The sequence below is a fragment of the Amycolatopsis balhimycina FH 1894 genome (assembly GCF_000384295.1).
In the GTDB taxonomy this organism is placed as follows: Bacteria; Actinomycetota; Actinomycetes; order Mycobacteriales; family Pseudonocardiaceae; genus Amycolatopsis; species Amycolatopsis balhimycina.
The window spans coordinates 5,657,416-5,710,524 of sequence record NZ_KB913037.1 but is presented as its reverse complement, the minus strand read 5'-3'; the positions used below and the strand labels follow the sequence as shown (position 1 = coordinate 5,710,524).

Annotated in this window: 61 protein-coding genes, 3 tRNA genes and 1 pseudogene (2 of these 65 cut by a window edge); 28 read left to right on the top strand and 37 right to left on the bottom strand. The window is 70.6% G+C overall.

Annotated features, from left to right (window positions below; genetic code table 11):
• Together A3CE_RS0125840 and A3CE_RS0125835 are read right to left on the bottom strand one after the other, a co-directional pair.
• Positions 1–370 carry the 5' portion of a membrane protein gene (locus A3CE_RS0125840; RefSeq protein WP_020643012.1) on the bottom strand. Its footprint begins 320 nt before the window's first position, so 370 of the gene's 690 nt are visible here — the first part of the coding sequence; its start codon is at positions 368–370; the stop codon falls past the left edge of the window.
• On the bottom strand, positions 367–792 hold the full coding sequence (locus A3CE_RS0125835; protein ID WP_020643011.1) for a helix-turn-helix domain-containing protein: 426 nt from the start codon (positions 790–792) through the stop codon (positions 367–369). The genes A3CE_RS0125840 and A3CE_RS0125835 overlap by 4 nt, the downstream gene beginning before the upstream one ends.
• Before the next feature lie 147 nt (positions 793–939).
• On the opposite strand from A3CE_RS0125835, the gene A3CE_RS0125830 reads away from it, so the two are divergent.
• Positions 940–2,088, top strand: coding sequence for a methyltransferase domain-containing protein (locus A3CE_RS0125830; RefSeq protein WP_020643010.1), 1,149 nt, complete (start codon positions 940–942; stop codon positions 2,086–2,088).
• Here the strand turns inward: A3CE_RS0125830 and A3CE_RS0125825 are convergent.
• The 3 genes from A3CE_RS0125825 to A3CE_RS0125815 are packed head-to-tail and all read right to left on the bottom strand — an operon-like array spanning position 2,085 to position 3,435.
• Positions 2,085–2,696, bottom strand: a complete 612-nt coding sequence (locus A3CE_RS0125825; RefSeq protein ID WP_020643009.1) for an AAA family ATPase — start codon at positions 2,694–2,696, stop codon at positions 2,085–2,087. The genes A3CE_RS0125830 and A3CE_RS0125825 overlap by 4 nt on opposite strands.
• A 1-nt stretch (position 2,697) precedes the next feature.
• Positions 2,698–3,039, bottom strand: coding sequence for a TFIIB-type zinc ribbon-containing protein (locus tag A3CE_RS0125820; protein ID WP_260473790.1), 342 nt, complete (start codon positions 3,037–3,039; stop codon positions 2,698–2,700).
• A gap of 27 nt (positions 3,040–3,066) precedes the next feature.
• Complete coding sequence (locus A3CE_RS0125815) at positions 3,067–3,435, bottom strand: VOC family protein (RefSeq protein WP_020643007.1); 369 nt, start codon at positions 3,433–3,435, stop codon at positions 3,067–3,069.
• A gap of 91 nt (positions 3,436–3,526) precedes the next feature.
• On the opposite strand from A3CE_RS0125815, the gene A3CE_RS0125810 reads away from it, so the two are divergent.
• Positions 3,527–3,997, top strand: a complete 471-nt coding sequence (locus tag A3CE_RS0125810) for a CGNR zinc finger domain-containing protein (protein WP_020643006.1) — start codon at positions 3,527–3,529, stop codon at positions 3,995–3,997.
• Between the two features lie 213 nt (positions 3,998–4,210).
• On the opposite strand, the gene A3CE_RS0125805 is transcribed toward A3CE_RS0125810, so the two are convergent.
• Positions 4,211–5,509: a DUF445 domain-containing protein gene (locus A3CE_RS0125805; RefSeq protein ID WP_020643005.1), complete on the bottom strand. Its 1,299-nt coding sequence runs from the start codon at positions 5,507–5,509 to the stop codon at positions 4,211–4,213.
• Between the two features lie 29 nt (positions 5,510–5,538).
• Between A3CE_RS0125805 and A3CE_RS0125800 the strand changes: the two genes are divergently transcribed.
• On the top strand, positions 5,539–6,705 hold the full coding sequence (locus tag A3CE_RS0125800; protein WP_020643004.1) for a pyridoxal phosphate-dependent aminotransferase: 1,167 nt from the start codon (positions 5,539–5,541) through the stop codon (positions 6,703–6,705).
• 546 nt (positions 6,706–7,251) lie between these two features.
• Complete coding sequence (locus A3CE_RS0125795) at positions 7,252–8,433, top strand: hypothetical protein (protein ID WP_245589591.1); 1,182 nt, start codon at positions 7,252–7,254, stop codon at positions 8,431–8,433.
• Between the two features lie 501 nt (positions 8,434–8,934).
• Here the strand turns inward: A3CE_RS0125795 and yczR are convergent.
• Positions 8,935–10,389: a MocR-like transcription factor YczR gene (gene yczR, locus A3CE_RS0125790; protein WP_051183788.1), complete on the bottom strand. Its 1,455-nt coding sequence runs from the start codon at positions 10,387–10,389 to the stop codon at positions 8,935–8,937.
• Positions 10,390–10,450: 61 nt separating this feature from the next.
• Between yczR and yczE the strand changes: the two genes are divergently transcribed.
• Positions 10,451–11,086 (top strand): membrane protein YczE, encoded by a 636-nt coding sequence (gene yczE, locus A3CE_RS0125785; RefSeq protein WP_020643001.1) that lies wholly within the window; start codon positions 10,451–10,453, stop codon positions 11,084–11,086.
• On the opposite strand, the gene A3CE_RS0125780 is transcribed toward yczE, so the two are convergent.
• Together A3CE_RS0125780 and A3CE_RS0125775 are read right to left on the bottom strand one after the other, a co-directional pair.
• The gene (locus A3CE_RS0125780) at positions 11,083–11,610 is read right to left on the bottom strand and encodes a Clp protease N-terminal domain-containing protein (protein WP_020643000.1); all 528 of its coding nucleotides are present in this window, start codon (positions 11,608–11,610) and stop codon (positions 11,083–11,085) included. The genes yczE and A3CE_RS0125780 overlap by 4 nt on opposite strands.
• Positions 11,610–11,819, bottom strand: coding sequence for a sigma factor-like helix-turn-helix DNA-binding protein (locus A3CE_RS0125775; protein ID WP_014154112.1), 210 nt, complete (start codon positions 11,817–11,819; stop codon positions 11,610–11,612). Before A3CE_RS0125775 ends, A3CE_RS0125780 begins: the two co-directional genes overlap by 1 nt.
• Positions 11,820–11,911: 92 nt before the next feature.
• Between A3CE_RS0125775 and A3CE_RS0125770 the strand changes: the two genes are divergently transcribed.
• Both A3CE_RS0125770 and A3CE_RS55370 read left to right on the top strand, forming a co-directional pair.
• Positions 11,912–12,697: a protein phosphatase 2C domain-containing protein gene (locus A3CE_RS0125770; RefSeq protein ID WP_020642998.1), complete on the top strand. Its 786-nt coding sequence runs from the start codon at positions 11,912–11,914 to the stop codon at positions 12,695–12,697.
• A 36-nt stretch (positions 12,698–12,733) separates the two neighbouring features.
• Positions 12,734–13,300, top strand: a pseudogene (locus A3CE_RS55370) (DUF998 domain-containing protein); the annotation flags it as partial.
• A gap of 78 nt (positions 13,301–13,378) precedes the next feature.
• Here A3CE_RS55370 and A3CE_RS0125760 read toward each other — a convergent pair.
• Both A3CE_RS0125760 and A3CE_RS0125755 read right to left on the bottom strand, forming a co-directional pair.
• Entirely contained in the window at positions 13,379–14,407 is a 1,029-nt protein-coding gene (locus tag A3CE_RS0125760; protein ID WP_020642996.1) for a D-cysteine desulfhydrase family protein, read from the bottom strand.
• Between the two features lie 27 nt (positions 14,408–14,434).
• On the bottom strand, positions 14,435–14,983 hold the full coding sequence (locus tag A3CE_RS0125755; protein ID WP_020642995.1) for a dihydrofolate reductase family protein: 549 nt from the start codon (positions 14,981–14,983) through the stop codon (positions 14,435–14,437).
• A gap of 127 nt (positions 14,984–15,110) precedes the next feature.
• On the opposite strand from A3CE_RS0125755, the gene A3CE_RS0125750 reads away from it, so the two are divergent.
• Both A3CE_RS0125750 and A3CE_RS0125745 read left to right on the top strand, forming a co-directional pair.
• Positions 15,111–16,487: an amidase gene (locus A3CE_RS0125750; protein WP_020642994.1), complete on the top strand. Its 1,377-nt coding sequence runs from the start codon at positions 15,111–15,113 to the stop codon at positions 16,485–16,487.
• Complete coding sequence (locus A3CE_RS0125745; RefSeq protein WP_020642993.1) at positions 16,454–17,029, top strand: TetR/AcrR family transcriptional regulator; 576 nt, start codon at positions 16,454–16,456, stop codon at positions 17,027–17,029. Before A3CE_RS0125750 ends, A3CE_RS0125745 begins: the two co-directional genes overlap by 34 nt.
• Before the next feature lie 103 nt (positions 17,030–17,132).
• Here A3CE_RS0125745 and A3CE_RS0125740 read toward each other — a convergent pair whose 3' ends face one another.
• A complete protein-coding gene (locus tag A3CE_RS0125740; RefSeq protein WP_020642992.1) occupies positions 17,133–17,705 on the bottom strand; it encodes a CGNR zinc finger domain-containing protein in 573 nt (190 codons plus the stop codon).
• Between the two features lie 53 nt (positions 17,706–17,758).
• Here A3CE_RS0125740 and A3CE_RS0125735 point away from each other — a divergent pair, with 53 nt between their 5' ends.
• The 5 genes from A3CE_RS0125735 to A3CE_RS0125715 all read left to right on the top strand — a co-directional run bounded on the left by A3CE_RS0125735 (position 17,759) and on the right by A3CE_RS0125715 (position 22,254).
• Complete coding sequence (locus A3CE_RS0125735) at positions 17,759–18,613, top strand: alpha/beta fold hydrolase (RefSeq protein WP_026468858.1); 855 nt, start codon at positions 17,759–17,761, stop codon at positions 18,611–18,613.
• 96 nt (positions 18,614–18,709) lie between these two features.
• Positions 18,710–20,107, top strand: coding sequence for a hypothetical protein (locus tag A3CE_RS0125730; protein WP_020642990.1), 1,398 nt, complete (start codon positions 18,710–18,712; stop codon positions 20,105–20,107).
• Complete coding sequence (locus A3CE_RS0125725; protein ID WP_020642989.1) at positions 20,104–20,496, top strand: FixH family protein; 393 nt, start codon at positions 20,104–20,106, stop codon at positions 20,494–20,496. Before A3CE_RS0125730 ends, A3CE_RS0125725 begins: the two co-directional genes overlap by 4 nt.
• 14 nt (positions 20,497–20,510) lie before the next feature.
• The gene (locus tag A3CE_RS0125720) at positions 20,511–21,653 is read left to right on the top strand and encodes a hypothetical protein (RefSeq protein ID WP_026468857.1); all 1,143 of its coding nucleotides are present in this window, start codon (positions 20,511–20,513) and stop codon (positions 21,651–21,653) included.
• A 67-nt stretch (positions 21,654–21,720) separates the two neighbouring features.
• Positions 21,721–22,254: a hypothetical protein gene (locus A3CE_RS0125715; RefSeq protein ID WP_020642987.1), complete on the top strand. Its 534-nt coding sequence runs from the start codon at positions 21,721–21,723 to the stop codon at positions 22,252–22,254.
• 182 nt (positions 22,255–22,436) lie between these two features.
• Here A3CE_RS0125715 and A3CE_RS0125710 read toward each other — a convergent pair whose 3' ends face one another.
• Entirely contained in the window at positions 22,437–22,691 is a 255-nt protein-coding gene (locus A3CE_RS0125710) for a DUF397 domain-containing protein (RefSeq protein ID WP_020642986.1), read from the bottom strand.
• A 560-nt stretch (positions 22,692–23,251) separates the two neighbouring features.
• Between A3CE_RS0125710 and A3CE_RS0125700 the strand changes: the two genes are divergently transcribed.
• The gene (locus A3CE_RS0125700) at positions 23,252–23,506 is read left to right on the top strand and encodes a hypothetical protein (RefSeq protein ID WP_020642984.1); all 255 of its coding nucleotides are present in this window, start codon (positions 23,252–23,254) and stop codon (positions 23,504–23,506) included.
• Positions 23,507–23,653: 147 nt separating this feature from the next.
• Here A3CE_RS0125700 and A3CE_RS0125695 read toward each other — a convergent pair whose 3' ends face one another.
• From A3CE_RS0125695 to A3CE_RS0125680, 4 genes are all read right to left on the bottom strand, one after another.
• Positions 23,654–24,274 carry a class I SAM-dependent DNA methyltransferase gene (locus A3CE_RS0125695; RefSeq protein WP_020642983.1) on the bottom strand — a complete coding sequence of 207 codons (621 nt, stop codon included), beginning with the start codon at positions 24,272–24,274 and terminating at the stop codon, positions 23,654–23,656.
• A complete protein-coding gene (locus tag A3CE_RS0125690) occupies positions 24,271–25,116 on the bottom strand; it encodes an SAM-dependent methyltransferase (protein WP_020642982.1) in 846 nt (281 codons plus the stop codon). The genes A3CE_RS0125695 and A3CE_RS0125690 overlap by 4 nt, the downstream gene beginning before the upstream one ends.
• Complete coding sequence (locus A3CE_RS0125685; RefSeq protein WP_026468855.1) at positions 25,091–25,939, bottom strand: SAM-dependent methyltransferase; 849 nt, start codon at positions 25,937–25,939, stop codon at positions 25,091–25,093. The genes A3CE_RS0125690 and A3CE_RS0125685 overlap by 26 nt, the downstream gene beginning before the upstream one ends.
• Before the next feature lie 100 nt (positions 25,940–26,039).
• Positions 26,040–26,903, bottom strand: a complete 864-nt coding sequence (locus A3CE_RS0125680; RefSeq protein ID WP_020642980.1) for a helix-turn-helix domain-containing protein — start codon at positions 26,901–26,903, stop codon at positions 26,040–26,042.
• Between the two features lie 236 nt (positions 26,904–27,139).
• On the opposite strand from A3CE_RS0125680, the gene A3CE_RS0125675 reads away from it, so the two are divergent.
• Both A3CE_RS0125675 and gndA read left to right on the top strand, forming a co-directional pair.
• Complete coding sequence (locus A3CE_RS0125675) at positions 27,140–28,060, top strand: MBL fold metallo-hydrolase (protein WP_020642979.1); 921 nt, start codon at positions 27,140–27,142, stop codon at positions 28,058–28,060.
• A gap of 85 nt (positions 28,061–28,145) precedes the next feature.
• Positions 28,146–29,585 carry an NADP-dependent phosphogluconate dehydrogenase gene (gene gndA / locus A3CE_RS0125670; protein ID WP_020642978.1) on the top strand — a complete coding sequence of 480 codons (1,440 nt, stop codon included), beginning with the start codon at positions 28,146–28,148 and terminating at the stop codon, positions 29,583–29,585.
• A gap of 161 nt (positions 29,586–29,746) precedes the next feature.
• Here gndA and A3CE_RS0125665 read toward each other — a convergent pair whose 3' ends face one another.
• Genes A3CE_RS0125665 through A3CE_RS0125640 form a run of 6 tightly spaced genes read right to left on the bottom strand, consistent with a single transcriptional unit; the run spans position 29,747 to position 35,225 of the window.
• Positions 29,747–30,484: a Clp protease N-terminal domain-containing protein gene (locus A3CE_RS0125665; RefSeq protein ID WP_020642977.1), complete on the bottom strand. Its 738-nt coding sequence runs from the start codon at positions 30,482–30,484 to the stop codon at positions 29,747–29,749.
• Positions 30,485–30,536: 52 nt separating this feature from the next.
• Positions 30,537–31,709, bottom strand: coding sequence for a 4-hydroxybenzoate 3-monooxygenase (locus A3CE_RS0125660; RefSeq protein WP_043792576.1), 1,173 nt, complete (start codon positions 31,707–31,709; stop codon positions 30,537–30,539).
• Positions 31,709–32,932, bottom strand: a complete 1,224-nt coding sequence (locus tag A3CE_RS0125655) for an NAD(P)/FAD-dependent oxidoreductase (protein ID WP_020642975.1) — start codon at positions 32,930–32,932, stop codon at positions 31,709–31,711. The genes A3CE_RS0125660 and A3CE_RS0125655 overlap by 1 nt, the downstream gene beginning before the upstream one ends.
• Positions 32,933–32,956: 24 nt before the next feature.
• Entirely contained in the window at positions 32,957–33,748 is a 792-nt protein-coding gene (locus tag A3CE_RS0125650; protein ID WP_020642974.1) for an IclR family transcriptional regulator, read from the bottom strand.
• A complete protein-coding gene (locus A3CE_RS0125645) occupies positions 33,745–34,089 on the bottom strand; it encodes an NIPSNAP family protein (protein ID WP_020642973.1) in 345 nt (114 codons plus the stop codon). The genes A3CE_RS0125650 and A3CE_RS0125645 overlap by 4 nt, the downstream gene beginning before the upstream one ends.
• Positions 34,086–35,225, bottom strand: a complete 1,140-nt coding sequence (locus A3CE_RS0125640) for a 5-methyltetrahydropteroyltriglutamate--homocysteine S-methyltransferase (protein ID WP_245589590.1) — start codon at positions 35,223–35,225, stop codon at positions 34,086–34,088. Before A3CE_RS0125640 ends, A3CE_RS0125645 begins: the two co-directional genes overlap by 4 nt.
• Before the next feature lie 116 nt (positions 35,226–35,341).
• Here A3CE_RS0125640 and A3CE_RS0125635 point away from each other — a divergent pair, with 116 nt between their 5' ends.
• Positions 35,342–36,664 carry a nucleobase:cation symporter-2 family protein gene (locus A3CE_RS0125635; RefSeq protein ID WP_020642971.1) on the top strand — a complete coding sequence of 441 codons (1,323 nt, stop codon included), beginning with the start codon at positions 35,342–35,344 and terminating at the stop codon, positions 36,662–36,664.
• On the opposite strand, the gene A3CE_RS0125630 is transcribed toward A3CE_RS0125635, so the two are convergent.
• Both A3CE_RS0125630 and A3CE_RS0125625 read right to left on the bottom strand, forming a co-directional pair.
• Positions 36,651–36,854 (bottom strand): DUF397 domain-containing protein, encoded by a 204-nt coding sequence (locus A3CE_RS0125630; RefSeq protein ID WP_020642970.1) that lies wholly within the window; start codon positions 36,852–36,854, stop codon positions 36,651–36,653. The genes A3CE_RS0125635 and A3CE_RS0125630 overlap by 14 nt on opposite strands.
• Positions 36,851–37,726, bottom strand: coding sequence for a helix-turn-helix domain-containing protein (locus tag A3CE_RS0125625; RefSeq protein WP_020642969.1), 876 nt, complete (start codon positions 37,724–37,726; stop codon positions 36,851–36,853). Before A3CE_RS0125625 ends, A3CE_RS0125630 begins: the two co-directional genes overlap by 4 nt.
• 221 nt (positions 37,727–37,947) lie before the next feature.
• Here A3CE_RS0125625 and A3CE_RS0125620 point away from each other — a divergent pair, with 221 nt between their 5' ends.
• Positions 37,948–38,280, top strand: a complete 333-nt coding sequence (locus tag A3CE_RS0125620) for a hypothetical protein (RefSeq protein WP_125592072.1) — start codon at positions 37,948–37,950, stop codon at positions 38,278–38,280.
• Here A3CE_RS0125620 and A3CE_RS0125615 read toward each other — a convergent pair.
• Positions 38,267–38,806 (bottom strand): TetR/AcrR family transcriptional regulator, encoded by a 540-nt coding sequence (locus tag A3CE_RS0125615; protein WP_020642967.1) that lies wholly within the window; start codon positions 38,804–38,806, stop codon positions 38,267–38,269. The genes A3CE_RS0125620 and A3CE_RS0125615 overlap by 14 nt on opposite strands.
• 86 nt (positions 38,807–38,892) lie before the next feature.
• Here A3CE_RS0125615 and A3CE_RS0125610 point away from each other — a divergent pair, with 86 nt between their 5' ends.
• Positions 38,893–39,339 (top strand): pyridoxamine 5'-phosphate oxidase family protein, encoded by a 447-nt coding sequence (locus tag A3CE_RS0125610; protein ID WP_020642966.1) that lies wholly within the window; start codon positions 38,893–38,895, stop codon positions 39,337–39,339.
• On the opposite strand, the gene A3CE_RS0125605 is transcribed toward A3CE_RS0125610, so the two are convergent.
• Positions 39,340–39,876, bottom strand: coding sequence for a hypothetical protein (locus A3CE_RS0125605; protein WP_020642965.1), 537 nt, complete (start codon positions 39,874–39,876; stop codon positions 39,340–39,342).
• A 168-nt stretch (positions 39,877–40,044) separates the two neighbouring features.
• On the opposite strand from A3CE_RS0125605, the gene A3CE_RS0125600 reads away from it, so the two are divergent.
• On the top strand, positions 40,045–40,785 hold the full coding sequence (locus A3CE_RS0125600) for a rhomboid-like protein (RefSeq protein ID WP_020642964.1): 741 nt from the start codon (positions 40,045–40,047) through the stop codon (positions 40,783–40,785).
• 39 nt (positions 40,786–40,824) lie between these two features.
• On the top strand, positions 40,825–43,185 hold the full coding sequence (locus tag A3CE_RS0125595; RefSeq protein WP_020642963.1) for a sensor domain-containing protein: 2,361 nt from the start codon (positions 40,825–40,827) through the stop codon (positions 43,183–43,185).
• Here A3CE_RS0125595 and A3CE_RS0125590 read toward each other — a convergent pair.
• From A3CE_RS0125590 to A3CE_RS0125580, 3 genes are all read right to left on the bottom strand, one after another.
• The gene (locus tag A3CE_RS0125590) at positions 43,179–43,970 is read right to left on the bottom strand and encodes an arylamine N-acetyltransferase family protein (protein ID WP_020642962.1); all 792 of its coding nucleotides are present in this window, start codon (positions 43,968–43,970) and stop codon (positions 43,179–43,181) included. The genes A3CE_RS0125595 and A3CE_RS0125590 overlap by 7 nt on opposite strands.
• A 33-nt stretch (positions 43,971–44,003) precedes the next feature.
• Positions 44,004–44,354: a YciI family protein gene (locus A3CE_RS0125585; RefSeq protein WP_026468852.1), complete on the bottom strand. Its 351-nt coding sequence runs from the start codon at positions 44,352–44,354 to the stop codon at positions 44,004–44,006.
• Between the two features lie 239 nt (positions 44,355–44,593).
• Entirely contained in the window at positions 44,594–45,178 is a 585-nt protein-coding gene (locus tag A3CE_RS0125580; protein ID WP_020642960.1) for a class I SAM-dependent methyltransferase, read from the bottom strand.
• A gap of 36 nt (positions 45,179–45,214) precedes the next feature.
• On the opposite strand from A3CE_RS0125580, the gene A3CE_RS0125575 reads away from it, so the two are divergent.
• A complete protein-coding gene (locus A3CE_RS0125575) occupies positions 45,215–45,601 on the top strand; it encodes a hypothetical protein (protein WP_026468851.1) in 387 nt (128 codons plus the stop codon).
• Positions 45,602–45,824: 223 nt separating this feature from the next.
• Here A3CE_RS0125575 and A3CE_RS0125570 read toward each other — a convergent pair.
• The 5 genes from A3CE_RS0125570 to A3CE_RS58735 form a co-directional block, all read right to left on the bottom strand.
• Positions 45,825–45,898, bottom strand: a tRNA-Phe gene (locus A3CE_RS0125570).
• 31 nt (positions 45,899–45,929) lie between these two features.
• Positions 45,930–46,003, bottom strand: a tRNA-Asp gene (locus tag A3CE_RS0125565).
• A 39-nt stretch (positions 46,004–46,042) separates the two neighbouring features.
• Positions 46,043–46,115 (bottom strand) — tRNA-Glu (locus A3CE_RS0125560).
• 108 nt (positions 46,116–46,223) lie between these two features.
• Positions 46,224–47,009, bottom strand: a complete 786-nt coding sequence (locus A3CE_RS0125555) for an SCO6745 family protein (RefSeq protein ID WP_020642958.1) — start codon at positions 47,007–47,009, stop codon at positions 46,224–46,226.
• A gap of 158 nt (positions 47,010–47,167) precedes the next feature.
• A complete protein-coding gene (locus tag A3CE_RS58735) occupies positions 47,168–47,422 on the bottom strand; it encodes a hypothetical protein (protein ID WP_020642957.1) in 255 nt (84 codons plus the stop codon).
• Positions 47,423–48,080: 658 nt separating this feature from the next.
• On the opposite strand from A3CE_RS58735, the gene A3CE_RS0125545 reads away from it, so the two are divergent.
• The gene (locus tag A3CE_RS0125545; RefSeq protein WP_043792575.1) at positions 48,081–48,566 is read left to right on the top strand and encodes a hypothetical protein; all 486 of its coding nucleotides are present in this window, start codon (positions 48,081–48,083) and stop codon (positions 48,564–48,566) included.
• A 105-nt stretch (positions 48,567–48,671) separates the two neighbouring features.
• Here A3CE_RS0125545 and A3CE_RS0125540 read toward each other — a convergent pair whose 3' ends face one another.
• Positions 48,672–48,875, bottom strand: a complete 204-nt coding sequence (locus A3CE_RS0125540; RefSeq protein ID WP_003097368.1) for a cold-shock protein — start codon at positions 48,873–48,875, stop codon at positions 48,672–48,674.
• Positions 48,876–49,336: 461 nt separating this feature from the next.
• Here A3CE_RS0125540 and A3CE_RS0125535 point away from each other — a divergent pair, with 461 nt between their 5' ends.
• From A3CE_RS0125535 to A3CE_RS51650, 4 genes are all read left to right on the top strand, one after another.
• Complete coding sequence (locus A3CE_RS0125535; RefSeq protein WP_026468850.1) at positions 49,337–50,542, top strand: L,D-transpeptidase; 1,206 nt, start codon at positions 49,337–49,339, stop codon at positions 50,540–50,542.
• Between the two features lie 186 nt (positions 50,543–50,728).
• The gene (locus A3CE_RS0125530; RefSeq protein ID WP_020642954.1) at positions 50,729–51,040 is read left to right on the top strand and encodes a hypothetical protein; all 312 of its coding nucleotides are present in this window, start codon (positions 50,729–50,731) and stop codon (positions 51,038–51,040) included.
• A gap of 4 nt (positions 51,041–51,044) precedes the next feature.
• Positions 51,045–51,596, top strand: a complete 552-nt coding sequence (locus A3CE_RS0125525) for a SigE family RNA polymerase sigma factor (RefSeq protein WP_020642953.1) — start codon at positions 51,045–51,047, stop codon at positions 51,594–51,596.
• Between the two features lie 5 nt (positions 51,597–51,601).
• On the top strand, positions 51,602–52,087 hold the full coding sequence (locus A3CE_RS51650) for a hypothetical protein (RefSeq protein ID WP_125592070.1): 486 nt from the start codon (positions 51,602–51,604) through the stop codon (positions 52,085–52,087).
• 88 nt (positions 52,088–52,175) lie between these two features.
• On the opposite strand, the gene A3CE_RS0125515 is transcribed toward A3CE_RS51650, so the two are convergent.
• Positions 52,176–53,109, bottom strand: partial view of an MFS transporter gene (locus tag A3CE_RS0125515; protein ID WP_020642951.1) — the 3' portion only. The gene runs 401 nt beyond the window's last position; 934 of the gene's 1,335 nt are visible here — the last part of the coding sequence; its start codon lies beyond the right edge, outside the window — the gene reads right to left on this strand; it ends in the stop codon at positions 52,176–52,178.

The window sequence follows — 53,109 nt, the reverse complement described above, 5'->3', positions numbered from 1 at the left end:
CCTCTTCGAGCTGCTCGATGGCCTTCTTGACCTGCGGCTGCGCGGCGATCTTGTCCCACGCCTGCTCGCCCGACTCGGCCAGCTTGTTGTACAGCTTGAGCGCGGCCTCGGTGTACTCGTCGATGACCTTGCGCAGCTCGGCCGGGTCCAGCTTCTCGCGGAGGCTCTCGACGTCGGTCGGCAGCTCCTGCAGGTTCTTGCGGGCGACCTCGCTGCTCTTGGTCACGTTCTCCTTGGCCTTCGCCACGGCGTCGGTGACGGCGTGGGTGGCCAGGTTCCCGGCGCCGAGGGCGGCGAGCAGCGGGGTGCGGACCTGGTCGAAGGCGGTGGTGACGGCCTTCTTGACGTCTTCGGTCTTGGGGGTGGTCATGCTGGCTCCTTGGTGTCTGCGGCTGGAGTGGTGTCTGGGGTGTCCGGGGTGGGAGCGGACTCGGCGGCCGGCCGGGCCGCGGCGTTCTCCCGGCGGAAGGACTCGTAGACGTCGAGCAGGACCTGCTTCTGCCGTTCGGTCAGCTCGGCGTCGGCGCGAATCGCGTCGCCCACCGGACCGCCCGTCGGCAGATCGAGGATCCCGGCCTGCACGTACAGCGCTTCCGCCGAAATGCGCAGGCCCTTGGCGATCTGCTGCAGGATCTCCGCGCTGGGCTTGCGGACCCCGCGCTCGATCTGGCTCAGGTACGGGTTGGACACGCCGGCGAGCTTCGACAGCTGGCGCAACGAAATCTTCGCGGTGTTGCGCTGCTGGCGGATGTACTCGCCGATGTCGGAAGCGATGTCCGCGACCTTCTCCATGGGACTGCCGGATCCTGACGTCCCACCGGTTTCTGCCATCCGGTCACCTCCTCGCGACACCTTCGACGGTACGCCCGAGTGCTAGCTATTGCAAGCACTCTGCTTGCAACTATCGGGTGTGGTGGTGCTCACCGCTAACGTGGTGCCATGACGCGCTCGGCCCGGCTGCGGCGACGCCTCGTCGAGCACCTCCTCGACGAGGACGTCCTGCACGCGCCGGAATGGATCGCCGCCTTCCGCGCGGTGCCCCGCCACGTGTTCCTGCCGCGGTTCTTCATGCCGGCGGGCGGGCTGTGGGCGGCGGTGGACCACGGCGATCCGGGCTGGCTGGAGACGGTCTACTCCCGCGACGTGCTGGTGACCCAGCTGGACGACGACCCGGACCGCTGGGAGCTCGCCCGGCGCACCGGGCCGGTGGCGGGCACGCCGACGAGCTCGTCGAGCATGCCGTCGATCATGGCGATCATGCTGGAGGAGCTGCGGGTGCGCGACGGGCAGCGCGTGCTCGAGATCGGCACCGGCACCGGCTACAACGCCGCCCTGCTGAGCCACCGCTGCGGCGCCGGTCAGGTGTCCACAGTGGACATCGACCCGGGGATCGTCGAGGCGGCGCGCGAGCGGCTGGCCTCGGCGGGCTACCGGCCGGCGTGCGCGGTGGGCGACGGCGCGCTCGGCTTCCCCGCGGGCACGTTGTTCGACCGGGTGCTGTGCACCGCTTCGGTGTCTTCGATCCCGGTGGGGTGGCTGGCGCAGACCGCGCCGGGCGGGCTGATCGTGACGACGCTGAACCGGCCGATCGGCGCCGGGCTCGTCCGGCTCGTCGCCGGCGAGGACGGCACCGCGCAGGGCCGCGTCCTCGCGCGCGACGGCCGCTTCATGCCGCTTCGCGCGCACCGGCTGCCGGAGGCCGGCCCGTTGCCGATGCCGTCGCGCCGCGACTGGGAACAGACGCGGCTGGCGATGTCGACGGTGCTCCAGCCCCGCAAGCAGTTCGAGTTCTTCGCCGGGCTCGCCCTCCCGGGCGTCCGGGCGGTGCGCGACGGCGCCGACGACGAAGCACCGAGCGTCGCGCTGGTCCACCCGGACGGCTCGTGGGTCCGCCACCGCAAGCGCGGCGGTGCGGACGAGGTGGCCCAGGGCGGGCCGCGGGCGCTGTGGGAGCTCGCCGAAGCGGCGTACGTCGAGTGGTGCGAGCTGGGCAAGCCGGAGCGCGACCGGTTCGGCCTGACGGTGACCGGCGACCACCAGGACTTCTGGCTCGACTCCCCGGACGGCCGCACCTGGCCGCTGAACTAGGGCAGCCGGGCGCGGATCCACTTCTCCACGTGGTCGGCCGTGACCTCCGGCGGCACCTCCGTCGTGTCGAAGAGGTCGACGCCCAGTTCCGGCGCGATCTTCCGGAGCCAGGCGTTGAACTCCAGCATCTCCTCGATCCGGGGCTCGTCCCACTCCCGCCACGCCGGGCGCGCCCGCAGGCGGGCTCGCAGCGACGACGGCGAGCCGACCAGCGCCAGGTAGTGGATGTCGCTGAAGAACGCGCGCTCCGGCAGCGGCTCGAACTCCGGGGGCGCCACCGTCCCGCACAGCACGACCGGGCGGCCGTTCTGGTGCAGCATCGCCGCCATCCGCAGCCAGACCGAGCGGAACGCCGTGACGTCGTCGCGCAGGGCACCGGTCCAGAGGATGTCCTGCTCCAGCACGACGACGTCACCGGCGAAGCGCGCCGCCAGCAGCGGGCCCATCGTCGACTTCCCGGCGCCGCTCGGGCCGGTCAGCGCGAACAGCGGCAGTTTCCGGAACGGCCACTCGTGCCCGCACCGCGCGCACCGCAGCAGGGCGCCGGCGACGGCCGGGCGGTCCGCCAGGTCGCCGCACGCCGGGCAGATCCGCAGGTCGAGCCCCACTTCAGTCGAAGAGGTTCTCGAGGAAGCTGCGCTTGCGGTGACCGTGCCCGTACGGACGCGGCGAGTCCGAGTACCCGCGGTGCGGCCGCGGCGAGTCGGCGTAGCCCCCGCGGTACGCCTGGGGCGAGTCCGGCTGGCCGCCGCGATAGGGGCGCGGCGAGTCGGGGCGGCCGTGCCCACCCTGGTACGGGGGCGGCTGGTGGCCGTAGTACGAACTCTCCGCACCGACGATCGCCTCGAGCTCGCCGCGGTCCAGGAAGATCCCGCGGCAGCCGTCGCACTGGTCGATGTGGACGCCGTTCTTGGCCACGGTCCGCATCTGATTCTGACACTTCGGACAAATCACCTCGCCGAGCTTACCCAGAAAACGTCAGCAGGCGCACAGGCAGAACGGGTGCCCCACCGGGTCGGCGTAGACGCGGAACGTCTTGGGCTGGTCGTCCAGCAGTTTCGCCCCCAAGCCGAGCACGCGCTCGTGCGCTGCCTCCAGATCCGTGACGTTCAGGTCCAGGTGCAGCTGCTGCGGGTTCTCCGCGGACGGCCACGCCGGCGGCCGGTAGCCGGGCACCCGCTGGAACGCGAGGCCCGCGCCGCCCGCCGGGTTGCGCAAGGTCGCCCAGTGCCCGTCGTCGACGACTTCGGGCGCCTCCCACTCCAGCACCGCCCGGTAGAACTCCGCCAGCGCCACCGGGTCGGGGCAGTCGAGGGCCACCACGCCCAGCGTCGGTACCGCACTCATTTCTCGCTCCCTTCGATCATGAGTAACCAGCGAAGTCATTATGTGGGTTAGCGCACCCGGAGGCAACCACCCTCCGCCGTACACTGGTTTCGTGCACACCGACGCCTCCCTCGTGGTGGAGTTCCTCAACACGGTCAACGTCGAAGAGGGCACTGACCTGCTCGAAGACCCCGGGCAGTGGCAAGAATGGGCGGCGGACCACGCGCTGGCGGCCAACCCGGCCGCCGAGGCGCGCGCGGCGCGGGACGCCCTGCGCGCCGCGATCGGCGACCCGCGGCTGCCCGGCGGCAGCGACAGCACCGTCAACGTCGGCACCCGGATCTCCCTCACCGCCGACGGGCCGGCGCTGGTCGCGGACGACGTCGTCGGCGCGGTGTTCGCCGCCTGCGCGCGGCTGGTCGTGCGCGGCGACTGGGTCCGGCTCAAGATCTGCCCCGCCGGCACCTGCCTCTGGGCGTTCTACGACGAGTCCCGCAACCGCTCTCGCACGTGGTGCTCGATGCGCGTCTGCGGCAACCGCGAGAAGGCTCGCGGCTGGCGGGCCCGCGCCGCCGCGGGCTGAAAAGGCTCAGCCGAGCGGAGGACCCTCGAACGGCTGTGGACAACTCGCACACAAGGCACCACATATCCACGCCCCGGACCCGCTCGCCCCCACACGTTGTGGACAGCCGTTAGGCCATCACCGTGAAAACCTGTGGATAACCCGGGGGATAACTCAGCTTCCTGTGGACAACTGGGTTGAAGGTCCCCCAGATGTGGTATAGCACCAGGTTGCTCAGAACAGCAGCTCGGCGACGGTGTAGATGACGAGTCCGGCGAGCGCGCCCACCACCGTGCCGTTGATCCGGATGAACTGCAGGTCGCGTCCCACCTGGAGCTCGATCTTGCGGGACGTCTCCTCGGCGTCCCAGCGCTCGACCGTGTCGGTGATGATCGTGGTGATCTCGCGCGAGTAGTTCTTCACCAGGTACGCCGCGGCGCCCTCGACCCAGCCGTCGGCCTTCGAACGCAGCTGGTCGTCGGAAACCAGCCGCTCCCCGAGCGACGTCAGGCCGAGCCGGACGCGCCGGCGCAGCTCGCTCGACGGGTCCTCGGCCGCGGTCAGCAGCATCTCCTTCGCCGTGCTCCACGCCGAGCCGATCAGCCGCTGAACCTCCTCGTGGTGCACGATCTGGCCCTTCACCTGCTCGGCGCGGGCCATCACCTCGGGGTTGGTCTGCAGGTCCTGGGCGAACTCGCCGAGGAACTTGTCCAGCGCCAGCCGCATGGGGTGGTTGACGTCGGTCTTGACCGCCCACGCGAACGACAGCACCTCGCCGTAGACCTTGTCCGCGAGCATCTCGTCGACGAACTTCGGCGACCAGCTCGGCGCCCGGTCGGACACCACGCGCAGCATCGTCGTGTGGTTGTCGCGGACCCACTCGTAGCCGCGGTCGCACATCAGGTCCACGAGCTTGTGGTGCGCGCCGTCGGCGAACACGCCCTGGAGGATCTTGCCCAGCGGCGGGCCCCACGGCTTGTCGATGATCCGCCGCGCGACGGCCTGCTCCATGATCGCCTGGACGTCTTCGTCGCGGAGCACCTTCACAGCGGCGCGGACCACCGTGGCCAGCTCGGACGTCACGCGCTCGGCGTTGTCCGGTTCCGCGAGCCAGCCGCCGAGCCGCTTCGCGATCTCGACGCGCTTGAGCTTGTCGCGCACGACCTCCTCGGACAGGAAGTTCGAGCCGACGAAGTCGCCGAGGCTGTTGCCCAGCGCGTCCTTCTTGTTCGGGATGATCGCCGTGTGCGGGATCTTCAGCCGCAGCGGGTGCCGGAACAGCGCCGTGACGGCGAACCAGTCGGCAAGCGCGCCGACCATGCCCGCCTCTGCCGCGGCGCGCACGTACCCGACCCAGCCCGGCCAGCCGCTCGCCTGCGCCCAGCCGGCCAGCAGGAACACGAGCGTGGCGCCGAGCAGGAACGACAGCGCGACGAGCTTCATCTTGCGCAGCCCGCGCCGCTTTTCCTCTTCACCGGCCGCGCCGCCCGGTGGGTCGGCGGGCGTCACCTTCGCGGGGGTCAGTTGCTCCACATCACCATTGTCCGTGAGGATGGCTGATCGTGCGCGAACCTGCTCTCGTCCCCCGGCTCCGGCCGTTCACCTCGACCATCTTCGCCGAGATGACGGCGCTGGCCGTCCGGCACGACGCCGTCAACCTCGGCCAGGGCTTCCCGGACACCGACGGCCCGGCCGGGATGCTCGAAGCGGCGAAGAACGCGCTGTTCGGCGGCGCCAACCAGTACCCGCCCGGACCGGGACGACCGGAGCTGCGGGCCGCGATCGCGCGGCACCGGCTGCGCTACGGCACCGAGTACGACCCGGACACGGAGATCCTGGTCACCGCGGGCGCGACCGAGGCCATTGCGGCAGCGTTGTTGGCGTTGACCGAGCCCGGCGACGAGGTGATCGTCATCGAGCCGTACTACGACTCCTACGCCGCCGCGGTCGCCATGGCCGGCGCACAGCGCCGGGTCGTCGGGCTCGTCGAAGGCCCGGACGGCCGGTTCGGGCTGGACGTCGCCGGGCTGCGCGCCGCCGTCACGCCGCGGACCCGGGCGATCCTCGTCAACTCGCCGCACAACCCGACCGGGACGGTGTTCACCCGCGCCGAGCTGGAAGCGCTGGCGGCCCTGTGCGTCGAACACGACCTGATCGCCATCTGCGACGAGGTCTACGAGCACCTCGTGTTCGATGACGCCGAGCACATCCCGCTGGTCACGCTGCCCGGGATGCGGCCGCGGACGGTGAGCATCTCCAGCGCCGGGAAGACGTTCAACTGCACCGGCTGGAAGATTGGCTGGGTCTGCTCGACGCCGGAGCTGGTCGCCGCGGTGAAGGCGGCGAAGCAGTTCATCACCTTCGTCTCCGGCGGCCCGCTGCAGCCGGCCGTCGCGTACGCGCTCGACCACGAGCTGCCCTGGGTCGAGGGCCTGCGCGCGAGCCTGCAGGAAAAGCGCGACCGGCTTTCGGCCGGGCTCGCCGACGCCGGGTTCGCCGTGCGGCCGACGGCGGGCACCTACTTCGTCTGCGTCGACGTGCGGCCGCTGGGCTTCACCGACGCCGCCGACCTGGCCTGGGAGCTGCCCGCCAGGGCCGGGGTCGCCGCGGTGCCCGTGAAGGTGTTCACCGATCACCCGGACGAGTGGAACCACCTGCTGCGTTTCGCGTTCTGCAAGCACAACGAAGTCATCGACGAGGCCATCACCCGGTTGCGCAAACTGGTCTGACGACCGGGGTTCCGCGCCGCGCCCCTTCCGACAGCCGATCGGGGCGCGGCGAAAGGGCTACGACGGCCACCGCTGTCACGCTCCGCGATCGTCGGAAGACGCTTCCGCGACGGCGTGACGCGGCCATGATCACGGAAAGAAACGGGATTCCGGGCCTCGGCGCCGGGCCGGGGGCCGATCGCGGACGGCTCGTCGAAATCGTGATACGAGCACCTAACGCGACCGATTCGGCACGCACGGCGATGCGATGGCGGGAAACATCAGGTCAACCGCCGAGGGAGCAATTCGCGACACTCCTCCAAATGGCCGCAGCCAAGCACCCGAACGGCACTGAGAGTGATCAACTCCTCGGCCGCAGATACCTTGCCCGGTAGGGCCGTTCCGCCTTACGGGCTGGATCGAAGCCGGGAGAGATGAAAGACTCCCGAGCGGTGCTAGAAAGAGTGCAGCCCCGGGGGAACTGCGACCTGGCCGGAGAAAGACCCCAGCAGCAACAGACTCGAGCGTGCAACGCGAGAGCTACAGGCGCGGACGGTGGTGGTGGCGGTGAGCAGCACGGCGAACGTGCGCCGCGGCGCCCCCCTTCAGCCTGGGCTCACAGCGGGTGAGACAACCCCCCACTCGCGCCTGCGCGCGCCCCGCCCGTGGACGGCGTCGCTGCAGCGGCCCGCCGCCAAGATCCTGGTCGCCGGCGGCCTGACCCTCGCGGGCTGGCTGCTCGGCGCGGCACTCTCCGGCAACACCGCGTCGGCGGCCGAACGGCAGGCGTGCCCCGAGGCGCCCGCGGTTTCCACTGTGGACCATGCCCCGAAGCCGTTCGCGCACGGCAGGCACCGCAAGAGCCACCGCGAAACCGGCGCCGACGCGTGCGCGGCGCAGCCGGCGGACGGCACCGTCAGTGGCGCCGACCCGGGCGAAACGCCGTCCACGGCCGAAACCGAGCCGACGGTCGAGACCCAGCCCGACGAGACGGCGACCGCGCCCACGAAGGACACAAAGGACACTCCGGCCACCGCGTCCGTGGAAAAGCCGGCGGCCACCTTGAAGGTCACGTCGTCCGGCGGTGACCTGCTCGGTGGGCTCGTCGGCGGTGTCCTGAACGTGGTCGGCGGGACGCTCACCACCGTCACGAGCACGGTCGGCGCCGTCACGGACACGCTGTCCCACACCGTGCTCGCGCCGCTCACCCAGCCGCTCGGGGGCAACCCGGGCGCGCCCACGCTGCTGCCCCTCGACGACGTGCTGGCCCCGGTGTTCGGCGGCAGCTCGAACTCGGGCGGCGTCACGGCGATCGTGCCCGGCTTGGTGACCGGCACCGCCACCCAGGCCACCGGCGCGGTCCAGACCGAAACCGCGCCCGTCGCGGCACCGGCGACGGCGGCCGACGCGCAGCAGTCCACGAGCCGGGCCGCGGTCGCGCGCCTGGTCGTCCGGCACCAGGAGCAGCTCCCAGTGGTCCAGGAGCGGCCGCGCGACTACGGCGTCCACGCCACGGGTGGTGGCGGCGGCGACTCCACGCCCGGCCTTCCCGGCGGCACGACCGCCCCGAGCGCGCCGGCCCCCACGGCCGCGCCCGGCCACGACGGCCCCGGCGGCGCCCGTCACGCGTTCGCCGTCCACACCGACGACGTCACCACCACGCAGCTCAAGCTGATCGGCACCAGCCGCGACCACGACGTCGACGGCGCGGGCAGGGAAGCCGCCCTGCCCACCACCTCCCCGGACTGACCCCGCACCGGGCAGCCGGGGACAAGTGCGTCCAAAACAAGATCAACTCGACGCACGACCACGCCGTTGAGGCGTGAGGATTCCCCTGCTCCAGTACGCAATCCGTGGCTCTTTCACGTCTCGTGACGCCGTAACGCGTCCGACGTACCCCGAGGGGCGAAAACCATGCGAAACCCCAGTCTTTCCGACCGGCCGACCGCGCCCGGCCGGGTCGGATCCCGGTCCCGGCGCCGCGCTGCCCCCGCGGCGCCGGGACCCACACCGGGCGCGCTCCGGGAGCCCTTGCTCACCGCGCCGAGCGAGGACTCGCAGTACCGAGAGCGCACCTGAGCCGCCGGCTTCCCGGCACGTCGAGGGGCTGTGCCGGGAAGCCGCGGTACCCGCGAACGGGGTCACGTCCGTGAGCGGGTGTGTGGAACGACGAACCGGTGCGCTGGATGCACATGAACGCCGCCCATCCCTGGGAGCAGGCTCGCATCCAGCGCACCGGTTCGTTTCGTTTCAGGCGAGCGGAGCGTCCAGTGACGCCGGGGTGCCCCGGACCGACGCCGCCGCGGCACTCAGCCGGCGGATCGCCTCGTTGATCTTCTCCGGTGGCAACGAAAACGGCAGCCGGATCCAGCGCTCCATGCCACCGTGGACGCCGAAGCGGGACCCGGGCGTCACCTGGAGACCGTGGCTCGCCGACGCCACCGCGAGCCGCGAGCTGACCGGCTCCGGGAGGCGGCACCACAGCGACAGGCCGCCTTTCGGCGGCGTGAACGTCCAGTCCGGCAAGTGCCGGTTGACCGCGCCCGCCAGCGCGTCGCGGTTGCCGCGCAGTTCCTCGCGACGACGTGCCAGCGCCGCCCACCCGTCGGCCTCCAGCAATTCCGAGAACACCACCTGCTCGAAGACGGGCGAGCCGAGGTCCACGGCGTAGCGCGCCGAGATCAGGCGGCCGAGCAGGTCCTCCGACGCGCGGATCCAGCCCAGGCGCAGGCCGCCCCAGTGCGACTTCGACGCCGAGCCGACGCAGATCGCCAGGTCGCCCGCGAAGGCTGACAACGGCGGCGGGCCGTCCAGCGGGTCGCCTTCGAGGTCCAGTTCGACCAGGGTTTCGTCCACCACCACCGGCGTCCGCGCCCGGGTGAGCACCGCGCCGAGCCGTTCGCGGCCTTCGGCGTCCAGACGCAGGCCGGTCGGGTTCTGGAAGTCGACCACGAGGTACGCCAGGCGCGGGGACGCCTGGCGCAGCGCCGCGTCGATGCCGGCGATGTCCCAGCCGCGGGCACCGGCCGGGTCGAGCGCCACCGGCACCGGGATGGCGTGCGCGGCCCGGATCGCCTCCAGGGCGTTCGGGTACGTCGGCTGCTCCACCAGCACGCGGTCGCCCGGCCCGGTCAGCATCCGCAGGACCAGCACGAACGCGTGGTGCGCGCCGTTGGTGACCATGATCTGCGCGGCCGTCGTCGGCAGCCCGCGCTCGGTGTACCGCCGGGCGATCTTCTCGCGCAGGACCGGCAGGCCCCGCTCCTGGTAGCCGTGCTGCCCGAGGTGGTCGACCAGGGCGCCGCGCGCGGCGTCGACCGCCGCGATCATGCCCGGCGTGGCCGGCGGTGACGCGTGGGCGAAGTCGATCAGGTCGCCGCCGTCCGGGACGACCGCGTCCCGGCGACGCCGGCCGGGTGCGGTGATCCACGAACCGGCGCCGCGGCGGCTCGCGACGAACCCGTTGTCCCGCAGCCGGTCCAGTGCCGAGCCGATCAGCGTCCGGCTGGCGCCGAGCGCGTCGGCCAGCTCGCGTTCGGCGGGCAGCCGGGTGCCGAGCGGGAGCTGGCCGTCCAGCACCTGCAGCTCGATGGCCGCGGCCAGGTCCGCGGCACCCTGCCGGGAGCCGCCTTGGCGCCAAGAGCCGAGCAAGACGGCCAATCGTGGACCGGAGACGCGTCCACCTGGTGGGAGCACGGGTTCCATAAGGCCAATATCCGGCAATTGGCTATGGTTTACAAGGCCAGTTACCACCGATAGTGGTCACGTGGCTCAGATCGATCTCCGGCCCGTCCGGATCTCCCGTGACCCCGCCCGGCGCAGCACCCAGCTCCTGTCCGGCCTCGCCCTCTACGGCATCAGCGTCGCCATGCTCACCCGCGCCCACCTGGGCCTCGAACCCTGGGGTGTGCTGGCCGAAGGCGTCACGAAGCACACCGGGCTGACCTTCGGCACGGCGACCGGCCTGATTTCGGTGACCGTGCTCCTGCTGTGGATCCCGCTGCGCCAGCGCCCCGGCATCGGCACCGTCGCGAACGTCGTGGTCGTCGCGGTGGTCGTCGACCTGGCCCGCGCGGTTCTCCCGGACCAGCACGACCTGGGCTGGCGCATCGTCTTCCTGATCGGCGGCGTCGCGCTGAACGGCTTCGCGACCGCCACCTACGTCGGCGCGCGGCTCGGTCCCGGTGCCCGCGACGGCCTGATGACGGGGCTCGCGGCGCGCACCGGCCGGTCGGTCAGGCTGGTGCGCACCTGCCTCGAGATCTCCGCGGTCGTCGCCGGGTTCGCCCTCGGCGGCACCGTCGGATTCGGCACCGTGCTCTACGCCCTCGCGATCGGGCCGCTCACCCAGGCGGTGCTGCCGCTGACCACCTGGCGCGGCGAGCCGCGGCAGCGTCCCTAGCCCGCCTTGCGCTGCTGAACGGTCCGGCGCAGCGTGGCGTAGTCGGCCCCACGCCGGGCGAGCACGTCGTCGGTGTCGCGCTGCTGGGCCAGCGCCAGCAGGATGTGCTCCTGCCCCAGGTGCTTGTCCCCCAGCCGGGCGGCTTCCTTGAGGCTCAGCTCCAGGGTCTTCTTCGACTCGGCGGTGAAGGGGATGTGCCCCCGTTTGGCCGGGCCGAGCCGACCGGCGAGGGCCCCTTCGCCATGGGTCTGCTCGACGCGCTCCACGATCTGCTCGACGTCGATGCCGAACGCGGTGAGCGCTTCGGCGTCGGCGTCGCTCACGCCGCCGCGGCGCCGGATCCGCGCCAGCTCCGCGGCGATGTCGTCGGCGGACACTCCCAGCTCGGCGAGCAGGGGAACGCCGGTCTTGACCAGCCCGGCGAGCAGGTGGGCGGGCCCGATCTCCACCGAACCGGACTTCCGCGCCACGATCTGTGCCTCGACGACCGCCATCCGCGCTTCGGCCGTGAACCGTTCGAACATCAGTGCCTCCCGTACTTCTTGTGCACGGCCTGCCGGCTGACCCCCAGCTCGGCGGCGATCTCCTGCCACGACCAGCCCTGCACCCGCGCACTGCGGACCTGCACGGCCTCCAGTTGTTCCAGCAACCGCCGGAGCGCGGCGACCGCGCGCAGCCCCACCCGGGGATCGCGATCACCCGCCCGGGCGGCCAAATCCGTCGCTTCCGTCATGTATGTCAACCTACGTTGACGTCGACGGTCTTGTCAACTGAAGTTGACACGCTCAGCGCGAAACCGCCGGACGGGCGACGTACAGTCGGGTGATGCCCGAGATCGCGATCGCCGAACGGGCCGGGGTGGGCGCCGACGGCCACCCACGCCCCACCGAGGACCACGTCGTCGTGCTGGACAACGCGGTCCTGGTCCTCGACGGCGCCACCTCGTCGGACCCTTCGCAACCCCCTGGCGGCTGGTACGCGGAACGACTGGCCCGGCGCCTCGCCGACGACCTCCGCACGCACCCCGAAGCCGACCTGACCGAGCTGCTGACCTCGGCGATCGCCGAAGTGACGACGGCGAACCGGCTGCGGCCGCAGCAGTCGCCGTCGAGCACGGTCGCGGCCGTGCGCTGGCTCGAAGACCGCGTCGACGCGCTCGTGCTGGCCGACAGCCCGGTGATCGGCTTCGGCGGGTTCGGCGTCGACGTCGTCTCGGACGACCGGCTGGCCCGGCTGCGGCGGCGCGGGATGCTCCAGACCGGCGCCGACGTCCGGCGCCGGCGCAACGCCCACGACGGCTTCTGGGTCGCCGAAGCCGACCCGGGCGCCGCCGCGCACGCGGTCCGGCGCACCTGGCGGCGGCCCGACGTCGACGCGGTGCTGCTCGCCAGCGACGGCGTGTCCATCGGCGTCGACCAGTACGCGCTGTTCGACTGGCGCGAGGTCCTGGCGATCACCCGCGCCGACGGGCCGGACGCCGTGCTGGACGCCGTCCGCACCGCGGAGAAGCAGGACCCGGACCGCGAACGCTGGCCCCGCCCGAAGCCGCACGACGACCAGGCCCTGGTCCTCGTCGATTTCAATTCGGGGGTTATTCAGGGTCTTCCCTGATCACGACGGTGCCGTCCGGGCGGGAACCTGGACGGCATGGGGACGGAAGCGGGGAAGCGCACGAGGCCGTGGCGGCTGGTCGCGCTGGGCGCGATCGGCTGGGGGCTGTTTACGGCCGTGGTGCTGCACGTGATCAGCTCACGCAATCCGGTGTACGACACGCTGTCGAGCTACACGGTGACCGACCGCGGCGAAGGCATGCTCGGCGCGAGCGTGCTTTCGCTGGCCATCGGGTCGCTCGCGGTGCTCGGCGCGCTGCAGGTGGCCGGGGTGCCGCTGTCGCGGACGACCCGGCTGCTGCTCGCGTTGTGGGCACTCGGGCTGGCCGCGGCCGCGGTCTTCCCGGCGAGCTACCCGGAAGCCCCGGCCCCGGTGAGCGGCGAGATCCACCTCTACGCCTGCCTGGTCGCGTTCCTCAGCCTGCCCGGCGCGGCGATTTCGCTGCTGGAACCGCTGAAGGGCCGCCCGGAACGCGTCGCGCTGGTCCGGGCGATCCGGCTGACCGCGGCCGGGTTCGCGCTCTTCGCCACGAGCTTCGTCTTCGTGCGGCTCAGTGAGGCCGGGATCACTCCGTTTCCGGAGATTTCCGCGGCCTTCCCGATCGGCGTCATGCAACGGCTGCTGCTGCTCGCCGACGTCGTGCTGCTGTGCACGCTGCTGTGGCTGGCGACCCGGCTGGAATCAGCCTTCGACGGCCACCGCCAGTTCGGGCGCGTAGCCGTACAGGCCGGGCATGCCGCCGGTGTGCAGGAACACCACGTGGTCGTCCGGGGCGAAGTGGCCCGCCCATTCGATCAGCGCGGCGGCCACCTTGCCGGTGTAGACCGGGTCGAGCACGACGCCCTCGGTGCGCCCGAAGAGGCGTAGCGCGTTCCAGACCGCGTCGGTCGGGATGCCGTAGCCGGGGCCGAGCGTCGAGTCGCCCAGCCGGACGTGGTCCAGTGACGGCGGTTCGACGCCGAGCAGCTTCGCCGCGCCGGAGGTGAGTTCGCGCAGGTTCTCCGTGGCCTCGTCGAGCGGGTGGCTGACGCAGGCGATGCCGACGCCGAGGTTCTTGAGGAGCCCGGCGGCCAGTGCGACCCCGGCCGCCGTGCCGCCGCTGGCGTGCGGGACGACGAGGTGAGCCCGCTCGATGCCGCGTTCCGCCAGCTGCGTCGCGAGTTCGTGCGTGGCGCGGACGTATCCGAGGGCGCCCAGGTCGTTCGAGCCGCCGACGGGGATCGTCGCGACCTTCCGGCCGTCCTGCGCGGCTTCGGCGACCAGGCGGTCGTAGGTGCGGCCGGTCTCCTCGCCGTCGGTGCAGACGTGGACGGTCGCGCCGAAGAGCTTGTCCAGCGGGATGTTGCCGGAACGCTCGTACGCGTCGCCGTCGCGCGGGACCTTGGCGGTGAGGACGAGTTCGCAGCGCAGGCCGAGCTTCGCGCACGCGGCGGCGGTCTGGCGGCCGTGGTTGGTCTGGAGGGCGCCGAACGTGATCACGGTGTCCGCGCCGGCTTCCCGGGCGGCGCCGAGGTGGTATTCCAGCTTGCGGAGTTTGTTGCCGCCCGCGCCGAGCGGGTGGACGTCGTCGCGCTTGAGCCACAGGTTGGTGAGGCCGAGTGCTTCGCCGAGCCGGGGCGCCGCGTCCAGCGGCGTCGGCCAGCCGCCCAGGTCGACGCGGGGGATCGCGGCCAGCGCGGCATCCGGGAATCCGGCGAATTCGAACGTCATCGGCCCTCCAGGCTCGCTTTCCCACCACTAAAGCACTTTGAAGCGGAGCTCGGTGTGCGGCCCGACCTCGCGCACGCCGACCCGCCGGAGCGTGACGCCGTCGAGCCCGGGATCGCCGAACAACGGCAGCCCGGCGCCCAGCAGCACCGGGGCGATTTGGACGTGCAGTTCGTCGGCCAGCCGGGCTCGCACGGTCTGCCGGACCACGCTCGCGCCGATCACTTTGACCGCCCGCTCCCCCGCGGCCGCCCGCGCCTGCTCGACCGCCGAGGCGACCCCGTCGGTCACGAAGGTGAAGGTGAGGTTCTCGTCCTGCTTGGGCGGCACGGCCGGCGGCGTGTGCGTGACGACGAAGATCGGGACCTGGAACTCGTAGTTGCCGACGTACCAGTCCGGGTCCTCGGCCATCGCGAACGAGCGGCGGCCGAGGACGACCGCGCCCGTCTCCCGGATCAGGTCGGTCATCCACTCGCTGCCGTTCGAGGCGGCGGGGCCGGACAGCCGCGCCGTACCGCCGTCGCGGTCGGCGACGAAGCCGTCCAGCGACATGCTCATGCCCGCGTGCACCGTGGCCATGGTTTCTCCTCACGTAGTCGTTGGACGGGTAGACGTCCTGGCGGGCGAAAACTCATCGGGAGTAGCCGAAGACCGCTGGTATCCGGTAACGTTCGTTCGAACGAACGAGAACCTTCGGGGGGCCGCCATGACCGCTACGAGCCTCGATTTCACGGGCCTCGCCGCCCAGGCCGCGCAGCTCGCCGCGGGCGAGATCACCTCGGCCGAACTCACCGCGGCGTCGCTCGGCCGCGCGCACGCGAGCCAGCCGACGCTCAACGCCTTCCGTCACCTGCGTGACGACGAAGCCCGCGCCGAAGCCGCCGAGGCGGACCGGCGCCTGAACGCCGGCGAGCGCGCGCCGCTGCTGGGCGTGCCGGTCGCGATCAAGGACGACGTCGACCTCACCGGCCTGCCCACTTCGTTCGGCTGCGTCGGCGAGTTCCCGTGCGCGACGTCCGATGCGCCCGCCGTCGCGCTGCTGCGCGAAGCCGGAGCTGTGATCATCGGCAAGACGAACACCCCCGAGCTGGGCCAGTGGCCGTTCACCGAGGGCCCCGCCTTCGGCGTGACGCGCAACCCGTGGCACCCCGGCCACACCCCCGGGGGTTCTTCGGGCGGGAGCGCGGCCGCGGTGGCGTCGGGGGCCATCGCGGCCGCGCTCGGGTCCGACGGCGCCGGTTCGGTGCGCATCCCCGCCGCGTGGACCGGGCTCGTCGGCATCAAGACCCAGCGCGGGCGGATCCCCACCGGCGGCGAGCTGTTCCACGGCCTGACCGTGCTCGGCCCGCTCGCCCGCACGGTCGAAGACGCCGCTCTGCTGCTCGACGTCGCGGCCGCCACCGGCCACACCTTCCGGACCGCGGCGACCCGCGAACCCGGCAGGCTGCGGATCGGGCTGTCGACGCGGATCCCGTTCACCGCCACCAAGACCCGGCTCGACCCGGTCGTCGAAGCGAGCGTGCGGCGGCTCGCGGAATCCCTCGCCGGGCTGGGCCACGAGATCGTCGAGGCCGAACCGGACTACGGTCTGATCGGGCTGACGTTCCTGCCGCGTTCGCTGACCGGCGTCCGCGACTGGACGCTGCGGGTGCCCGACCGGACCGGGCTCGACCCGCGTACGCGCAGCAACGCCGGCCACGGCCGCCTGCTGGCCGGGCCCGCGCTGCGGCTGGCGCGCGCCCTCGAGCCGGGCCTGCACCGGCGGATCGGCTCGGTGTTCGGCCGCGTCGACGTGCTGCTCACCCCGACCACCGCGACCCCGCCGCCGCCGATCGGCACGTTCGACGGGCTGTCCGGCTGGGAGACCGACCAGGCCATGATCGCCGCCTGCCCGTACGCTTGGCCGTGGAACGTGCTGGGCTGGCCGGGGGTCAACGTCCCGGCCGGGCTGACGGCCGAGGGTCTGCCACTCGGCGCGCAGCTGCTCGGCCCGTCGCACGCCGAGGAGCGGCTGATCTCCCTCGCCGCGCAACTGGAAGAGGTCGAACGGTGGCCGGAGCGGCATCCCGCGACAAGGTGGTGAGCACGCGGGAAGCCATCCTGCGCGGCGCGCTGACGGTCGTCGGCGAGCACGGCGTCGGCGGCCTGACGAACCGCCGGATCGTCGCCGCGGCCGGCGTCTCGCTCGGCACACTGACCTACCACTTCCCCAGCCAGACCGCGTTGCTGCGCGAAGCGATGCTGTTGTTCGTCGAGGACGAGACGGCGAAGCTCGGCGCGATCGTCGACGGCTACCGCGCAGACGGCTTGAGCGTGGAGCAGGCGGCTTCGCTCGTGGAGCACGTGATCGCGCAGCTGCCGTTCGGCGCCGACGAGCTCGGCGCGCACGAGCTGTACCTCCAGTCCGCGCGGGATCCCGAGCTGCACGAGGCTTCTTCGCGCTGCTTCGCGGCGTACGACGAACTGGCCGTGACGATCCTCGAAGCCCTGGACGTGCCGCAGGCGCGGCGGCTGGCCGGTCCGGTGGTCGCGCTGATCGCCGGGCTGCAGCTGCGGCGGCTGGCCACCGGCGAGACCGACACCCCGGTGGCCGAACCGCTGATGATGCTGCTGCGCGGAGCCTGATCGCGCGCACCACCCGCTTCTGAAACGCCATGAGGGTGCCCCTCATGACTTCGGCCGCGAGGGCGAACGTCTTGAATGACTCATTCAAGACCTTTGGGCCGGGCTAGCGAGCCTCGCCGGGCCGTGGCTCGCGGCCGATCGTGCGCGCGTAGTGCGCCCGGGCCTTCGCACGGTTCCCGCACCGCGCCATCGAGCACCACTGGCGGTTCCGCCGCGGGGAGGCGTCGCAGAACCTCATCCCGCAGTCGTCCGCCGCGCAGATCCGCACCTCCGCGTCGCTCGTCGCCAGGTCGATCGCGTCCGCTGCCAGGACGGCGAACGCCGCCGCCACCGGGTCCTTCGGGGCCGGGATCTCGCGCCTGAGCACGCCGTCGGTCAGTACCAGGCGCGGCGAGGGCGCCGGTGCCGCGGCCGCCGCGTTGTTGACCAGGTCGACGTCCATCTTCGCCGGCTCCTCGGGCGGCAGCAGCACGCGGTCGATCGCCTCTCGCAGCGCCTTCGCCGCGAGTACGTTCCCCGCCGTCACCGGCACCGGACCCGCGGTGAACCCGGCAAGCGAAAGCCACTCGGCCAGCGCGTCGGGCCCGGTCAGCAGCTCGACGCCGTCGGCGTACCGGGAGCGCAGCGTGTTGACCAGGTCGAGGCACGGCCGTCCGCCGTCGAAGGCCCACTCCATGCCCGCATTCTAACCGTTGCGAACAGTTAGAAGTGCGGCTATTTTCCAACCCTATGAACCGGTTAGAAAGCATGGCCACGGTCAACGGGATCCGGATGCACTACCTCACCGCCGGGGACGGCCCGCCGCTGTTCCTGCTGCACGGCTGGCCGCAGACGTCGCACTGCTGGCACAAGGTCATCGGGTCCCTCGCCGAGACGCACACCGTGATCGCCCCCGACCTGCGTGGCTACGGCCGCACCGACAAACCGAAGGGCGGCTACGACAAGCGCACGATGGCCGCCGACGTCGCCGCGCTGGCCGGACACCTCGGGTTCGCCAGGACAGCCGTGGCCGGGCACGACCGCGGTGGCCGGGTCGCCCACCGCTGGGCCCTCGATCGCCCGGACCAGGTCGAACGCCTCGCCGTACTCGACATCGCCCCGACCCGCGCGATGTGGCAACGGCTCGACACCGGCGTCGCGAAGGCGTGCTGGCACTGGCTCTTCCACCTCCAGCCCGACCTCCCCGAACTGCTCGCCGGCCAGAACATCGCCGCCTACCTCGGCTACTTCTTCGAGCGCTGGACCTATCAACGTCACGCCCTCGACGCGAACGCCGTCACCGAGTACGTCCGCGCCTTCTCCCAGCCCGGAGCGCTCAGGGCCGGCTTCGACGACTACCGCGCCTCCTTCCCGGACGACGCCGAGCTCGACGACGCCGACTACGAAGCCGGGAAGCGCGTCACCCAGCCACTCCTCGCGCTGTGGGGCGCGAACGGCCTGCTCGGCACGCTCCCGGCGCTCGAAATCTGGCAGGAGTACGCGGACGACGTCACCGGCGCCGCCCTCGCCGAATGCGGCCACTTCCTGCCCGAGGAACAGCCGGACGAAGTCGTCGCGCACCTGAGGAAGTTCCTCTGCCCCTGAGTTCCCCGGGTGCTCCGGTCCCCCGAACCGGGGACCGGAGTTCCCTCCCCGCCGTGACGCCCGCCACCCCGTGCCCTGGCTAGGTTCGAAAGCACGATGGGGAGCAAACCGAAACTCGCGCTTTTGCTGTTGCTGGCCGTACTGGGGATCGGGGCCGGCGGCGGGACCGCGCACGCCGACAGCGCGCCGTCCGGCGCCGACATCCAGGTCGCGCAGACGCTCGGCGCGCGGGACCTGACCGTGATCATCCGCCGGGTCGACGTGACGCCGTCGCCGTTGCGGGTCGACGTCGTGACGCACCGCGGCACCGCGCCCGGCACGCTGCACCTGACCGTCGCGGCCGACGGTGTCGTGACGTCGCGGGCCGACGTCGTCCTCGGTGCCGAACCGGGCGTCTACGCGGGGAACCTGCGAGTCGACAAGCCGGGACCGTGGGAACTCTCGCTGACCGACGGCACCGGCCCGGCCGCGACGATCCCGTTCATCGTGCCCGCTCGCGTGGTCCCGCCGTGGGAGAAGGCGACCTACGGCGGGTTCGTCGCCGCCGGCGCGTTCCTGCTGCTCGCCCTGCTCGTCGGGGTCAGAGCGAGACGCACCGCCTTCGCGCTGATTCCGGCGGGCGGCGCCGTCGCCGCAATCGCCGTCGCCGTGACCGGAGCGCTGCTGTCGGCGAGCACTCCCCCGCCACCCGCGCCGGGCAGTCAGCTCGACCCGACGTTCGACAACGTCACCGATCCGTACGCCAACGCCCGGCTGTCCACAGTGGATTACTCGCGGCCGCCGGTGAACCTGGCCGTCCGCACCGAACGCGGTGAGCTGCGGCTGAGTCTCACCGACGGCGCCACCGGGCGTCCGGTCGACGACCTGCTCGTCCACGACAACGCCCTCGTGCACCTCGTCGTCGTCTCGCCGTCGGGCCGGATGAGCCACCTGCACCCGGTGCGCGTCAGCCCTGGCGACTACCGCGTCCGCCTCGCCGATCCGGAAGCGGGCACGTATGCCGTCGCCGCGGAGCTCGTCCGGCGCGGCGGCGGAGTCCAGCTTGCACGGTCCACTGTGGACATGACCGGCAGCGCCGCGCCTGCCCCCGAACCGGCGGGCGCCGGGCCGCGGACGGTCGAAGGCACGCCGGTCGACCTCACGATCAGCCCGGGCACGCCGACGACGATCACCGCGCACTTCCGGACCCAGGACCTCCAGCCGTGGCTGGGCATGCTCGGTCACCTCGTCATCGCGGGCCCGATCACCGGGCCGGTCGGGGAAAGCGCCGCGAAGGCACCCACGTGGGCGCACGTCCACGCGATGATCCCGCCGGTCGCGGGGCAGCTCGACCGCCCCGACGAAACCGTGGCCGCGTACGGCCCGGACGTCAGCTTCACCTACACCTTCGCCGCACCCGGCCGGTACCGGATCTGGCTGCAGGCCGAACGCGGCTACCGCGTGCTCACCATCCCCGCCGTGGTGGACGTCCCGATGACAGGAGCCGGCCGATGAAACGCCCGAGCGTGCTGATCGCCGTGGTCGCGCTGGTCGTCGCGGCCGGGGTGGCGTGGCTGATCTGGGGCGGCGGCAACGCCAAACCCACTGCGCAGCAAGCGGTTTCGGGGCCGTACACCGTCCAGTTCTCCGCGGACGAGCCGCGCATCGGCGGCAACACGTTCACGCTCGGCGTCACCGGGCCCGCGCCCGACGCCGTCACGGTCGCGCCGGTCATGGCTCCGATGGGGCACGCGTTCGCGCCGGTGCCCGCCGCGCCGGACGGGCCCGGCCGCTTCCGCGTCGCGGACGTCGGGCTGCCGATGGCCGGGCAGTGGGAGATCACCGTGTCACTGCGCGGCCCCGGCGGGCCCGCCCAAGTCGTTTTTCCGTTGCTGGTCAAGTAGAAAGGGTCGGGGGAATGGATCTCACCGCATCCGGCGTGCGCACCACGTCGGTGGCGAAACAGGCTCGAACGGGGTTGCTGCCGGCGAACGTCGTGCTCGGCGGGTCGCTGCTGTCGCTGGTCGGGCTCACCTGGGACATCCAGTGGCACAGCGACGTCGGGCCGGACACGTTCTTCACGCTGCCGCACTTGTTCCTGTACGCGGGCAGCGCGGTCGTCGGCCTGGCGAGCCTCGCCGTCGTGCTGCTGACGACGGCGGCGCGGCGCGCGGGACGGCCGGTCGACCCGCGGGTCGGCGGGCGCGTGGTCAACGTCTTCGGCCGGACGTTCGCGGCACCGCTGGGCTACCTGGTCTCCGGCGTCGGCGCAGCGACGTTCCTGCTGTACGGGCTGTGGGACCAGTGGTGGCACGGGCTCTACGGCTTCGACGCGGTCATCGACTCGCCGCCGCACATCGGGCTGCTGCTGTCGATCACGGTGTCGCTGATCGGCACGACCGCGGTGTTCGCCGCGGCGCGCGAGCACCGCTGGGGCCGGCTCGGCACGCTGGCGTCGCTGGCCGTGCTGCTGACGTTCGGGCCGGTGCTGGCGCTCGGGCTGCAGCAGGTGCCGGACGACTACGCCGACGCCGTCGGGATCGGCACGTCGATGATGGTGGTGCTGCTGGTCACGGTCGGGGCCGGGTTCCTCCGCCGTCCGGGCGGGGCGGTCGGCACCGCGGCGATGGTCGCGGCCGTGCAGGGCGTCTTCTGGTGGTTCTCGCCGTGGGCGGCGAAGGCGTACGCCGACATGGTCGACCTGCCGCTGCGCGACGCGGTTTCCGGCGTGCCGGAGATGCCGTCGCTGGCGCCGATGGCGCTGCTGCCGGTCGCCGCGCTGATGGAGCTGGTGTACCTCGCCGGCCGCCGCCGCGAGTGGCGCGCAGGCCGCGTGTCCGTGGTCGCCGGCGGGATCGCCGGGCTGCTGATCGGGCTGAGCCTGCCGGTGCAGCGCGTCCTGCTCTACACCGGCGCGCACCTGCCGCCGGTCTGGTACCTGACGACGACCGCCGTGCTCAGCGCGGCACTGGGGCTGCTCGGCGGGTTCGCCGGGTGGCGGTTCGGCGGGATGCTCTGCCTGCTGGCGCCCGCGAAGAAGGGGGAAACCGCTGATGCGTAAGACGTTGTCATTCGGGGCTCCGCCCCGGCCGGGGGCTCCGCCACCCGGAACCCCCACAAGACGGATTGTGCTCGCCCTGGCCGCCGTCGCCGGCCTGCTGTTCGCCACCGCGGCGCCGGCGAACGCGTACGAGCCGGTCAACATCGTGCACACCGAACATGTGCAGGCCGGGCCGTACGGGCTGACGGTCGGGTTCAGCTCCTGGCCGGTGAAGGCCATGCAGTCACTGGACTTCACGTTCATCCCCGACGGCGGGATCGAGGGGAAGTCCGGCACGCTCACGCTGATCAACCCGGAGGGCATCAAGAACCGCACCCAGCGCCTGGTCCGCCACCCGCGCAAACGTGACGTCTGGGGACTCGACGTCCGCTCGATGCCGCGGCCGGGGGCCTGGACGTTCCACTTCACCGTCAACGGGCCCGCCGGGTCCGGCACCGGCGAGCTGCGCGCGTTGCCGGTGCAGGAACAGCCGGGGCCGCCGATGGGCGTGAGCTGGGCGATCAGCACGCTGCCGTTGATCGGGCTGGTGGTGCTCGTCGTGGTGGCCTGGCGCCGGACCCGCGGCCGGCTGCGGGGTGGGGAGCTTCCGGCAATCGGGTGAGATTCCCCTCACATCCGGCACTCAGGCGTATTCACGGCGTCGCGAAGGCCTCCTTCACCGCAGAGGACGGGGAAGGGGGCCTTCACCATGTTGTTCGAGGGCACCATGTCTTTCGAGGCACAGCCTTCACGGACACAGCCGGCGTCCAGCCGGTGATCATGATCACCGGCTGCGCGGCGGACTCAGGCGGGCAGGTCGAACTGCCCCGCCTTCACGGCGACCAGGAACGCTTCCCACTCGGCGGTGTCGAACACGAAGACCGGGCTGCTCGCGAGCTTGGTGTCCCGGACCCCGATCATCCCTTCGCGACCCAGGTTGACCTCGACGCAGCTGCCGCCGTTGGGCTCGCTGGCGAACGACTTCTCCCAGGCGGCCTCTTGGAACAGGGACACGGCCGTGTTCGGATCGTAATCCGCGAACGACGGATAATCCGCCATGGGTCGTACCTCCGAGGATCGTTGGGGGGCGCGGCCGTGACCTGGTCGAAGGTACCCGCTCCCGGCTACTCAGTGTCTCAATGGAGTACGCCACAGGGCCAAGCGGGTGATCAACTGGCTCCGGTCTCGACATGAAGATTATTCCAGGAGTAGGATTAATCGCATCGGCCGGGGCGCCGGCGTCGGCGAACGACAGCCTGCCCGCGACGGGCGGTCGTCGACGCAGGACGAGTGCCGGAACCGAACCGATCCCAGCAACGGCCACGACCTCATGGGGGAGGATCAGCGTGATCGTCGAGGACAGTGCGCCACCGGGCGTACAGGTCTTGGGCAGGCTCGCCAGGGGGACCACCGGCGAGGCCCGCCGGGTGGTCCACGTGTTCGACCTGGACGCCGCCCGCAGTACCCACGAGCTGGTCCGAACCAGGTGTGGGGAAGCGCTTACGCGCGCCCAAGTCGAATGGCTGACCCCGGGGGTCGGTATGCCGTGCGAACCCTGTCTCGGACTGACCGGCGGCGAACGCGTCCGGTCACCGCGACGAGAGCTGGGGGTGTAGACGATGGCCGTCCGGCTGAACTCGCTGTTGCGCCGCGAGGAGGAAGAGCACCGCGGCCGCCGCGGAATCGGCAACGAACTGAGGAACCGCTTCGGTTTCAGCCTGATCCAGGCGCCACTGCGCAAGACCACGACGTGGGCGACGGACCAGGACCTCCCGCTGCAGCGCTATTCCGACGGGGTCCGCACCACCCGGCCGCTCGAGGCCGCGATCGACCTGACGCCCTTGCTGCGCGGCCGCATGGGCTCGCGCGCCTGAAGCCCTGAACTGCCGTACCACCACAAGAGCCCCGGTTCCCTTCGGAACCGGGGCTCTCGCACTTTCGCCAGGTCTCAAGTTCGTGATGGCCACCTTGAGGAACTTGAAGTTCCTCAAGGTGGCCATCACGGACTTTGGCGGGCGTGGCTACGGTTTGCGCAGGAAGAGGCGGCCCTGGCTGAAGGGACGCTCCCCTTCGGCGGGCTGCCGGTACATCCGCCCGGTTTCGATGAGGCCGGCCGCGGCCGCCATCGACGCCAGTTCGTCCAGCGGCCAGCGGTAGGCCGTCGTGACCTTGTGATCGAACGCCGTCACCGGCCCGCCGTCGGCCTCGAAGCAGCCCAACAGAACGTGACCGCCCGGGGCCAACGTCCGGGTGAACTCGGCGAAGAAGCCCGGCACCTCCGCCGGCGGCGTGTGGATCACCGAGTACCACGACAGGATCCCGGCGAGCGACGCGTCGGGAAGGTCCAGCGCCGCCATGGAACCGACCTCGAACCGCAGCGAAGGCTCCGCCGCGCGAGCCAGCTCGATCATCGCCGGGGACACGTCGACGCCGAACACGTCGAGGCCCAGTGACCGCAGGTGCGCGGTGAGATGGCCGGGGCCGCAGCCGAGGTCGGCGACCGGGCCGCGGCCGCGCACGGAATCCGCGAACGCCGTCCACGCGGCGCGGTCCAGGGGGTGGTCGTCCCAGACCTCGCGGACGAACTCGGCGTACTGGACCGCGACCGTGTCATAGGCGGCCGTGTCGTAGGCGGCCGTCACCGTTTGCGGCCGAGGCCGCACAGGTGCCCGACGAACGCCGGGTCGTTCGCGAGCTTCTTCGTGGCCCTCGACTCGATCTCCTCCGGGTGCCACTCCGGGAGGTACACGATGCCCGGCTCCACCAGCTCCAGTCCTTCGAAGAACGACGTGAACTCCGCGCGCGTCCGCAGGTGGAGCGGGGTGCTGGACCGGTCGTACTGCTTCATGATCGACTCGCGGCTCTCCGCGTCGGCCATCGCCGCCATGCCGTCGCTCGTCAGGTGCGAGGACAGGAAGTACGAGCCGGACGGCAGCAGCGACAGGTACTTCTGGATGATCTCGGCCACCGGCTCGTCCTCGCCGAGGAAGTACAGGACGCCGACCATGATCAGGCCGATCGGGCGGTTCTGGTCGAGCACTCCGGTGTCGAGCGCGCGCTTCCAGATGTCGGCCGGGTCGCGCAGGTCGCCGTGCAGCACCGCGTGCCGGTCCGCAACGCCTTCGCGTTCCAGCAGGATCTGTGAGTGGGCCACCGCCACCTGCTCGTTGTCGACGTACACGCACCGCGCGTCCGGGTTCACCTCCGCCGCGACCTCGTGGACGTTCCCGACCGTCGGGACGCCCGATCCGAGGTCGAGGAACTGGTCGACGCCGTTGCGCGCCAGGTACCGGACGCCGCGGCCGAGGAAGTCCCGGCCGACGCGGGCGACCGTCTTGATCATCGGGAACGTCTTGACGGCCTGCTCGCCGAACTGCCGGTCGATGGCCCAGTTGGCGTTGCCGCCGAGGAACCAGTCGTAGATGCGGGCCGCGTTCGGCCGCTCGAGGTCGACGCCTTCAGGCGCTTCGGGATCCTTCGTCATCTTGTCCTCCAGGCTTGCGGCCGACACCGCCGACCACGCTCGCGAGGGGGACCGTGGCGGCACCGGGCTCAGGGCGCCACTCTCCCACAGGCACGATTCCCGGCTCGACCACCTCGAAGTTACCGAAGAACGCGGCGATCTCGTCGAGCGACCGGGAAATCGCGGGCGAGCTCGACCGCTCCGACAGCTTGACCAGCCGCCGGATCTGCTCCAGCTCTTCGCCTTCGACGCCGGTTTCGGTCGCGTGCGAAAGGACGTACGCCGATCCGGGCGCCAGCAGCCTCCGGTAGTCGCGGACGGCTTCGCAAACGCCGGTGACGTCCGGCAGGAAGTGCAGCACCGCCACGGTGAGCAGGCAGATCGGCCGGTCGGGGTCGAGGACGCCGGTGGCCAGCGCGCCTTCCCAGACGTCCTGGACGTCGCGCAGGTCGGCGTGCAGCACGGCGTGGCGCTCGGGATCCCCCGCTTCCTCCAGCAGCATCCGCCCGTGCGCGACGGCCACCGGCTCGTGGTCGACGTAGACGCACCGGGTGTCGTCGGCGTAGTCGTCGGCCACCTCGTGCACGTTGCCCGACGTGGGAATGCCGCTGCCGAGGTCGAGGAACTGCGTGATGCCCTGGGCGAGGCAGTAGCGCACGGCCCGGCCGAGGAAGTCGCGGTTGCCGCGCGCGAGGGTTTTCGCGAGCGGGAACGCCTGCACCGCCTGCACGCCGTACTGCCGGTCGATCGCCCAGTTCGCGGTGCCGCCGAGGGCCCAGTCGTAGATGCGCGCGATGTTCGGCCGGTCGAGGTCGATGGCTTCGGGAAGGAAGTCGGGGTCCACGACGTCCCCTTCGCGCGGCACTTCCGGTGAATTCGAGCGCAACAGGCCCACTCTACCGACAGTTGTTCACCACCGGGGACGGCTCGCGCCACCATTCGCCCTATTGGATCTGCTGCATCTGGGCGCGGTAACCCTCCGCAAGCTCCTTGAGGAACTGCCGGGTCTCCTGGCGCTCCAGCGCGGCGCCGCGCAGCCGGTCCCACGAGTCGACGAAGATGTTGAAGTCCTTGACGTCGTCGAGGTAGAGCCCGCCGGCGGAGTGCTCGATGTAGACGAAGTCCCGCGTGCGGTCCGGGAACCGCATGATCGTGAAGTCGTTGGGGACCGCGGCCAGCCGTGCCCCGAACGGCAGTACGTGCACGTACACCCGCGGGTGCTTCTCGAGCGAGAGCAGGTGCTCGACCTGGTCGAGCATCACCGCGGGCGCGTAGCCGCCGGGAGCCCGGCGCAGCGAGCCTTCGCTGATGATGAACCGGTAGTACGGCGGCTGCTGCTGCTCGAACACCGCCTTGCGGTCGAGGCGGTTGCGCACCAGCGACGTCACGTCCGTCGCGCCGGCCTCGGTGAACTGCTTCAGCATGTAGTGCTCGGACTGCAGCGGGCCGGGGATGCGCTCACCGTGCCAGGTGAGGATCTCCGCGGCCGCGGGCTCCAGGTCCGTGAAGGTGCGGAACCAGTGCGGCACCACCGAGCGGTAGCCCGACCAGTGGCCGCGCTGCCCGGCGGCGGCGCGCGCCAGGTTCATCAGCGTGTCGGCCTCTTCGCCGTTGATCCCGAACGCGTTCAGCATCGATCGCACATCCCCGAGCTTCACCCCGACGGCACCGGACTCGATCTTGTTGACCTTGCCCTGGGTGCAGCCGAGGACCTCGGCAACCTGCTGCTGTGTCATCCGCGCCGCGGTGCGGGCATGCCGGAGCTCGTTCCCGAGCTGCTTCCGGCGCGAGGTGACGGTGCTGGCCATCGCCCTGCTCTCCCGGACCACTACCAAGCGACGGCGGCCTCCCGGTCGCCGTCGCGCGCGAACTATCGAACCCACCCAGGCTAGTGCTTCACCTTGCGGATCTCGATGATGACATCGCGCAGCGTTCCAGGAAACGTCGCGGAACGCCAGTCACCTGCGTTGTCACTCGCCTGGACCAGCGAAATTCCGAATTATTCCGCCAACCGGCGGAGCCCCGTCTGGGGCATAGTGACCCCGTGACCGATCGTTCGCCCTCCGCCGCCACCGTCACCCGGCTGGCCGACCAGGTCCACGGCTACGTCCAGCCCGACGGCTCCTGGTACATCAACAACTGCGGGTTCGTCGACGCCGGCGACCACACCGTGCTGATCGACACGTGCTCGACCGAACGCCGCACGCGCGCGCTGCTGGAGACGGTCGAAGCCGCGACCGGCAGCCCGGTGACGACGCTGGTCAACACCCACCACCACGGCGACCACACCAACGGCAACTACCTCGTCACGGGCGCGGCGGTGATCGGCCACCGCAAGACGCGCGAGCTGATGGCCGCCGAGGGCATCCAGAAGTTCGAGGGGATCTTCGTCGGCAGCGACTGGGGCGAGCTGCGGTCACGGCCGCCCGAGATCGTGTTCGACGACCGGCTCACGCTGTACGCCGGCGACGTCGAGATCCAGCTGATCCATCCCGGCCACGCGGCCCACACGACCAACGACGTCCTGGCCTGGCTGCCAGGCCCGCGTGTGCTCTACGCCGGTGACCTGGTGTTCAACGGCGGGAGCCCGTTCGCGCTGATGGGCTCGGTGGCGGGCTGGCGCAAGGCGCTCGACGTCGTCCGGGAACTCGAGCCGGAGGTGATCCTGCCCGGGCACGGCCCGGCGTGCGGGCTGGACGTCGTCGACACGGTCGATGCGTACCTGGCCTTCGTCCAGAAGACGGCCGAGCGCGGGAAGGCCGCCGGGCTGTCGCCGCTGGAGCTGGCGAAGGAGACCGACCTGGGTGACTTCGCGTCGCTGAGCGAGCAGGAGCGGCTGCCGGGGAACCTGCACCGGGCGTACGCCGAGCTGGACGGCGCCGAGTGGGGCGCGGACATCGACCTGGTGGCGGCGATCACGGACATGCTCGCCTTCAACAAGGGCCCGATCCGCTGCTTCTCCTGAACTGAGTGAGCCGTCGCTCCGTGGCCTCCCTTGAGCGCACGATCGGACTAGGGTCTGAATCGAGAGAGACTTCGAGAGGATTCGGATGAGCAAGAAGGCGAGCATCGGGGTCACCGGCCTGGCGGTCATGGGCCGCAACCTGGCCCGCAACCTGGCCCGGCACGGGCACACGGTGGCCCTGCACAACCGGTCCGAGGAGCGGACCCGCGCGCTGGTGGAGCAGTTCGGCGACGAGGGTGACTTCATCCCCGCGTACTCCGCGCAGGACTTCGTCGACGCGCTGGAGCGGCCCCGGCAGGTCGTGATCATGGTCAAGGCGGGCGGGCCGACGGACGCCGTCATCGAGGAGTTCGCGCCGCTGCTCGAAGAGGGCGACGTCATCATCGACGCCGGCAACGCGCACTTCGCCGACACGCGCCGCCGCGAGAAGGCGCTGCGCGAGCGTGGGCTGCACTTCGTCGGCAGCGGCGTCTCCGGCGGCGAGGAGGGCGCGCTGCACGGGCCGAGCATCATGCCCGGCGGCTCGAAGGAGTCGTACGAGTCGCTCGGCCCGCTGTTCGAGGACATCTCGGCGAAGGTCGACGGCGAGCCGTGCTGCACGCACATCGGCGCGGACGGCGCCGGCCACTTCGTGAAGATGGTGCACAACGGCATCGAGTACGCCGACATGCAGCTGATCGCGGAGTCGTTCGACCTGCTCCGGCACGCGGGCGGCTACGCACCGGCCGAGATCGCCGACGTGTTCCGCACGTGGAACACCGGACGGCTGGACTCCTACCTGATCGAGATCACCGCCGATGTGCTGGCGCACGTCGACTCCTCGTCCGGCAAGCCGTTCGTCGACATCGTCGAGGACGCCGCCGAGCAGAAGGGCACCGGCCGCTGGACCGTCCAGATCGGCCTCGACCTCGGCGTCCCGATCTCGGGCATCGCCGAAGCCGTCTTCGCGCGTTCGCTGTCCGGGTCGAAGTCGCTGCGCGCGGCGGCCCGCGGTCTCGGCGGTCCTTCGGCGGCGCCGCTGTCGGGTTCTTCGCTGGAGCGCTTCGCCGACGACGTCGAGCAGGCGCTGTACGCGTCGAAGGTGGTCGCGTACGCGCAGGGCTTCAACCAGATCCAGGCCGGCGCGACGGAGTACGGCTGGGACATCGACCTCGGCAAGGTCGCCTCGATCTGGCGCGGCGGCTGCATCATCCGCGCGAAGTTCCTCAACGACATCACCGCGGCCTACGCCGACGAGCCGGAACTGCCGACGCTGCTGACGTCGGGCGGCTTCCGCAAGGCCGTCGAGGACGCGCAGGACTCGTGGCGCTCGGTGATCTCGACGGCGGTCAAGCTCGGCATCCCGACGCCGGGCTTCTCGACGGCGCTGGCCTACTACGACGGCCTCCGCGCCGACCGCCTCCCCGCCGCGCTGGTTCAGGGTCAGCGGGACTTCTTCGGCGCCCACACCTACCGCCGGGTGGACCGCGAAGGCTCGTTCCACACGGCCTGGGCCGCCGACGGCCGCCCGGAGTCCGACGCCTGACAAGTCCGTGAATGGCACATTGAGAGACTTAGAGTCCCTCAATGTGCCATTCACGGCTTTTGGCGAGCCTGGGCGGGAAGACCCCCTGGTCCTTCCCGATCAGGCGCAGGCGAGCAGGGTCACCAGAGCCAGCGCGAGCACGGCCGCCAGCAGGAGGGGTCTCACTGGCTCCGGGCGGCGAGGATCTCCGCCAGCACCCCCTGGATCTTCGCCTCGGCCTTGTCCTTCTTGACGCCCAGGCCGTCGAGCACCTCGAAACCGGTGCCCTCGCCCTGTTCCAGCAGCGCCAGCAGGATGTGCTCGGTGCCGATGTAGTTGTGCCCGAGCCGCAACCCCTCGCGCAGGGTCAGCTCGAGCGTCTTCTTCCCAGCCGCGCTGAACGGCGGCTGGACGGACGGCTCCTCGGCCCGCTCGGGCAGCCGGGCTTCGGCGGCTTCGCGGACGGCGTCCAACTGCACGCCCTGGGCGAGGATCGCCCCCGCGGCGAGTGCCGCCGGCTCCTTGAGCAGGCCCAGCACGAGGTGCACGGTGTCGATCTCCGGGCTGGCGTGGTCGACGGCGGCCTTCTGGGCCTCGACGATCACGTGCCGGGCCCGGTCGGTGTAGCGGCCGTAGACACGCTCGATCGCCCCGCTCGGGTCGCCGCCGGGGTCGACCTTGGGCACGAACCGCTTCTGGGCCGCCTGTTTCGTCACGCCCATGCTCGCGCCGATCTCGGTCCAGGATGCCCCGGACCGCCGGGCCTGGTCGACGAAGTGGCCGATCAGGTGGTCGGCCACCTCGCCGAGGTGCTGGCCCAGGTAGACCGCGTCGGTCAGCTGAGCCAGGGTGTCCTTGTCGTGGTTGCTCTTGATGGCGCTGATGAGGTCGTCGAGCTTGACGCTGGTCGGAAGGGTCATGCCGTCAACTGTAGGTTGACGACACAGGTGCGTCAACCTTGAGTTGACGATCTTAGACGAAGGGCAGCCCCACGTAGTTCTCGGCCAGGCTGGTCGCCGCCGCTCGCGACGACGTCGTGTAGCGCAATTGCGACAGCTGCAGCTGCCGCGCGAAGCCGTCCGCGTGCGGGTCGGTGTGCAGCATCGTCGTCATGAACCACGAGAAGTGCTCGGCCCGCCACACCCGGCGCAGGCAGGTGTCCGAATAGGACTGCGCGAGTGATTCGTCCCCGCGCAGCAACGCTTCCAGCGCCCGCGCCAGCACCCGGACGTCGGCGATCGCCAGGTTCATGCCCTTGGCGCCGGTCGGCGGGACGATGTGGGCGGCGTCGCCGGCCAGGAACAGCCGTCCGTGGCGTAGCGGTTCCACGACGAAGCTGCGCATCGGCGTGATCCCCTTGTCGAGTATCGGGCCCTCTCGCAGCGTGAAGTCGCCCTCGACCTCGAGCCGGGCGGTCAGCTCGGCCCAGATCCGGTCGTCGGACCAGGCGGCGAGGGACTCGGCCGGGTCGACCTGAAGGTAGAGCCGCGTGATCTCCGGCGTCCGCATGCTGTGCAGCGCGAACCCGCGTTCGTGGTAGGTGTAGATCAGCTCGTGGTGCGACGGCGGCGTCCGCGCGAGGACACCCAGCCACGCGAACGGGTATTCGCGCTCGTACACCGTGAGCGCACTGTCCGTAATAGACGGACGGCAGATCCCGTGGAACCCGTCGCAGCCCGCCACGGCGTCGCACTCGACGGTCCGCGCAACCCCTTCGGCGTCACGGTAACCCACCCGCGGCCGATCGGTGTCCACATCGGACAGAGAGACGTCCGACACTTCGAAGGAGATCGGGTACCCGCGGGCTTCGTGCGCGTCGATCAGGTCCTTGACGATCTCCTGCTGCCCGTAGACCGTGATCGTCTTCCCGGTCAGCTCGGTCAGCTCGATCCGGTGGTCGGCGCGGTCGAACCGCAGCGACAGGCCTTCGTGCGGCATCCCTTCGGCAGCCAGCCGCTCGCCGAGTCCCAGCGACGTCAGCAGCTCGACGGTCGGCTGTTCGCACACCCCGGCCCGCACGCGCTGCCGGACGTACTCGCGGTCACGCGCTTCCAGGACCACGCAGTCGATTCCGGCTTCGTGCAGCAGGAACGACAACAGCAGCCCGGCCGGGCCGGCGCCGATCACCGCGACCTGGGTGCGCATCACGCCGCCCTCGCCTTCAGATGTGCCTTGAGATCGAAGGCGCTCGCTTCGAGGTCGGCGTACGCGGGCCGCGGCTCCGCGGCGAACAGGCGCCGCGCGGCGACGTGGTCGGCCGGCCGGTTGACCGACTCGACGGCGATGAGGACGTCGTCGCGGAAGGACAGCACGGAGAACTTGCCCTCGGCCGGGTCGCCGGCGACCACCGTCCGGTCGGCCCGGGCGAGGATCCCGGCGATCTGCAGCTTCGCGCCCGCCTGGTCCGTCCAGAACCACGGCAGGCTCGCGTACGGCTCGGGCGTGCCGGTCAGCACCGCGGCCACGCACCGGGCGTGGTCGACGGCGTTCTGCACGGACTCCAGCCGCGTCGCCGCCCCGGCCTGCACGCACGGGAAGTTCGCGCAGTCGCCGATGGCGAAGATCCGCGGGTCCGCCGTGCGCAGGTGCTCGTCGACGACGACGCCGTTGTCCACGGGAAGACCGGCGGCCGCAGCGAGCGTCGTCTCGGGCACGACACCGACGGCGACCACGACCAGGTCGGCGGGCAGCCGGGTGCCGTCGGACAGCTCGACCTCGCGGACGCGCTCGTCGCCGTGCAGGGCCGTGACGCCCTGGCCGAGCACCACCGTGTGCCCGGCCTTGCGGTGCAGCGAAGCGAAGTAGGCGGAGATTTCCGGCGTCGCGACCCGGTTGAGCAGCCGGTCCTGCGCCTCGACGATCGTCACCGGGCGGCCGGCGTGCGAGGCGAACTCCAGCCCGATGAACCCGCCGCCGACCACGACGACGTTCCCGGCCTGTTCGAGCGACGCGCGCAACCGGTCGGCGTCGTCGCGGGTGCGCAGGGTCAGCACGCCCGGCAGGTCCGCGCCGGGCACGGGCAGCCGCCGGTTGCGCGCGCCGGTGGCGAGGATCAGGTGGTCGTAGCCGAGCTTCCGGCCGTCTTCGAGCCGGATTTCGCGCGCGCCGCGGTCGAGGGCCTCGACCCGGGCGTCGACCAGCTCGATGTCCTTCTCGGCGAAGAAGTCCTCACCACGCAGGTACAGCTGTTCCTGCCCGGCGGTCCCGGCCAGGTAGGCCTTCGACAGCGGCGGCCGCTGGTACGGCACGCCCGGCTCCTCCCCGACCAGCACGACCCGGCCGTCGAAGCCGCGATCCCGCAGCGAAGCCACGGCCTGGAACCCGCTCTGCCCCGCCCCGACGACGAGAACCGTGTTCTGTCCACCCATGCCTTTCATCCGATCACAAGAGGCTCAAGCCGTCGAGGAGTCGCCGGAGGACCGCAGTGCCCGCGGCGCGCCCAGCACCCGCGAAATGCCGCGCGCCGCCGCCCGCACCGCCGGGATCAGCGTCCGCGGATCCGTCCCCTCGGCGGGGACGACGACCGAGATCGCCGCCACCACCTCGTCCGTCGAGTCGTACACGGGCGCCGCCACCGACAGGGCGACCAGTTCGATCTGGCCGTCGCTGATCGCGTATCCGTCGCGGCGAACGTCCGCCAGCACCCGCCGCAGCTGCTCGGGCGAGCCGATCGTCTTCGGCGTGAACGTCTTCAGCGGGCCGGTCAGGACCTCTTCCTGCGCCTCGGCCGGCGCGTGCGCCAGCAGCACCTGGCCGACGCCGGTCGCGTGCGCGGGCAGCCGGCCGCCGACCCGCGTCAGGACGTTGACCGCGCCGCGGCCGGAGATGCGCTCGACGAACACCACCTCCGGCCCGTCGAGCACCGCGAGCTGCACGTTCTGGTGCGTGGCCTCGTAGAGGTCCTCCAGGAACGGCATCGCGCTCTCCCGCAGCTCCGCGCCGTGCGGCGCGAGCGACGCGACCTCCCACAGCCACAGCCCGACGCGGTACTCGCCCGCTTCGTCGCGCACGAGCGCGCCGCGCCTGGTCAGCTCGCCGGCCAGCCGGTGCGTGGTCGACAGCGGCAGCCCGGCCCGGCGGCTGAGCTCCGACAGCGTCAGCCGCGGCCGCTCGGCCGTGAACGCGCCCAGCAGATCGAGGACCCGGTCCACGACCGACGGCGGCCGCGACGCGCTGTGTCTCACCCGTCTTCGTCGCCCGGTTCGTCGCCCGGTTCGTCGTCCGGGAGCAGCGGGCGCATGAACGTCCGCCGGTACCGCACCACGCACCCGCTTTCCTCGCGGATCTTGTCGGCCTCGATGAAATCCGGGTCGACGCCGAACAGCGTCCGGTAGCGCTCGTACGCGGCGAGGCTCTCGAAGCTGAACAGCGCGCGTGCTTCGTCGCTCGCCCCCTCCGCCGGCAGGAAGTAGCCGTGGTGGACGCCGCCTTCGCGCTGCACCAGCCGCATCCACGCCGCGGCGAAGCGTTCGAAGTCGGGGAGCTTCGCGGCGTCGATGACGTAGTCGACGACGCACGTGATCATTTGCCTCCCCAGACGCGGTCGGCCGTCGCGACGATCAGCTCCAGCTTCCGCAGCTGGTCGTCCGTGGTCAGGTCGTTGCCCTCCTCGGTCGAGGAGAACCCGCACTGCGGCGACAGGCAGAGCCGGTCGATGTCGACATAGCGCGAAGCCTCTTCGATCCGCCGCACCAGGACGTCCGGGTCCTCGAGCTCCGGCCGCTTGGTCGTGACCAGGCCGAGGACGACCTTCTTGTCCTTGGGCACGAACCGCAGCGGCTCGAAGCCGCCGGAGCGTTCGTCGTCGTACTCGAGGAAGAACCCGTCGACCGCCAGCTCCCCGAACAGCGCCTCCGCGACGAACTCGTAGCTGCCCTCGGCGGCCCACGACGACCGGAAGTTGCCGCGGCACAGGTGGGTCGTCACGGTCAGGCCATCGGGACGGCCGGCCAGCGCCGCGTTCATCGTCGCGATGTTGCGCACGTGCTGGGTGTCCGGGTCGCCGCCCATCCGCGCGACGAGCTCCCGCTGCGCCGGGTCGTTCAGGTAGGCGAGGCTGGTGTCGTCGAGCTGCAGGTACCGGCAGCCGAGGCCGGTCATCGCGGTGATCTGGTCCTTGTAGGCCGTGCTCAGGTCGGCGAAGAACTCTTCGAGGTCCGGATAGACGCTCTCGCTCACCGCGGCCCGGCCGCCGCGGTAGTAGACCATGCTCGGCGACGGGATGGTCAGCTTCGGCGTCACGCCGGGGTCCACATGGGACTCGAGGAACCGGAAGTGGTCGGCGAAGATCGGCTCGTCGAGCCGCACCTTGCCGTCGACCTGCAGGCCCGGCGGGCTGAACTCGAGGTCGCCCGCCAGGTTGTGGAACTTCACGTGCAGCCGCTCGTCGCTCCTCGAGATCCCGCCGAGCGAGTAGATGAAGTCCATGTGCCACGAGGCACGCCGGAACTCACCGTCGGTCGCCGAGCTCAGCCCGGCCGCCTTCTGCATCTTGATCACGTCGCGGATCGCGTCGTCCTCGACCGCGCGGAGCTGCTCCGCGCCGATCTCGCCGCTTTCGTGCCGCCGCCGCGCGTCACGCAGCACCGGGGGCCGCAGCAGGCTCCCGACGTGATCGGCGCGAAACGGCGGACCCACCTGGGAAATACCGCCCGAAGTCATGCACCGATGGTCACACATTCGCGGCCTTCGCGCCGCCCCTCGAAACAAGATCATCACGGGCGGGACTTGCTACCGTCACCGTCACCGATTGGCTGACCGGCGGAAAGGGGCTGTTCATGACGAAACACCCGGTCGACGAAGGTCTTCCGGCCGGACGGCTGACGCTGCTCGGCCTGCAGCACATGTCGATCATGTACGCCGGCTCGGTCGCCGTGCCGCTGATCGTCGGCAGCGCGCTGAAGCTGGACCCGGCGACGATCGGGCTGCTGGTCAACGCCGACCTCCTGGTCGCGGGCATCGCGACGCTGATCCAGGCGGTCGGGATCGGGAAGGTCCTCGGCATCCGGCTGCCGGTGGTGGCGGGCGCGACGTTCAGCGTCGTCAACCCGATGATCCTCATCGCGTCGCAGTACGGCCTGCCCGCGGTGTACGGCGCGATGCTCGCGTCCGGCGTCTTCGGGCTGCTGATCGCGAAGCCGTTCGCCAAGATGATCCGCTTCTTCCCGCCGCTGGTCTCCGGGACGCTGCTGCTGGTCATCGGCGTCTCGCTGGTCGGACCCGGCGCGGCGATGATCGCCGGGCACGACTCGAGCGCGCCGGACTACGCGGCGCCGTCGCACATCGCGCTGGCGTTCGGCGTGATCGCGCTGGTCGTGTTCTTCACGCGGGTGCTGCGGGGATTCGCCAACCAGGTCGGGCCGCTGCTGGCACTCGTCATCGGGCTGGTCGTGGCGGTGCCGATGGGCCTGGTGCACGGGGACGGCATCGGCGACGCGGGCTGGTTCGGCCTCGCCTCGCCGTTCCACTTCGGCGCGCCGACGTTCCCGATCGCGGCGGTGCTGTCGATGTGCGTGGTCATGCTGGTGACGTTCACCGAGTCCACGGCCGACCTGATCGCCGTCGGCGAGATCACCGGGCGGCCGCCGACCGACGCCGACCTCGCGCGCGGCCTGGCCACCGACGGCGTCTCGGCCGTCCTCGGCGGCGTGATGAACTCCTTCCCCGACACGGCGTTCGCGCAGAACGTCGGCCTGGTGCAGATGACGGGCGTGCGCAGCCGCTGGGTCGCCGCGGTGACCGGCGGGGTGCTCGTCCTGATGGGCCTGGTGCCGAAGATCGGCGCGTTCATCGCGGCGATCCCGGAGCCGGTGATCGGCGGCGTCGCGGTGGTGATGTTCGCGATGGTCGCCGCGGTCGGCGTGCAGAACCTGCGCAAGGTGGAGTTCTCCGGCAACCACAACACGTTCGTCGTGGCGGTGGCCCTCGGCGTCGGGCTGCTCCCGGCGTTCGTGCCCGACTTCTTCAAGCACTTTCCGACCTGGCTGCAGACGATCGGCGGCAGCCCGATCACGGTGACCGCGTTCCTGGCCTTCTCGCTGAACCTGCTGTTCAACCACCTCGGACAGCGCCGCGAGCCGGACCTGCTCAAAGCGCCGTGAGCGCCGCCCGCCACTGATCACGGGAGAAGGCCAGGACAGGCGAGCCGGCGCCGAGCTTGGAGTCCCGGACGCCGACCCATTCGGTCGTCGCGGTGTTCACCTCGACGCACTCGCCCTGGCCTCCGCTGGCGCTGGACTTGAACCAACCGTCGGCATCACGGAGGGCGGTCAGGGCTTCAGCTTGGTTCACCGGGTGATCTCCTTCGCAACTTGCTTGATCAGGGCGATGCTCTGATCCGGTTTGAGGGCCTTGTTCACCTGAATGCGGGTCAGGTCATCGCGGTAGATCGCGATCTCGGCAGGGTCTTCGATGAACGTGCCGCGGATGCGGGACTCGAACCAGACGGTGCCCGGGTCGTCCTCGAATTCGGCCGGGTAGTCCATGATCGTGAAGGCCCCCTCGATGCCGGGGTGACCACCGGCGGCGGCAGGCAGGACCTGCACCGTGACATTCGACAGCTCGGCCAGCTTGATCAGCCGCTCGAGCTGGCGGCGCATCACGGCCGGGCCCCCGACGACCCGGCGCAGCGCGGCTTCGTCGATGACACGCCACACCTGCAGCGGTTCCAGGTCGGTGCGGTGAGTGAGCACCTCGTGGCGCGCCATGCGCAGTTCGACGCGACGATTCACTTCGGCGTCGGGCAAGGTGGGATTGACCTCGCGGATGATCGCTTCGGCGTATTCAGGCAGCTGGAACAGCCCGTGCACGACCATGGCGTCGTAGCCGCTGAGCTGCCGGGCGATGGATTCCAGGCCCAGGTACATGGTGAACCACTCGGGTGTGACGTCGGAGAACCCGATCCACCAGTCCTTGCCCTTCTTGGCACGAGACAGCAGCGTCCGGAAGAACTGGATGCGGTCCGCGTGGCCGTACCAGGTGAGCAGGACTTCCAGATCGGCAGCGCTGGGCAGGTTCCGGCCGACCTCGACGTGGCCCGGCCACGCGGCGGTCTTGCCCAGGCGCTCCGCCACGTCGGCGCGCTCGTACTCGGCTCGTTGACGCAGTCGCTTCAGCTCGACGCCGATCCATCGCTTGAGCGCGCTCCGGCTCGACTCGACCATCGGCGTCACCTCCCGGCAGAGCTCATGGCTCATTCATCACCCGAAAAGACCACGCCAAGGGCTAGCGCGCTACTTTGTAGCACACTACATTGAAGCGTGGCTGCTCTGTAGTTCTGACAAGCGATCACAGTAGCCCCTGGCGACACGGCAAGCGGAGAAGATCCACGACCCGTGTCGCCAGGCTTCTCGACGAACCAGGTCCGGCGCCGATGGAGTACGTGATGACACCCGAACCGACGGTGAACGACCCAGCCGGAGCAGACCCACTCTGCGACGAATCCGAGTTCTCCGCGCTCATCGAAGAGATGGTCGCCCTGGAAGCGCCACGGTTGTTCGCCGTAGTGCAGGAGTACGGCGAACGCGTCGACGCGAGGATCGCCGCCTGGGGCATCGCGTTCCCCGATCACACCGAGGTCATCACCACCGACCACGCCCGGCGCATGAGCCTGTCGGCACCCAGCCGCGCACTGCGCCTCTTCAGCTACGGCAACCGCATCCGCGCCCGCATCACCTGGGTGACCCTTAACGGAGCCACCGCACTCAAAGCGCCGTGAGCAGCCGTTCGACGAGCCGGGCCCCGGTGCCCGGCTCGACCGGGCGCCGGAACAGCACGCGCAGGTAGAGCGGAGCCAGCACGTAGTCGAGCACCTCGTCGACCGACGGCACCGGCTCGCCGCGCTCCGCGGCCTTGTCGAGGGTGGCCTGCAGGTCGTCCCCCCGGGCCCGGAGGTATTCGACCGGCTTCTCCTCCGGCCTCAGGGTGGCAACGAGCGCGCGGAGCAGGATCTGCCCGCGCGGGTCACGCATCGCACGCTCGACGCCTTCGGCCCAGCCGAGCAGGTCGCCGCGCAGCGAACCGGTGTCCGGGATCGGCGACGTCGAACGCAGGCGCGTCACCGCGGCGTCGAGCAGCAAGTTGTCCCGGCTGCCCCAGCGCCGGTAGACGCTCGTCGGGTTCACGCCCGCGCGCTCGGCGATCTTCGGGATGGCGGCGTCGATCTCGCCCGCGGCGAGCAGCTCGACGACGGCTTCGTGCACCGCGTCGCGGACGCGGGCGCTACGGCCGCCTGGTCGGGTCATGTGCCCACCTTAAAGCAAGACCGCTTGCTTTTGTGAGCCCACTGTGGCTAGCTTTAAGGCAAATCAGTTTGCCTTAAGGAGCAGTCATGGCCCGCAAGATGACCCAGGAAGAGCGCGAGCAGTTCCTCGCCCAGCCGCAGGTCGGCGTGCTCAGCGTCGCGGCCGAGCCCGGGCGGGCGCCGCTGACCACGCCGATCTGGTACCGCTACGAGCCCGGCGGCGACGTCGTCGTCATGACGTCGCCCGGCCTGCGCAAGGCCCGGCTGATCGAAGCGGCCGGCCGGTTCGCGCTGTGCGTCCAGCAGCAGGACGGCGTCTACAAGTACGTCTCGGTCGAGGGACCGGTCGTGAAGTCGTGGCCGATGACCAAGGCGGAGCGGCACGAGATGGCGGCCCGCTACCTGCCCCCGGGCGTGAGCGAGGCGTACACCGACGCGACCGACGAAACCCACGGCGGCAACATCGCGATCGTGATGCGCCCGGAGCGCTGGAACACCTCGGACTTCAGCGACATCGCGGAGAAACTCGCCTGATCACCAGCAGATGATCAGGAAGCAGGACGTCGGCCGGGGCTTCGGCGGAGGGGGCGGAGTCGGCGGCCGACCATCGGCCGGGGGCGTGGTCGTGGCCGCCGAGGTGCCCGTCGGCACGAGACCGGCCGTCGTGGTGGCCGTCGCCGTGGTTTCGGTGCTGCCGCCGTTGTTGTTCTGCGTGGCCGGCGGCGTGCTGCCCGGCACCTCGGTGACGGTGCCGCGGTGCTCGCCGGACGCGGTGACGACCTCGCCGCCGGTGCCGCCGCCGATCCCGCTGTCGGACGGCGAGTCGGTGGCCTGGTCCACCCCGCCGAGGCCGGTGGTGCGCTGCGGGAACGGGATGACCTGGATCTGGTCGACCGGGGCGGCGTCCTGACGCGTGGTGCCGCCGAAGGCGACCAGCACCGCGGCGGCCCCGCAGCCGATGACGACGGCCAGCATCACCGCGACCACCCGCCAGCGCGCGCTGGCCGGTGGCGGCTTGTCGCCCCAGCCTTCGCGGACGAGCAACTCGGCGACCGATATCTCGTCGTTCACCCCGACAGACCTTCCCGAGAGGCCTTTCGGCCGAATCGTGACCGTATTCTTACCGTACAAGCCCCCCGAATGGGTGAAGTAGCGGCAAAAATCTGTCACGGATCGCTGTCCTTGACCGTGAGTGACGTCCACAGCGTTTTCTAAGCCGGCGCTCGGAATACTCCCAGCATGACCGGCGAAGCTCAGTCCATGCTGCTGAAGGCGAGACAGCCGGTCCCCCGGACGTCCGTCAGCGTGCGTACTTTGCTCCGGTTCGTCCCGAATCCGAAGACGACGCCGTTCACCTTCGGCTACCTGATCGTCCTGCTCGGAACGACTCTGCTGCTCGAGTTCGCCGACCCGGCGGTGACCGAACGGCTGCTCCGGCTCTCCAGCACCGACGCCCACAACCTGTGGCGGCGCCCGCTGACCTCGCTGCTGACCAGCGCGTTCTGGCTCCCGGACCAGGGCTGGCTCGCCTACGCCGTGATCTTCGCGGTCGCTGTCGCCCCGCTGGAACGCCGCTTCGCCACCCGCCGCGTGGCTACCGTGTTCTTCTCCGGCCACGTGCTCGCCACGCTCGTCACCGAGCTTCCGGTGATGGCCTTGATCGGCGCCCACGTCCTGCCGCGCTCCGCCGGCCTCTGGCTCGACATCGGCGTCAGCTACGGCTTCTTCACCACGGCCGGCGCACTTGTGTTCCTGCTGCGCGGCCGCGCGCGGCTGGGGGCACTGGCCGCGATGGAGGCGTTCATCGCGGTGATCTACCTCAGCGACGACCCGGTGAGCCTCGATTCGATCGTCACGCTGCTCGGCCACGCGTTCGCCGCCCACTTCGGGTTGCTGTTCTGGGGACCGCGCCTGTGGCGCGTAGCCGCAGGCCGGGGCCCGATTCCGGCGGATATACACGAGCCGGAGTCGGTGGTGTAATCGACGGGTCAACCGCCGACTTCACGGGGACGGACGCACATGGAGGCAGACGCCGTCGCCGCGAGCGGGCCGGCCGAGCCATCCGCCGACCCCACCGAGCTGGTCGAACTGAGCCCGGACGCGATCTGCGTCCACCGGAACGGTGTCCTCACCTACGCGAACCGCGCCGCCATCGACACCTTCGCCGCCCGGTCGGCGGACGAGGTCGTCGGGCGCCGGTTCTCCGACTTCGTCGCCGAGGAGTCGCAGCCGACCTGGGTGGAGAAGCTCGCCGAGCTGACCGGGCCGGGTGCGGCGACCAAGCCCGTCGAAGCCCTGATGTGCCGGCTGGACGGGAGCAAGTTCGCGGTGGAGACGGTGTCGGTGCGCCTCCACGACCACCTCGCCTACCAGGTCGTCATGCGCGACATCACGGCGAAGAAGGCCGCCGCCGACGCCCTCCACTACCAGGCCGCGCTGGTGTCGCACGTCAGCGACGCCCTGATCGCGACCACCGGCGAAGGCGTCGTGACCAGCTGGAACCCGGCCGCCGAGGCGGTGTACGGCTGGACCGCGGCCGAAGCCGTCGGGCGGTGCGCGAGCGAGCTCGTCGGCGCCCCGCTCGACCTGCCCGCCATCCGGCGCGGCGGCGGCGTCGCGGAAGCGGTGCACCGGCGGCGGGACGGCGCACCGCTGGCGATCCGCGTCTCGGCGGCCGAGATGAACGACGGATACGTGCTCGTCTGCGCCGACGAAACCGCGCGGCGGCGGGCCGAGCAGAACTACCGCACGGTCGTCGCTTCCCTCGACGAAGGCGTGCTCGTGATGGGCGCGTCCGGGCTCATCGAAGCGGCGAACCCGGCGGCCTGCCGGATCCTGGGCGTCGCCGAAGCCGACCTGATCGGCGTCCCGTGCCACACGCTGGTGCTGTTCACCGAGTCCGGACGGTGGCTCCCGCCGGACGAGATGCCTTCCGTGCAGACCCGGCGGACCGGGGTGACGCACAACGGCCTGGTCGTCCGCCTGCGCCGGCCCGACGGCCGCGACGTCTGGGTGGCGCTGACGTCCCGGTTGCTCAACCCCGACGACCCGGCGGCGATGGCCGTCGTCACGTCGTTCACCGACATCACCGAGACCCGCGCGATCAGCGCACGGCTGGCCCACGACGCGACCCACGACCCGCTCACCCGGCTGGGCAACCGGACCTTGGTGCTCGGCAGGCTGGACGCCCGTGACCGGGGCGCGGTCACGGTGCTGTTCCTCGACCTCGACAAGTTCAAGGTCATCAACGACTCGCTCGGGCACTCGGTCGGCGACCAGGTGCTGCGGATCGTCGGCGAGCGCCTGCGCCGCAGCTGCGGCCGCGACGACCTGGTCGGCAGGCTCGGCGGCGACGAGTTCGTGGTCGTCACCGGCGAAGTCACCGACCCCGGCGAAGTCCGCGCGCTGGCCGAGCACCTGCGGGCCGCACTGGCCGAGCCGATCGGCGTGCTCGGCAGGCAGCTGCACCTCGACGCTAGCATCGGTGTCGTGCTCGTCGGCCGCGACGACCGGCGCAGCGCCGAGGACCTGCTGCGCGACGCCGACGTGGCGATGTATCAGGCGAAGACGCTCGGGCGGGGCCGTCACCACTTCTTCGACGTCGGCCTGCGCGAGCGGATGCAGCGGCGGCTGCGGATGGAGCAGGACCTGCGCGACGCGGTCGGCTCCGGCCAGCTCTGGCCCGTGTACCAGCCGGTCGTCGACCTGCGGACCGGCGAGATGGTCGCGGTCGAGGCGCTGCTGCGCTGGACGCACCCCCGGCACGGCGCGATCCCGCCCGCGGAGTTCATCCCGCTCGCCGAAGAGAGCGACCTGATCAACGTGATCGGCAAGGAGATACTCCGCGCGACCACCCGCGAGATCGCCGCGCGGCGCACCGGCCAGAGGCTGGACCTGACGCTGAAGGTCAACCTGTCCGCCCGCCAGCTCGACGACCCGCACCTGGTGCCCGCGGTCGAGGACGCGCTCGCGAACACCGGCCTGCCCGCCGCCGCGCTGTGCCTGGAGGTCACCGAAAGCGCGTTGATGCGCGACCAGGCGGCGGCCGCGGAAGTGCTGGCGTCGCTGCGGTCGCTGGGGGTGCTGCTGGCGATCGACGACTTCGGCACCGGCTATTCGTCACTCGCGCAGCTGCGCAGCCTGACCCTGGACACGCTCAAGATCGACCGTTCGTTCATCACCGGGATCGCCGAGTCCCGGGACGCGGCGGCCATCGTGACGAGCATCATCGCGATGGCCCACGCGGTGGGCCTGACGGTGATCGCCGAAGGGGTCGAGTCGGCGGAGCAGCTGGACCTGCTCCGCACGCTCGGCTGCGATCAGGCGCAGGGCTACCACCTCGGCCGCCCGGTGCCGGCGGCCGAGTTGTTCGGTCAGTAGACGTTCTTCAGCCGGTCCAGCTCGTCCGCCGTCAGCTCGATGCCGAGGTCCTTGAGGGTGGCGTCGAGCTCGTCCGGCGCGACGGTGCTGGTTTCGCTGGTGCCGTCCGGCTTTTCCACGGTGAGTTCGCGCCCGAGCAGCCTCCGGCCGACCCCGGGTTCGAGCGTCATGATCACCAGCCGCCCGGTGAAGGGCGACTTCGGGTGCGTCGACGTGTAGTGGTGGTAGACCTCGTAGTCGATGCGGTGCATCTCGTCGAGCGGGAACTCGAGGATGTCCTCGTCGCCTTTTCGGAGCGTCCACCAGTGACCGTTCCGGACGAGCCGCTGCGGCCAGCCGGCCTGGTCGGCTTCGTGGCCGTCGACGAGCGGCATCGGGTCGAGGATCCCTGCCCCGTACCCGACGTCGGCGAGGAACTGCCGGCCGTCGACGTCGGCGACCAGTGTCATGTGCGTGCAGGGCCCCGGCCGCCGCGGCTGGACGCGCGCGGCGAGCCGGTGCACGGTGTAGCCGAGCCGTTCGAGGACGGCGGCGAAGAGGCCACTGTGTTCGTAGCAGTAGCCGCCCCGCCGCCGTCCGACGAGCTTCGCGCTCACGACGTCGAGCGAAATCCCTTGGTGCTGCCCGAGAACGACGTCGACGTTCTCGAACGGGATGGCCCGGACGTGCGCGCGCATGAGGTCTTTCAACGCTTCAGCCGACGGCGGCCGGCGTGTCTGCCCGGTCCGCGCCAGGTAGGCGTCGAGATCGACGGCGTCGATGTCCCATTCCCCAGGTGTGGTCATGGGTTCAGGGTGCAACCTCGACCTCGATCGAGGTCAACCTTCGTGCACGACCTTCCGCACCTCGACGGCGGTGTACTGCGCGTCCGGGATCTTGGCGGCCAGCTCGACAGCGCGTTCCTCGCTTTCGACGTCGACGACGTAGTAGCCGCAGAGGAAGGCCTCGGACTCGACGAAGCCACCGGTTTTCGTCTGCGCCACACCGTTCTTGACCTGGATGGTCTTGGTTTCGCCGGGCTCGGCGAGCGCCTTGGTCTCGACCATCTCGCCGGACTCGGTGATCAGGGTGATGAAGGCACCGTGTCCTTCGTAGACGGCGTTCTTCTGGTCGTCGGTCAGGGTGGCCCAGAGGGCCGGGTTCATGTGAAGGGTAAGCAGGTATCGCATTTCGGCTCCCCGGTTCGGGTGGCGGCCCGCGTTCGGGCTGCCTTCGCCGGGTGGTCGTCGCCAGCCGGCGGCTCCGGACACCGCTTCCCGCGGTTCACTCGTTCGGCCTAACGTGTCCTTGTCGGCCGACACTGAGCCACTCTTCGGTTTGCCGGTACCGGCCGTATGCCACCGGTCCCAGTCCCGACCAGGCGCCGAGCGAGCTGCCGAAACCCGCCGGCGCCTTCCCTCGTCCGGACTCAGCTTCGGCTGACGAGCACGTATCGCTCGTCCTCGATCGGAGCGCCCCACAAGGCCGGGTCGTCGAGCCGCGTCACCGACGCCTCTTCTCGCCGGGCGCGGACAAGACGTTCGCACTCCTCGGCCGAGATCCCGGCGCCGGTGAACCACCGCCCTTCCACGAGGACCAGCCGGCCACCGGGTTTCAGCAGCCGCACCCAGGTGTCCACCGCGGCGGACGGGTCGGACATGACCCACAGGACGTGCCGGACGAGAACGACGTCGTAGGTGCCCGGCGAGCAAGGAGGATCGGCCGCATCCCCCCGGCGCAGTTCGACGCTCACCCCGGCCGCTTCGGCTTTCTTCCCGGCCACGTCGAGCATCCGCGGCGAGAGGTCGACCCCGCAGACTGCATACCCGGCCTCGGCCAGCAGAACGGCGAGACTGCCGGTCCCACACCCGAGGTCGGCGACCGCCGCCGGAGCAGGGGGCAGCAACGGCAGGAGCAGATCCGCCCAGGCAGCGCGCACCCCGAGATCGCGGAGGCCGTGGTCGGGCTGATCGTCGAAGGTCGCGGCTTGGGCGTCCCAGTCGTCTTGCGTCACCGGGACATCGTGCCGGACGCCACCGACATTTCCGGTATGAGTAGGAGGATGTACATCAGGTTCCAGAGCGCCGAGCCCAACGTCGAGGGGCGGCATCCCGGCTTCTTCGGATTGATCAACAACCTGAGTAAGGCCGGCAGGCTGACCGGCGGCCAGGAGGAGTTCCGCCGGACCAACCACGCTTGGTACGAGGCGCACTACACGAACCCCACCACGGTCGACCCCACCGTCTACGACCACTCGATCAACCCGGGCGCGACCGCGTGGTTCAAGGCATCGGCCGAAGCGCTCGTGAACCGGGCCGCAGGCTACCTCGAGATCTTGGCCGCCCACGGTGTCCGATGCCACCGGCTGGTATCGCTGCAGCCACCGGGAAAGATCATCTACGAGGACGAGGCCCAGATCGTCGTCGTGCCGCACTAGAACCCGCACACGAAACCGCCCTGAGCATTCAGGTCGTACTCCAGGTCAGAGGCCACCTGAGGTACGGCCGCGACCCCTGGCCACTGGAACCAGCACGAGACCCGCCGTGCAACACACGTGCAACTGGTGACAGCCGGCGGCGGTCAGCAACGGCGACGGCCAAGACCGGCCCCGGACACAAGAAAGCCGCCTTGACCTGAGTCAAGACGGCTTCTTCGAACGGTGGCCAGGGCCGGGGTCGAACCGGCGACCTTCCGCTTTTCAGGCGGACGCTCGTACCAACTGAGCTACCTGGCCGGGAACGCCGGCAAGGAGCCGAACGATCTTGCGACCCTGACGGGACTCGAACCCGCGACCTTCGCCGTGACAGGGCGACGCGCTAACCAACTGCGCCACAGGGCCTTGCACTTACTACGATCTTGCGTTTACTACTGTACTGCGTACTCCCAACGGGATTCGAACCCGCGTTGCCGCCTTGAAAGGGCGGAGTCCTAGGCCACTGAACGATGGGAGCCCGGTCGGTTTCGGGTTACCGACCGACCGCGCTCTCAGGTCCCCCTGGGAGCGATTACAAGCATAGGGCACGCCGCCACCGCTTTGCACAGGGGGTTCCTTAAGCCCGCTACGAAGCCGCTACCTGCGCAAACTTCGCCAGGTCCGTCAGGCGGCCGTCGAGCTCGGCCAAGTCGGGCTCCGTCAGTGCCGATGCCAGCAGTTCGCCGATCCGGTCGTCGGTCAGCTTCTCCGCGTGGCTGCGGCGGTCGCGCAGGTCCGGCTTGCGCTCCGCCGACGCGACGAGCTCGTCCGCCGCCTCCTCCGGCCACGCCGTGCGCAGCAGGCGCGCGCGGCCGCCCTCCGGGTCCGCGACCACCGCCTCCGGCACCGAGAGGCCCACCGCCCGCAGCGCCGCGAAGTGGAGGCCGCCGCGCAGCTCGCGGAAGACCATCAGCGCGAAACCGAGGCGTTCGACGTCGCCCGAGGGACGCTCGGCGTTCTTCCAGCCCGCGAAGAGCGCCAGCCCGCTGGCGTCCGCGGCGTCGATGACGCGGAACAACAGCTCCGCCAAGCGGCCGGGCTCCGATACGGCCGAAAGGTTGATGCGCGACCACCGGGCCGATGACTCCGTGTAGGCGCGGACCGCCGCGGGAGCGTCGAGAGCCGCCGTCGCCGCCGGCAGGACGAAGTCGAACAGCCAGTGCGGGAAGATGCCGAACAGCTCCGCGGCCACCTTCGGCGGGACATCGCCGAGCACCGCCGACCGGCCCCGCAGGTACAGCGAACGCGGCGGCAACCCCACCTCGGCCTCGACCGCGGCCAGCTCCGGCGACGTCATGAACTTGCCGCCCAGCATCTGCACCACCGGGCGGATCCGGTTCGCCGGCCCCGCCGCACCCTCGATCGCCGTCATATCAGTCCCCTTTCGACCCCACGACCGTAACAGTGTTACGAAACTGGCGTCAAACATCCCGCGACAGCTCGGGAATTACTCTCCAAGAAGGTCCTCAACCTGCGGAAATATCACCGGAAGGGGTCCGGCGGAACCATCCGCCCACCGGACCCACCGCCTCAGCGCTGAACCGGCGCCTGACCGTCCTCGTCCAAGTTCAAACCCAGCATCTCCAGCAACTGAACACAGTCCTCGACCCCCAGCGCACCATTCGCCACCGCCAGCCGAGCCCGCCGAACCTGATCATCCGAAACCCGCTGCGTATCAGCAGCCCCACTTCGCTGCGCCGGCAACGCCCCGGCAAACGGAGCACTCCCCCCATCGGCACCTTCGTACCGAAGGAGGAACTGCCGCACTTCAACAGACCCGCTCATAGCCCCTCCATACGGCTCACAACAGCTTGGCCGCGAGGCTAACCAGCACCGGCCGCCACACACAGCCCCCCGGAGAGTGAACCTCGGGCCACGCTCCGCACAACGCAGCGCAATCGGCAACCGCGAAGAAGACGGCCACCCGAACGAACGTCACCCGGCCCGGAAGTGACACTCCACGGGGAAATTTCCCGCTCTCCACTCGCCCAACCCCCCAACTCGTGCAACAATCGAGGTGCTGACACACCCCCGGTCAGCGCCTGTGGAGATCCCCTCCGACCCCCGCGTTCCTCCCCCTGGCGCGGGGGTCCTCCATTTCTGGGCCTGCTCGGGTTTCGCCTTCGCTGCAGCCCATTCAGTCCGGTGCATCGGCCCCCGGACCCCCCACGGTGCCTCCTGCGTAGCCGGGTTTTCGGGCGCAGAGCGCCCTGGCGATCGTCGGCGGTTCGGGCACCCTTCCTTCAGTTGCGTTGCCGGCTACCGGCCCTGAGCGAAACGGGGACAGAGGGCGTGATCGACTCGTTGGGTTAGAAGGGGGTTGCTTTGCGTTTGTGCCCCGGTGCGCCATGTGGGGGATCGTTGGGCTGAATGGGGTTGGGGCTCGGCGTGTTGTAGCTCACAGTGGTTTGTGTGGCGAGATGCAAACGTTATCGTGGCGTTCGTGCCCCTTCCCTCCCTTGGCCGCTTGAGCAGCCGCACGAACCTGAAAGCCGCCGCGTCTTCTGGGCGTCATCGTGGTGCCGCGAAGCCTGCGGACGATGGCGTTGTCGAGGACACCGAGCTCACCTCCTACCTCGCCGCTTTGGCGCCGGACAACGACTTGGAGAGCACCGGGTCCGGCAAGCGGTTCGGGGAAGCGCAGGTCTACCAGCTGCGGATGAGCCTCATTGCCAGCCAGCAGCTCAAAGACATCGCCGGCGAGCGGGGCATCTCGCCTCAAGCTCTTGCCCAGGAGTGGATTCTCGAACGGCTCAACTGGGAAGGGCAGGCCTCGTCGCTGCAGGACCAGCGGCAGCAGGCCGGCCACACCGGAGACCTCGGCGATCTCGGTGACGCCGGTGATCTTGGTGGGGTCAGTGATCTCACCGACGAGTTCCACTTCCCCGCCGACGCCTTCGACGCGCCGGTCGGTGGGACGCGGCGCTAGCCTGCTCGCCGTACCCCAGTCATGCGAAAGGGCCCCCGGCTTCGCCGGGGGCCCCGCTCAGGCCTTAAACTCACGCAGGGCCTGTGAGGCTTGGGAGCCTCAGTCTCAGATCGCGCGGACCTTCTGGGCCTGCGGGCCCTTCTGCCCCTGGCCGACCTCGAACTCCACTCGCTGGTTTTCCTCGAGGGTGCGGAAACCACGACCCTCGATCTCCGAGTAGTGAACGAACACGTCGCCTTCGCCGCCGTCCTGCGCGATGAAGCCGAAGCCCTTCTCCGCGTTGAACCACTTCACAGTGCCTTGCGCCACCGCTGTACTCCTCGTTACACAGATCCGCTTCGAATGCCACCGAAGCGGCACCCCGACCGCCCCGGGCGGTTCCAACGAGACGAGTCAAGAGCGGTTCGGCTCCATGGCTCGCGTCAGAAGTTCCGCGAGTGTGAAGCCACGAACACGCAAAACGACGGCCTGAGAGCAGACTACCGGGATCTGACCAAAGTTGAACCCCGTGATCGGGGCGAAAACCGGCTCTGCGCACCAAGGTCACCGGAACGTCGTAGGGCTCCGGCCCCGGTCCGCCGGACCCACCGGCTAGTCTTGCGCAGCACAGCGGCGCCGTGATCACCGGATACGGCACGGAGTCGGCCGTGCCCCCTCAGTGAAAGAACCCGTGAGCCGGTGTGACCTTAGTCACGCCGATCTTGCTCAACGTTACCGGCACACGGGACGTCTCGTGATGGGGTAGCACCAAAGGGGCAAAGGGGAATGGGTTGACGGTGAGGACTTCCACGCGGCGCCGGGGCGCCGCTGCGGCACTGGGCTTGATCGCCGCGCTCACGCTGGGGGCGTGCAGCAGTGAACCGACGGTCTCGGCGAGCGGCACCGCGGGGGGCGGTCCGACGCAGTCGCCGGCACCCACCGCGCAGCCCGCGAAACTGACCGTCACGCCCGCCGGCGGCGCCCAGGACGTCGCGCCCGGCGAACCGGTCGGTGTCAAGATCGCCGACGGCACGATCACGTCGGTCACGCTGACGAACCCGGAAGGCAAGCAGGTCCAGGGGCAGACGTCGGCGGACAAGAAGAGCTGGAGCACCACCGAGCAGCTCGGCTACGGCAAGACGTACACGTGGGCCGGCCAGGTGCAGGGCGCCGACGGCAAGAACCTGCCCATCTCCGGCGCGTTCACCACGGTCAAGCCGAAGCGCCAGACGTCGGCCAGCCTGAACGTCGGGGACGGCCAGACGTACGGCATCGCGATGCCGATCACGCTGACCTTCCCGAGCCGCGTCACCGACAAGGCGTCGGTCGAGAAGGCGCTGTCGGTCGAGACCACGCCGAAGACCGAGGGCTCGTGGGCCTGGCTGAACGGTGACACCTCGGTGCACTGGCGGCCGAAGGAGTACTTCAAGCCCAACACGCAGGTGAAGGTCAACGCCAAGATCTACGGCGTCAAGGTCGGCGACGGCGTGTACGGCAAGCAGGACGTGTCGGCCAGCTTCACGATCGGCCGTTCCCAGATCGTCAAGGGCAACACCACGCAGCACACCATGCAGGTGATCCGCGACGGCCAGCAGATCGCCGACTACCCGGTGAGCTACGGCCTCGACTCCGACCCGGGCCGCGTCACCCACAGCGGCGTACACGTCGTCATGGGCAAGCAGGCCACGTACGCGATGAGCAACCCGAAGTACCACTACGAAAACGTCGTGGTGCCGTGGGCGGTCCGGATCTCGAACAACGGCGAGTTCATCCACGGCCTCGCGGCGTCGGTCTGGGCACAGGGCAAGAAGAACGTCTCGCACGGCTGCCTGAACCTCTCGCCCGCGCGCGCCAAGGAGTACTACGACGGCGTGCTCCCCGGCGACCCGGTCGAGATCACCGGCAGCACGCAGACGCTGACCGCGAAGGACGGCGACTACAGCGACTGGACCTACGACTGGGCGAGCTGGCAGAAGCTGTCGGCGCTCGCCGGCTGAGACCACCGGGGCTGAGACACCGAGAAACAGCCGGGCGGCCGGGAAGTCCACTGCGGGCTTCCCGGCCGTTCGTGTTTCTCCGCGGAAACCCGCGAAATCCGATGCAACCCCGGCGATCACCGGCCGCATGACTAAGGGCAGAGGCGCAGCGATCCCCAGTTGCGCCCGCGAGAATGAGGAGCTGTCTTGCGTATCCGCATCGCCCTGACCCTCGGCGCGCTCGTGCTCGCCGGTGGCGCCCTGACCGGTGGCATCGCGCTGGCTTCGGAGGCGCAGGCGCCGGCCGCCCCGACCTCGACCCAGGTGACCCGGCCGGGCGAGCCGACCGTGGCTCCCGCCCCGGCCAACAGCCGGTCGGGTGTCCCGACCACGGCTCCCGCCTCGCGTGCACCCCGGGCGGCCGAACCGCGCACGGGTCAGGTTCCGCGCGTCCCCCGCGCCGTCCCGGCCGGGCCGACCGGCGACCTGCACCTGCCGGCCGTGTGGGAGACCCGGTAACCAGGTGATTTCCCGCTCCCGTCCGTCGACCGGGCCGGACTCGCCGTGGGACGGCGAGTTCGCCCGGTACTTCGGCGAGCGCGCGCACAGCCTGCGATCGACCGCCTTCCTGCTCTGCGGGGACTGGCACCAGGCCGAAGACCTCACGCAGGCCGCGTTGCTCAAGCTCTACCTCGCCTGGCCGAGACTGTCGCGGCACGACGCGCTGGACGCCTACGCGCGCAAAGTCGTCCTGCGCACGTTCCTCGCCGAGCACCGGCGCAGCAGGTGGAAACGGGAGCGGCTCACCGACACCCCGCCGGAACTCCCGGCGGAACCCGCGAGCGACCAGGACATGCTGGTCCGGCAGGCGCTGGCGGTCCTGGCCCCCAGGCAGCGCGCTGTGCTGGTGCTGCGGTACTTCGAAGACCTGAGCGTCGAAGAGACGGCTCAGGCGCTCGGCTGCAGCACAGGCACGGTGAAGAGCCAGGCTTCCCGCGGCCTGGCCACGCTGCGCAACCGGCTCGGCCCGCACTACGGTGCGCTGACGTTCAGCGCACCCACGGAGGGGAGGTGACGAACATGGACCCCGAAGACGACGTCCGCGCGATCCTGACCGGCGCGGCCGGCGGCCCGCAGCCGCCGATGCGCCTCGAAGCCGCCGACGTGATCGAGCGCGGCGGCCGGGTCCGGCGACGACGCAAGCGCTTCGCCGTGGCGGGCACTTCGACCGCGACGGCGATCATCCTGGCGGTGGCCGGTTTTCTGGCCGGCCACCGCGCCGGGCCACCGGAGCCGGTGCAGCCCGCGGGCCCCGGCCTGTCCACGATCGGCACCACGTCTCCCCCACCGTCGCCCACAGACCTCGACGTTCCGGCGACGTCGATCGGGCCGCCGGCGGCCGAGCCGGGCCAGACCCGATCGCGCAACCCGCGAACGCAGACGCCGGTCGCGCCGTCCGCGGGATCGCGGGCGACCTCCCGCCCGACATCGCCGGCCTCGCAGTCCACCACGGTGCCCGTCCAAACCCGGCCGGAAGTACCGACGGCGCCGCAGTCGACGCGCTAGCCGTGGCTCACATGACCGCGACTGACCCCCGGCGTGCGTGTGCCCCGCCCGGTGATCCGGACGGGGCACACGCTTTTCCGGCGTCCGCTCAGCGCTGAGCGGACGCGGAGGCCAGCTTGCCGGTGTTGTCTTCGGTGTCGATCTGGTCCATCGGCACCTGGGACGTCTCCGGGATCTTGATGATCGGGAGGATCGCGATCACCGCCGCCGCCATCAGGTAGTACGCCGGCCAGTCCTCGTTGCCGGTGCTCTTGATCAACGCCGTCACGATGACGCCGCAGGTACCACCGAACAGCGACGTCGAGATGTTGTAGCCGATCGCGAACGAGCCGTAGCGCACCCGCGTCGGGAACATCGCCGGGAACGTCGAGCCGATCACCGCGAGCATGAGGACCAGCAGGATCGCCACGATCAGGAACCCGACGAACAGCCACAGGATGCTGCCGGACTGCATCAGCTTGAGGCTGGGCCAGCTCAGCACCAGGAACCCGATGGCCGCGGTGAGCAGCAGCGGTTTCCGGCCGATCCGGTCGGACAGCGCCCCGAGCGGGATGATGATCGCCATCTGGATGACTTCGACCGCGATGATGATCAACGTCGAGGTGTTGTCGTTGATCTTCAACGTGTCCGTGAAATACGTCGGCATCGTGGTCAGCAGCAGGTAGTCCGCGACGTTCAGCAGCAGCACGATGCCGATCAGGTTGAGGATCATCCGCCAGTTGCGGACGAAGATCTCCTTGAGCGGCGCCTTCTTCGGTGCCTCGCCCGCGGCTTCCATCCGGCGGAACTCGGGGGTGTCCTCGAGCTTGTTCCGCAGGTAGAGCCCGATCAGGCCGAGCGGCAGCGCGACGAAGAACGGGATCCGCCAGCCCCAGGCGTCGACCTGGTCAGCCGACAGCGAGAGCGTCACGGAGAGCACCACCAGGTTGCCCAGCACGTAGCCGGCCAGCGTGCCGAGCTCGAGGAAGCTGCCGAAGAAGCCACGGCGTTTCGTCGGCGAGTACTCGGCGATGAACGTCGCC

What these genes read in the sequence shown, in the direction of transcription:
- A3CE_RS0125835 (WP_020643011.1), bottom strand. Translation starts at nt 792, where the DNA reads ATGGAGAAGGTCGCGGACATCGCTTCCGACATCGGCGAGTACATCCGC.
- A3CE_RS0125830 (WP_020643010.1), top strand. Translation starts at nt 940, where the DNA reads ATGACGCGCTCGGCCCGGCTGCGGCGACGCCTCGTCGAGCACCTCCTC.
- A3CE_RS0125815 (WP_020643007.1), bottom strand. Translation starts at nt 3,435, where the DNA reads ATGAGTGCGGTACCGACGCTGGGCGTGGTGGCCCTCGACTGCCCCGAC.
- yczR (WP_051183788.1), bottom strand. Translation starts at nt 10,389, where the DNA reads ATGGAACCCGTGCTCCCACCAGGTGGACGCGTCTCCGGTCCACGATTG.
- A3CE_RS0125780 (WP_020643000.1), bottom strand. Translation starts at nt 11,610, where the DNA reads ATGTTCGAACGGTTCACGGCCGAAGCGCGGATGGCGGTCGTCGAGGCA.
- A3CE_RS0125775 (WP_014154112.1), bottom strand. Translation starts at nt 11,819, where the DNA reads ATGACGGAAGCGACGGATTTGGCCGCCCGGGCGGGTGATCGCGATCCC.
- A3CE_RS0125770 (WP_020642998.1), top strand. Translation starts at nt 11,912, where the DNA reads ATGCCCGAGATCGCGATCGCCGAACGGGCCGGGGTGGGCGCCGACGGC.
- A3CE_RS0125760 (WP_020642996.1), bottom strand. Translation starts at nt 14,407, where the DNA reads ATGACGTTCGAATTCGCCGGATTCCCGGATGCCGCGCTGGCCGCGATC.
- A3CE_RS0125755 (WP_020642995.1), bottom strand. Translation starts at nt 14,983, where the DNA reads ATGGCCACGGTGCACGCGGGCATGAGCATGTCGCTGGACGGCTTCGTC.
- A3CE_RS0125750 (WP_020642994.1), top strand. Translation starts at nt 15,111, where the DNA reads ATGACCGCTACGAGCCTCGATTTCACGGGCCTCGCCGCCCAGGCCGCG.
- A3CE_RS0125740 (WP_020642992.1), bottom strand. Translation starts at nt 17,705, where the DNA reads ATGGAGTGGGCCTTCGACGGCGGACGGCCGTGCCTCGACCTGGTCAAC.
- A3CE_RS0125735 (WP_026468858.1), top strand. Translation starts at nt 17,759, where the DNA reads ATGAACCGGTTAGAAAGCATGGCCACGGTCAACGGGATCCGGATGCAC.
- A3CE_RS0125730 (WP_020642990.1), top strand. Translation starts at nt 18,710, where the DNA reads ATGGGGAGCAAACCGAAACTCGCGCTTTTGCTGTTGCTGGCCGTACTG.
- A3CE_RS0125725 (WP_020642989.1), top strand. Translation starts at nt 20,104, where the DNA reads ATGAAACGCCCGAGCGTGCTGATCGCCGTGGTCGCGCTGGTCGTCGCG.
- A3CE_RS0125720 (WP_026468857.1), top strand. Translation starts at nt 20,511, where the DNA reads ATGGATCTCACCGCATCCGGCGTGCGCACCACGTCGGTGGCGAAACAG.
- A3CE_RS0125710 (WP_020642986.1), bottom strand. Translation starts at nt 22,691, where the DNA reads ATGGCGGATTATCCGTCGTTCGCGGATTACGATCCGAACACGGCCGTG.
- A3CE_RS0125700 (WP_020642984.1), top strand. Translation starts at nt 23,252, where the DNA reads ATGGCCGTCCGGCTGAACTCGCTGTTGCGCCGCGAGGAGGAAGAGCAC.
- A3CE_RS0125690 (WP_020642982.1), bottom strand. Translation starts at nt 25,116, where the DNA reads ATGACGAAGGATCCCGAAGCGCCTGAAGGCGTCGACCTCGAGCGGCCG.
- A3CE_RS0125680 (WP_020642980.1), bottom strand. Translation starts at nt 26,903, where the DNA reads ATGGCCAGCACCGTCACCTCGCGCCGGAAGCAGCTCGGGAACGAGCTC.
- gndA (WP_020642978.1), top strand. Translation starts at nt 28,146, where the DNA reads ATGAGCAAGAAGGCGAGCATCGGGGTCACCGGCCTGGCGGTCATGGGC.
- A3CE_RS0125665 (WP_020642977.1), bottom strand. Translation starts at nt 30,484, where the DNA reads ATGACCCTTCCGACCAGCGTCAAGCTCGACGACCTCATCAGCGCCATC.
- A3CE_RS0125660 (WP_043792576.1), bottom strand. Translation starts at nt 31,709, where the DNA reads ATGCGCACCCAGGTCGCGGTGATCGGCGCCGGCCCGGCCGGGCTGCTG.
- A3CE_RS0125655 (WP_020642975.1), bottom strand. Translation starts at nt 32,932, where the DNA reads ATGGGTGGACAGAACACGGTTCTCGTCGTCGGGGCGGGGCAGAGCGGG.
- A3CE_RS0125645 (WP_020642973.1), bottom strand. Translation starts at nt 34,089, where the DNA reads ATGATCACGTGCGTCGTCGACTACGTCATCGACGCCGCGAAGCTCCCC.
- A3CE_RS0125640 (WP_245589590.1), bottom strand. Translation starts at nt 35,225, where the DNA reads ATGACTTCGGGCGGTATTTCCCAGGTGGGTCCGCCGTTTCGCGCCGAT.
- A3CE_RS0125635 (WP_020642971.1), top strand. Translation starts at nt 35,342, where the DNA reads ATGACGAAACACCCGGTCGACGAAGGTCTTCCGGCCGGACGGCTGACG.
- A3CE_RS0125625 (WP_020642969.1), bottom strand. Translation starts at nt 37,726, where the DNA reads ATGGTCGAGTCGAGCCGGAGCGCGCTCAAGCGATGGATCGGCGTCGAG.
- A3CE_RS0125620 (WP_125592072.1), top strand. Translation starts at nt 37,948, where the DNA reads ATGACACCCGAACCGACGGTGAACGACCCAGCCGGAGCAGACCCACTC.
- A3CE_RS0125615 (WP_020642967.1), bottom strand. Translation starts at nt 38,806, where the DNA reads ATGACCCGACCAGGCGGCCGTAGCGCCCGCGTCCGCGACGCGGTGCAC.
- A3CE_RS0125610 (WP_020642966.1), top strand. Translation starts at nt 38,893, where the DNA reads ATGGCCCGCAAGATGACCCAGGAAGAGCGCGAGCAGTTCCTCGCCCAG.
- A3CE_RS0125600 (WP_020642964.1), top strand. Translation starts at nt 40,045, where the DNA reads ATGACCGGCGAAGCTCAGTCCATGCTGCTGAAGGCGAGACAGCCGGTC.
- A3CE_RS0125595 (WP_020642963.1), top strand. Translation starts at nt 40,825, where the DNA reads ATGGAGGCAGACGCCGTCGCCGCGAGCGGGCCGGCCGAGCCATCCGCC.
- A3CE_RS0125590 (WP_020642962.1), bottom strand. Translation starts at nt 43,970, where the DNA reads ATGACCACACCTGGGGAATGGGACATCGACGCCGTCGATCTCGACGCC.
- A3CE_RS0125585 (WP_026468852.1), bottom strand. Translation starts at nt 44,354, where the DNA reads ATGCGATACCTGCTTACCCTTCACATGAACCCGGCCCTCTGGGCCACC.
- A3CE_RS0125575 (WP_026468851.1), top strand. Translation starts at nt 45,215, where the DNA reads ATGAGTAGGAGGATGTACATCAGGTTCCAGAGCGCCGAGCCCAACGTC.
- A3CE_RS0125555 (WP_020642958.1), bottom strand. Translation starts at nt 47,009, where the DNA reads ATGACGGCGATCGAGGGTGCGGCGGGGCCGGCGAACCGGATCCGCCCG.
- A3CE_RS58735 (WP_020642957.1), bottom strand. Translation starts at nt 47,422, where the DNA reads ATGAGCGGGTCTGTTGAAGTGCGGCAGTTCCTCCTTCGGTACGAAGGT.
- A3CE_RS51650 (WP_125592070.1), top strand. Translation starts at nt 51,602, where the DNA reads ATGGACCCCGAAGACGACGTCCGCGCGATCCTGACCGGCGCGGCCGGC.